The 47,618-nt window shown below is 44.9% G+C and carries 46 protein-coding genes and 1 tRNA gene; 29 read left to right on the forward strand and 18 right to left on the reverse strand.

The features are described from left to right. The 5 genes from M0P91_RS13670 to M0P91_RS13690 form a co-directional block, all read right to left on the reverse strand. A partial coding sequence (locus M0P91_RS13670) for a sugar phosphate nucleotidyltransferase (RefSeq protein ID WP_295068596.1) occupies window positions 1-2,213 on the reverse strand: 2,213 nt, incomplete at its 3' end. A 56-nt stretch (window positions 2,214-2,269) separates the two neighbouring features. Beyond that, on the reverse strand, window positions 2,270-2,551 hold the full coding sequence (locus M0P91_RS13675) for a hypothetical protein (RefSeq protein WP_295068599.1): 282 nt from the start codon (window positions 2,549-2,551) through the stop codon (window positions 2,270-2,272). A 359-nt stretch (window positions 2,552-2,910) separates the two neighbouring features. Beyond that, window positions 2,911-2,987 (reverse strand) — tRNA-Gly (locus M0P91_RS13680). A gap of 317 nt (window positions 2,988-3,304) precedes the next feature. After that, window positions 3,305-4,846 carry a GGDEF domain-containing protein gene (locus M0P91_RS13685; RefSeq protein ID WP_295068602.1) on the reverse strand — a complete coding sequence of 514 codons (1,542 nt, stop codon included), beginning with the start codon at window positions 4,844-4,846 and terminating at the stop codon, window positions 3,305-3,307. Window positions 4,847-4,858: 12 nt separating this feature from the next. Further along, window positions 4,859-5,443 (reverse strand): cytochrome c family protein, encoded by a 585-nt coding sequence (locus M0P91_RS13690; protein WP_295068605.1) that lies wholly within the window; start codon window positions 5,441-5,443, stop codon window positions 4,859-4,861. A gap of 217 nt (window positions 5,444-5,660) precedes the next feature. Between M0P91_RS13690 and M0P91_RS13695 the strand changes: the two genes are divergently transcribed. Continuing rightward, window positions 5,661-6,542, forward strand: coding sequence for a diguanylate cyclase (locus M0P91_RS13695; protein ID WP_295068608.1), 882 nt, complete (start codon window positions 5,661-5,663; stop codon window positions 6,540-6,542). A 227-nt stretch (window positions 6,543-6,769) separates the two neighbouring features. Here M0P91_RS13695 and M0P91_RS13700 read toward each other — a convergent pair whose 3' ends face one another. Continuing rightward, window positions 6,770-10,264 (reverse strand): DEAD/DEAH box helicase, encoded by a 3,495-nt coding sequence (locus M0P91_RS13700; protein WP_295068611.1) that lies wholly within the window; start codon window positions 10,262-10,264, stop codon window positions 6,770-6,772. Between the two features lie 403 nt (window positions 10,265-10,667). On the opposite strand from M0P91_RS13700, the gene M0P91_RS13705 reads away from it, so the two are divergent. Further along, window positions 10,668-11,261 carry a cytochrome c3 family protein gene (locus tag M0P91_RS13705; protein ID WP_295068614.1) on the forward strand — a complete coding sequence of 198 codons (594 nt, stop codon included), beginning with the start codon at window positions 10,668-10,670 and terminating at the stop codon, window positions 11,259-11,261. 139 nt (window positions 11,262-11,400) lie between these two features. Further along, window positions 11,401-11,841, forward strand: a complete 441-nt coding sequence (locus tag M0P91_RS13710) for a hypothetical protein (RefSeq protein ID WP_295068617.1) — start codon at window positions 11,401-11,403, stop codon at window positions 11,839-11,841. A gap of 20 nt (window positions 11,842-11,861) precedes the next feature. Here the strand turns inward: M0P91_RS13710 and M0P91_RS13715 are convergent, their stop codons facing one another. Beyond that, window positions 11,862-13,163 (reverse strand): alkaline phosphatase family protein, encoded by a 1,302-nt coding sequence (locus M0P91_RS13715; protein WP_295068620.1) that lies wholly within the window; start codon window positions 13,161-13,163, stop codon window positions 11,862-11,864. A gap of 262 nt (window positions 13,164-13,425) precedes the next feature. Between M0P91_RS13715 and M0P91_RS13720 the strand changes: the two genes are divergently transcribed. The 6 genes from M0P91_RS13720 to M0P91_RS13745 all read left to right on the forward strand — a co-directional run bounded on the left by M0P91_RS13720 (window position 13,426) and on the right by M0P91_RS13745 (window position 22,507). Continuing rightward, window positions 13,426-14,196 carry a cytochrome c3 family protein gene (locus M0P91_RS13720; RefSeq protein WP_295068622.1) on the forward strand — a complete coding sequence of 257 codons (771 nt, stop codon included), beginning with the start codon at window positions 13,426-13,428 and terminating at the stop codon, window positions 14,194-14,196. 174 nt (window positions 14,197-14,370) lie between these two features. Next, a complete protein-coding gene (locus tag M0P91_RS13725; RefSeq protein ID WP_295068625.1) occupies window positions 14,371-14,850 on the forward strand; it encodes a hypothetical protein in 480 nt (159 codons plus the stop codon). Between the two features lie 426 nt (window positions 14,851-15,276). Then, window positions 15,277-16,290, forward strand: a complete 1,014-nt coding sequence (locus tag M0P91_RS13730; protein ID WP_295068627.1) for a hypothetical protein — start codon at window positions 15,277-15,279, stop codon at window positions 16,288-16,290. A gap of 247 nt (window positions 16,291-16,537) precedes the next feature. Next, window positions 16,538-19,849 carry an EAL domain-containing protein gene (locus M0P91_RS13735; RefSeq protein ID WP_295068630.1) on the forward strand — a complete coding sequence of 1,104 codons (3,312 nt, stop codon included), beginning with the start codon at window positions 16,538-16,540 and terminating at the stop codon, window positions 19,847-19,849. Window positions 19,850-19,951: 102 nt separating this feature from the next. Continuing rightward, window positions 19,952-21,220, forward strand: coding sequence for an NAD(P)/FAD-dependent oxidoreductase (locus tag M0P91_RS13740; protein ID WP_295068633.1), 1,269 nt, complete (start codon window positions 19,952-19,954; stop codon window positions 21,218-21,220). 435 nt (window positions 21,221-21,655) lie between these two features. Continuing rightward, on the forward strand, window positions 21,656-22,507 hold the full coding sequence (locus M0P91_RS13745; RefSeq protein WP_295068635.1) for a hypothetical protein: 852 nt from the start codon (window positions 21,656-21,658) through the stop codon (window positions 22,505-22,507). On the opposite strand, the gene M0P91_RS13750 is transcribed toward M0P91_RS13745, so the two are convergent. Both M0P91_RS13750 and M0P91_RS13755 read right to left on the reverse strand, forming a co-directional pair. Then, window positions 22,494-23,426, reverse strand: coding sequence for an aldolase/citrate lyase family protein (locus M0P91_RS13750; RefSeq protein WP_295068638.1), 933 nt, complete (start codon window positions 23,424-23,426; stop codon window positions 22,494-22,496). The two genes, M0P91_RS13745 and M0P91_RS13750, sit on opposite strands and share 14 nt — an antisense overlap. Further along, on the reverse strand, window positions 23,395-23,757 hold the full coding sequence (locus tag M0P91_RS13755; protein ID WP_295068641.1) for a cytochrome c: 363 nt from the start codon (window positions 23,755-23,757) through the stop codon (window positions 23,395-23,397). Before M0P91_RS13755 ends, M0P91_RS13750 begins: the two co-directional genes overlap by 32 nt. 68 nt (window positions 23,758-23,825) lie before the next feature. Between M0P91_RS13755 and folD the strand changes: the two genes are divergently transcribed. The 11 genes from folD (at window position 23,826) to M0P91_RS13810 (ending at window position 31,411) form a co-directional block, all read left to right on the forward strand. Beyond that, window positions 23,826-24,686 carry a bifunctional methylenetetrahydrofolate dehydrogenase/methenyltetrahydrofolate cyclohydrolase FolD gene (folD, locus tag M0P91_RS13760; RefSeq protein WP_295068644.1) on the forward strand — a complete coding sequence of 287 codons (861 nt, stop codon included), beginning with the start codon at window positions 23,826-23,828 and terminating at the stop codon, window positions 24,684-24,686. Window positions 24,687-24,693: 7 nt separating this feature from the next. Continuing rightward, entirely contained in the window at window positions 24,694-25,512 is an 819-nt protein-coding gene (gene lepB / locus M0P91_RS13765; protein ID WP_295068647.1) for a signal peptidase I, read from the forward strand. Beyond that, complete coding sequence (locus tag M0P91_RS13770) at window positions 25,499-26,176, forward strand: site-2 protease family protein (protein ID WP_295068650.1); 678 nt, start codon at window positions 25,499-25,501, stop codon at window positions 26,174-26,176. The genes lepB and M0P91_RS13770 overlap by 14 nt, the downstream gene beginning before the upstream one ends. A 9-nt stretch (window positions 26,177-26,185) precedes the next feature. After that, a complete protein-coding gene (gene rpiB, locus M0P91_RS13775) occupies window positions 26,186-26,623 on the forward strand; it encodes a ribose 5-phosphate isomerase B (RefSeq protein ID WP_295068653.1) in 438 nt (145 codons plus the stop codon). A 2-nt stretch (window positions 26,624-26,625) separates the two neighbouring features. Further along, the gene (locus M0P91_RS13780) at window positions 26,626-26,958 is read left to right on the forward strand and encodes a hypothetical protein (RefSeq protein ID WP_295068656.1); all 333 of its coding nucleotides are present in this window, start codon (window positions 26,626-26,628) and stop codon (window positions 26,956-26,958) included. A gap of 18 nt (window positions 26,959-26,976) precedes the next feature. Continuing rightward, window positions 26,977-27,525 carry an adenine phosphoribosyltransferase gene (locus tag M0P91_RS13785; RefSeq protein WP_295068658.1) on the forward strand — a complete coding sequence of 183 codons (549 nt, stop codon included), beginning with the start codon at window positions 26,977-26,979 and terminating at the stop codon, window positions 27,523-27,525. Further along, window positions 27,525-28,721, forward strand: a complete 1,197-nt coding sequence (gene trpB / locus M0P91_RS13790) for a tryptophan synthase subunit beta (protein ID WP_295068659.1) — start codon at window positions 27,525-27,527, stop codon at window positions 28,719-28,721. Before M0P91_RS13785 ends, trpB begins: the two co-directional genes overlap by 1 nt. A gap of 86 nt (window positions 28,722-28,807) precedes the next feature. Further along, on the forward strand, window positions 28,808-29,401 hold the full coding sequence (locus M0P91_RS13795; RefSeq protein WP_295068660.1) for a DedA family protein: 594 nt from the start codon (window positions 28,808-28,810) through the stop codon (window positions 29,399-29,401). After that, window positions 29,382-30,815 (forward strand): leucyl aminopeptidase, encoded by a 1,434-nt coding sequence (locus tag M0P91_RS13800; protein ID WP_295068661.1) that lies wholly within the window; start codon window positions 29,382-29,384, stop codon window positions 30,813-30,815. The genes M0P91_RS13795 and M0P91_RS13800 overlap by 20 nt, the downstream gene beginning before the upstream one ends. Before the next feature lie 64 nt (window positions 30,816-30,879). Continuing rightward, the gene (locus tag M0P91_RS13805; RefSeq protein WP_295068662.1) at window positions 30,880-31,137 is read left to right on the forward strand and encodes a type II toxin-antitoxin system RelB/DinJ family antitoxin; all 258 of its coding nucleotides are present in this window, start codon (window positions 30,880-30,882) and stop codon (window positions 31,135-31,137) included. A 1-nt stretch (window position 31,138) separates the two neighbouring features. Further along, on the forward strand, window positions 31,139-31,411 hold the full coding sequence (locus tag M0P91_RS13810; RefSeq protein ID WP_295068663.1) for a type II toxin-antitoxin system YafQ family toxin: 273 nt from the start codon (window positions 31,139-31,141) through the stop codon (window positions 31,409-31,411). Window positions 31,412-31,471: 60 nt separating this feature from the next. Here M0P91_RS13810 and M0P91_RS13815 read toward each other — a convergent pair whose 3' ends face one another. Beyond that, window positions 31,472-31,690 carry a hypothetical protein gene (locus M0P91_RS13815; RefSeq protein WP_295068664.1) on the reverse strand — a complete coding sequence of 73 codons (219 nt, stop codon included), beginning with the start codon at window positions 31,688-31,690 and terminating at the stop codon, window positions 31,472-31,474. A 145-nt stretch (window positions 31,691-31,835) separates the two neighbouring features. Here M0P91_RS13815 and M0P91_RS13820 point away from each other — a divergent pair, with 145 nt between their 5' ends. The 3 genes from M0P91_RS13820 to M0P91_RS13830 all read left to right on the forward strand — a co-directional run bounded on the left by M0P91_RS13820 (window position 31,836) and on the right by M0P91_RS13830 (window position 33,206). Beyond that, window positions 31,836-32,447: a hypothetical protein gene (locus M0P91_RS13820; protein WP_295068665.1), complete on the forward strand. Its 612-nt coding sequence runs from the start codon at window positions 31,836-31,838 to the stop codon at window positions 32,445-32,447. Window positions 32,448-32,613: 166 nt separating this feature from the next. Then, window positions 32,614-32,883, forward strand: a complete 270-nt coding sequence (locus M0P91_RS13825; RefSeq protein WP_295068667.1) for a type II toxin-antitoxin system Phd/YefM family antitoxin — start codon at window positions 32,614-32,616, stop codon at window positions 32,881-32,883. Then, on the forward strand, window positions 32,883-33,206 hold the full coding sequence (locus M0P91_RS13830; RefSeq protein WP_295068669.1) for a type II toxin-antitoxin system RelE/ParE family toxin: 324 nt from the start codon (window positions 32,883-32,885) through the stop codon (window positions 33,204-33,206). Before M0P91_RS13825 ends, M0P91_RS13830 begins: the two co-directional genes overlap by 1 nt. Window positions 33,207-33,237: 31 nt before the next feature. On the opposite strand, the gene M0P91_RS13835 is transcribed toward M0P91_RS13830, so the two are convergent. Further along, window positions 33,238-33,462, reverse strand: a complete 225-nt coding sequence (locus M0P91_RS13835) for a hypothetical protein (protein WP_295068671.1) — start codon at window positions 33,460-33,462, stop codon at window positions 33,238-33,240. Window positions 33,463-33,612: 150 nt separating this feature from the next. On the opposite strand from M0P91_RS13835, the gene ychF reads away from it, so the two are divergent. Together ychF and M0P91_RS13845 are read left to right on the forward strand one after the other, a co-directional pair. Beyond that, on the forward strand, window positions 33,613-34,713 hold the full coding sequence (gene ychF, locus M0P91_RS13840) for a redox-regulated ATPase YchF (protein ID WP_295068673.1): 1,101 nt from the start codon (window positions 33,613-33,615) through the stop codon (window positions 34,711-34,713). Between the two features lie 15 nt (window positions 34,714-34,728). Beyond that, window positions 34,729-35,334: a hypothetical protein gene (locus tag M0P91_RS13845; RefSeq protein ID WP_295068675.1), complete on the forward strand. Its 606-nt coding sequence runs from the start codon at window positions 34,729-34,731 to the stop codon at window positions 35,332-35,334. Here M0P91_RS13845 and M0P91_RS13850 read toward each other — a convergent pair. From M0P91_RS13850 to M0P91_RS13860, 3 genes are read right to left on the reverse strand one after another with little or no spacing between them, the layout of a single operon-like run. Continuing rightward, on the reverse strand, window positions 35,324-36,145 hold the full coding sequence (locus tag M0P91_RS13850; RefSeq protein WP_295068677.1) for a phosphatidylserine decarboxylase: 822 nt from the start codon (window positions 36,143-36,145) through the stop codon (window positions 35,324-35,326). The genes M0P91_RS13845 and M0P91_RS13850 overlap by 11 nt on opposite strands. After that, entirely contained in the window at window positions 36,146-37,240 is a 1,095-nt protein-coding gene (truD, locus tag M0P91_RS13855; protein ID WP_295068679.1) for a tRNA pseudouridine(13) synthase TruD, read from the reverse strand. Between the two features lie 7 nt (window positions 37,241-37,247). Then, a complete protein-coding gene (locus M0P91_RS13860; protein WP_295068681.1) occupies window positions 37,248-38,072 on the reverse strand; it encodes a thiamine-phosphate kinase in 825 nt (274 codons plus the stop codon). A gap of 150 nt (window positions 38,073-38,222) precedes the next feature. Between M0P91_RS13860 and M0P91_RS13865 the strand changes: the two genes are divergently transcribed. From M0P91_RS13865 to M0P91_RS13880, 4 genes are all read left to right on the forward strand, one after another. Further along, window positions 38,223-39,395, forward strand: a complete 1,173-nt coding sequence (locus M0P91_RS13865) for a hypothetical protein (RefSeq protein WP_295068683.1) — start codon at window positions 38,223-38,225, stop codon at window positions 39,393-39,395. A 193-nt stretch (window positions 39,396-39,588) separates the two neighbouring features. Then, window positions 39,589-41,301 carry an FAD-dependent oxidoreductase gene (locus M0P91_RS13870; RefSeq protein ID WP_295068686.1) on the forward strand — a complete coding sequence of 571 codons (1,713 nt, stop codon included), beginning with the start codon at window positions 39,589-39,591 and terminating at the stop codon, window positions 41,299-41,301. A gap of 10 nt (window positions 41,302-41,311) precedes the next feature. Then, on the forward strand, window positions 41,312-42,289 hold the full coding sequence (gene sdhB, locus M0P91_RS13875) for a succinate dehydrogenase/fumarate reductase iron-sulfur subunit (protein WP_295068689.1): 978 nt from the start codon (window positions 41,312-41,314) through the stop codon (window positions 42,287-42,289). Window positions 42,290-42,299: 10 nt separating this feature from the next. After that, window positions 42,300-43,181 (forward strand): CoB--CoM heterodisulfide reductase iron-sulfur subunit B family protein, encoded by an 882-nt coding sequence (locus M0P91_RS13880; RefSeq protein ID WP_295068692.1) that lies wholly within the window; start codon window positions 42,300-42,302, stop codon window positions 43,179-43,181. 43 nt (window positions 43,182-43,224) lie between these two features. Here M0P91_RS13880 and M0P91_RS13885 read toward each other — a convergent pair whose 3' ends face one another. From M0P91_RS13885 to rhuM, 4 genes are all read right to left on the reverse strand, one after another. Beyond that, complete coding sequence (locus M0P91_RS13885; protein ID WP_295068695.1) at window positions 43,225-45,258, reverse strand: EAL domain-containing protein; 2,034 nt, start codon at window positions 45,256-45,258, stop codon at window positions 43,225-43,227. Between the two features lie 125 nt (window positions 45,259-45,383). Beyond that, window positions 45,384-45,821, reverse strand: a complete 438-nt coding sequence (locus M0P91_RS13890) for a nucleoside deaminase (protein ID WP_295068697.1) — start codon at window positions 45,819-45,821, stop codon at window positions 45,384-45,386. Between the two features lie 94 nt (window positions 45,822-45,915). Next, window positions 45,916-46,440, reverse strand: coding sequence for a molybdopterin adenylyltransferase (gene mog, locus M0P91_RS13895; protein WP_295068700.1), 525 nt, complete (start codon window positions 46,438-46,440; stop codon window positions 45,916-45,918). 34 nt (window positions 46,441-46,474) lie between these two features. Continuing rightward, window positions 46,475-47,329 (reverse strand): RhuM family protein, encoded by an 855-nt coding sequence (gene rhuM, locus M0P91_RS13900; protein ID WP_295068703.1) that lies wholly within the window; start codon window positions 47,327-47,329, stop codon window positions 46,475-46,477. Between the last annotated feature and the right edge of the window lie 289 nt (window positions 47,330-47,618).

Genomic DNA, 47,618 nt, shown 5'->3' on the forward strand with positions numbered 1-47,618 from the left:
TTCACGTTATGGTTCACCATCATTTCCACAATCTTCAGGGTAGCGTACATCGAATCGCGGTGGGTCGCAAACTCGGTAAAGGCAAAGTTCCCCTCTCCCGTCGCGATCAGATCGTATTTTTGCATCTCTTCGGATTTGAAGTTCGCATACTGCCCCCTCTCTATCTCCAGATTCTCGAAATAGACGATATCGGCCGCCCAGGTCGGAAGGAAGACCCGTTTGACGCTGTCGGACATTTTGGCCTCCCGGCTTAGAAGGGCAAGGACCACATACAGCGCCGTCTGCTTGCTTAGCACGTTCCCTTTATCGCACACGATATCCAGACGCTGACCGTGCGGATAGAGGATGAATCCCCCATCGAGGTTAAGCGCTTTGATCACGGAACTCATATCTTCGTTCGAACGTTTCGCCAGAGTATTGATGTTCGCCAGCCGCTGTTCGTCCGGATAGGCGTTGAACATAATGTGATTAACCCCCAGATCGTTTAAAATATCGGGAAACACCTCCGATGCCAAACCGTGCATCATATCCACCGCAATACGGCAATCCAACGATTTCAAGCTATGCGATTTGAGAAGTCTCTCCATCCCCTCTTTGTAATGGCGATACTCTTGTTTATGATCGGACTCATGAATCTGCCCGATCCGTGAATAATCAACCCGCCGAAACGTCTCTTTGAAAAAAGCCTTCTCGATTTTCTTGGATACGTCATTCGTAATCCCTATCCCTCCGTCCGTAAAGAATGCAATTACCGTACTCGTAGGATCATCAATTTGTTGGTAGATAAGTATCCCCGCACTGTATTCATCATGCGTCGAGAGGTTGTATCTCATGACCGCTGAGGGGATAGCGTTATAATCGATCACATCGATCCCTGCCGATAGAAGCCCTCCTAAGAAAGCCCTTTTCAGCATCCGTGAACTTTTATCATAATCACGCGACATCAGTACGGTCGACCCCACCGGCAGTTGCGCTCCGAACGCCTCCGCCAGTTTAGTCGCCATTTCGCAGGAGAGTTCAACGTTCGATTTTCCGACTACACGTCCGTTCTCGAATATCGAATTTTTGTATCGGCTCCCTAATATGACGCTGTGGCTGATGATCGATGCCTCTTCGATCATTTTGTACGGCCATATCGTCACATCTTTCTCGATATTCACCAGTTCCCCGATCTCGCACCCCTCGGCTAGGATCATCCCCGCTTTGACGGTCACGTTTTTCCCGATCTGGTTATTATTACAGATGACGCATCCGTCCATCTTCGCATTTTTCCCGATCTCGACGTTATCCCAGATCACCGTATTACGAATCTTCGACCCTTGTCCTATTGTCACGTTATCACCGATCACGACGTTGCTTAGTTTGACCCCTCGTTTGATCGTCACGTTTTTCCCCAGTACGACGATCCCGATAATATCGATACTCGAATCCAGCGGTGTCGCCTCTTCGGTGATCAAAACCCCTTCGGGATGTTTTTCGGGTATTCCTCCCATCGTCAGTTTGATTTTTCCGCTCAAGATATCATCATATACGTCACGGTAGCTCTCCGGATTCCCCACGTCGCGCCAGTACCCTTCCGCGTACCCTGCCATCAGGGAAATCCCCTCACGCATCAGCAGCGGGAACAAATCTTTCGCAAAGTCAAAGTTCTCGTTTTTCGGAATATAATCGAGAATTTCGGGTTCAATGATGTAGATACCCGTATTGATCGTATCACTGAAAACCTCGCCCCAGCTCGGCTTCTCTAAAAACTTCTCGATTCTCCCCTCTTCGTTGGCGATAACCACCCCAAATTCCAAAGGATTCTCTACCGATGTCAACGTAATCGTCAATCTGGAGTTTTTCGCCTTATGGTAGTCGAATATTTTCTGAAAATCAAAATCGGTCACCAAATCCCCGCTGATGATAATGAAATTCTCATTTCCGATATACTCCTGAGCCCGTTTCACCGCACCCGCCGTACCGTAATCGTCATCCGGCACTACGTAGGTAATTTTTATCCCCAACTCGCTCCCGTCTTTAAAATAATCTTTGATCACTTCGGGTTTAAAGTAAAGCAAGACTATGAACTCTTTGATACCCAACTCTTTGAGTGCCATGATGGTATGTTCCATCATCGGTTTGTTCATAATCGGCAGCATCGGTTTTGGTATGGAATTGGTCAGCGGTTGTATCCTTGTACCAAACCCCCCAGCCATCACTACAGCTTTCATCGCTCTCCTTTAAATATTATTTTAAAATTATGGTTCTTGATGAAGAGTGATAAAACTCACAATTCAAGCAAAGAGTTATGACTGAAAAAAGGAGTGGCCACGGTTGGACATTCATCATCTATCTTCCATTCATTTCCATTTATTTTATACCCAAATTGATAAATATAACCTACGTTAAGAATTTTTGTAATGAAATATTCACCGTTTTTCTTCATTTTCATCGGTTCATCTATCCAATCGTTCCATTCGCCCGATATCACTACGGTCTCAATCGTCTCAGTAGGAAAAAAAGTGAAGGTAACCCACCCTTTTTTATCGCGAATTGTTTTTTTCACCATGTCGACACTTCCTCCTTGATGTTAGAGTTTATAACTCCCTGTAAACTGATCATTCATCTACTCAAGTATAAAGTTTTTTTATCCCTCTTTATACTGCGTTTTGTATAAAAAACAAACATAACGATAATATAAACGATTGTGATTACGGGCACGTTACAGTAGTGTAACATAGAAACGGCGAATTTGAATTGGTGAGCGAAATAAACGATGTAGTCGGATACAAGAGGGTAACGTAATTAGAGAATAAAGTAACGATTGAATGGGCGTTGTCAAAACAACGGTACTACACTGGATTGCTGAATCAGTGAAATGGGTGAGAGAAATTGCGAAACGGAAGTAGAGTAAAAAAGAAATTGAAGTGGAGCGGGAAACGAGACTCGAACTCGCGACATTCAGCTTGGAAGGCTGACGCTCTAGCCAACTGAGCTATTCCCGCATCACAGGCAGAAGTATATCGAAAAATACTAAAAAGAAAATTAGAAAACTACCCAATCACGTCAATTCTTTTCTGATGTTACGCACATTCGGAACAAAGTCCCTAATGTGGCAGGGACAGAGTCCCTACAGCCCCCTAAAGCTACCCGCATCTTTCGGATACGGGAGATTAACCGATCTTTAATCGCACTTTCCAGGCAAAGCCCGTAAAGTGGCAGGGGACAATTTGTCCCCTGCACCCCCCTAAAGCTACCCGCATCTTTCGGATGCGGGAGATTAACTCCCCTTGACGCACTTGCTAGGGCAAGGTGCGTAAGGTCAGATCATAATTACATTATGCATAGAGACCGTAACGCGGTTTCGCCCCTCTTTTTTTGAAATATACAGCGCATCATCCGCTTCCGAAAAAATCTCTTCATAATTATTATGTTCGGGACGAAGCGCACTGATTCCTATACTTCCGGTGACGGGGATGGTGGTCTCACCAAACAAGACCGGCTCAGAGGCTATCAGCACGCAGATTTTATGGGCAATATCTGTAGCGGTGTCAATGGTTGTTTCGGACAAAATGACCACAATTTCTTCCCCGCCGTAACGCCCTATAAAATCGGTTGTACGTAAACAAGACGATACACGCCGGCTAATCTGCCGCAACACTTCATCTCCCCCCAAATGGCCATACGTATCATTGATTTTCTTAAAATGGTCCAAATCAATTACAAAAATAGCCATGTCGTGCTGATAACGGCGGGCCCGTTTAAACTCCCTCTCCATCATCTCTTCAAGATGGCCGCGATTCCATAATCCCGTCAATGCATCGGTCTTACTCAGCAATTCAATCTCATGGGTCCGCTCTTTAACCAACCCTTCAAGACGCTCTTTCTCATCACGCGAACGGTTAATGGCACTAAAATAAATAGCTCTGGCAATAAACAACGCAAATAAAATAGCAATACCGGCGGTGGATAATGCCGTTGCAAGGAGACGTTGTTCATTTCTGACATAAGGTGCCGCATCGGTTAGCAATAAAAGCTCCTCATTACTTCCGTCTATCATTGCGACATTGGGCATCACCAGCCGATAAATCGGTTGTCCGTCCACCTCGGTCAGAATCGGAGGGGGGAAATCGGCATGTCGCAAATTAGCTCCCACCATTGTTTTATTGCTGCTGACGACAATTTTGCCCTGATGATTCACCAAACTGATTTGTATGATATTTTTAGCTGTCTCAACATAATGGCTAAGAAAATCGTTCAGATCGGTCTTGGAATAGATCAAAGTGCTATTATTGATTGATCCCTCTATCGCCTTTAAGAGATTGGTAATATCGGTTTGACGACGGAGCAAAGAGACATCCGGGGTCTGTTTGTTACCCACTGCTTTATAGTCTGAGATATCAACCGCCAAATCGATAATACCGATAAGCTCTCCATTGATTTTGATAGGGTAAAAAATCGCCATAACCGGTACATAATCACGGGTTTCAAAGAAAAACTTCCCTAACGAACTGTTTCCGTCTATGATTCGGTCAAATTGATCCGTCTCGTAAACTTGACCGATCTCTTCTTTGAACATTGAATTACGGATCGTTCCGTTCGGTTCGATGTAGCGAAATTCAAATATCTCAAGCCCTAACGAAACATCACTGATCAGTTTTTGGACACTCATCGTTGATTTAATATCATGAAATCGATCCATCGCAGCGGTAATAGAACGGACAATATCTTCCGCATCATTTTTCATCTGTTCGAGCAAAAGATTTTTTTGGACATGGTAGTTATAAAATGCCATGCTCGAGATCGATAAGCCTAAAACGACAAGAAGAACGGGAATATTGTATTTTTTCCAAAATTGTATCATGGGTATCCTAACTTACTTCGGGACTGCTTTTTTATACTTGTTATAGGCACTTTCAAAATCGGTGTAGGAACGGTCCCATCTCGCGGTATGGCAGCTTTTACACATTTTTTTTAGCCGGTCAGGGCGATCGGTTCCGGAAAGGAACCCACCCCCCTTTTTCTCTATCGCAGCAATTTTAAGATGATTTGAACCGGGACCGTGGCACCCCTCACACTGAACATTTGCCAGACGGGGGGTCTGGGCCATTGAAACAAAACCGGTTTTTACCCCGTATCCCGTCGCATGACAGACCAAACATTTCGGGTTATTACTGTATTCGCTCTCTTTTATATAATCCATCGCATGATCGTGGTGATCTTGCTTCCGTCCGACAAAAAAATCGCGATGGCAAAGGCGGCATTTGTCATTTCCGACGTACCGATACTCATTTGAGCCTATTGCATCATTATAAGCTGCCTCACCGAGTACGCTTTTTAGAGGAATTTCTACCGGCGGGCTTTTCAGTTCATCCGCAATCCGTTGATCGTCACCACACCACACTGCAGCCGTGTAGACAAAAAGGAGAGTAATCCTGACAAGAAATGTTTGTAAATACACAGCCGCTCCACACCTCAAAAATTCATATAGTATAACATAATAATCAAAATAAAGACGATAAAATTCCGAAATTTAGATAATAAATACGAATACATACTACATCACCCATCAGAACTTTCCGACTTACATTTATTTTGGCAAATTTAAATAGAGTTTCATAAATGAATTTATTTTCATTGTGTTATCATAACATTATGTTTTTAAAGGGAGATTTAGAATGGATGGGATGCAAACTGCAGTTTCAATTATCAACGGAGAAAATGAATGCAGTCTCCTCTTTCAAGCGGTTGTCAATACTCAAAAAAATCTGATTGTTTTATTGCACGATAATGTCCCTATCCTCTTTAACAAAGCGTTTCTTGAGTTTACCGATGTCCGTTCCGTCAAAGAGTTTCTCCGTGAATTCGGTTCACTGGTCTACCGCTTTGTCCCGCATGATGCCTATTTTCATGCAGGAAAAGCCGATAATCCGGATGAATGGACCACGGCCATCCTCACATTGCCGGAGCAAGACCGAATCGTCAGTATGATCAATTCACGGGCTGAGCCCTATGCTTTTTCCGTCACTCTCAATACGCCGGTACCGGGGTATACTATCGTCTCCTTTACCGATATTTCTCAAGACCTTATCAAACGAATTATGATTGAAAACGATGTCAGTATTGACAAAGAGAGCGGTGCTTATAATCAGGACTACTTTATACACACCGCAAAAAGTTTTCAAAATGCAGCGGAATTTAATGAAAAATCGATCGGAATCACCATTATCGAATTAATGACTTCGGATAGCGAAGCCGATCAATATCTGCGCGATTTTACCTCCAGTATCAAAAGCAGTATTCGCCAAAGTGACATGCTTGTTCGCTGGGGGAAAAAAATTTTTATGCTGGCGTATCTCGTTGATTCTCCGGAAAACGCAAAACAATTCAGCCTGAAACTTCTGAATGTTATGCGTAAAGAACCGTTCGAAAGTCTCAACACCATCAGTATGCGCTTAGGGACAACGGTACAGATTGAAAACGAAGAGATCATGCAGATTATCAAACGTGCCGAAACAGCTCTTCGACAATCCGGTGATTCGCAGGTAACCATTTTATAATGTGAGGTTACGCACTTTTCGGGCAAAGCCCGTAAAGTGGCAGGGGACGATCTGTCCCCTGTCCCCCAAAACAAGCGAAGCGCTCCCGAAGGGATGTTTCCTGAAAAGCTTCCCGTATCTTCCGGATCCGGGAGACTAATTCCCGATGTTGCACTTGCTAGGGCATGTCAGTTATATGACCCTTACGTACCTTAAATCATCCGCGCGTTACATCAGAGAAAGAGTTCCTAACGTGCAAATAACGCCCGCACCTCATCGTTATCCATCGAAGCGAGAGTTTTTTCCCCTACCGCTACACTCATCTCCCCCATAACGGTTTTTGCTTTGATCATTTTATCGATCTTCTCTTCAAAGCTGTTTTTGGTAATGAAGCGGTAAACAAAGACATTATTTTTTTGACCGATACGGAATGCTCTGTCGGTTGCCTGATTTTCCACGGCAGGATTAAACCACAAATCGTAATGGATCACATTCGCTGCTTGGGTGAGGTTAAGCCCTACCCCGCCCGCTTTGAGTGAAAGAATTAAAACCTGTTTTTCAGGATCGTTTTGAAAAGAATCGATCACCTTTTCCCGTTTTATATTGCTCAGCGAACCCTCAAATAACAACGGTTCCACAAAAAACTTCGCTTCAATGATCTGAGCTAATATATTCAGCATTTCGACGTATTGGGTAAAGATAAGGACTTTCTCCCCCTTGGCAATCATCGGTTCCAAAAGGGTTAGAAGCAGTTCGCTTTTTCCGCTGAGAGAAGGATCGCCGGGGGATCGCTTATCGTAATTTCGCGGATGGTTACAGATTTGTTTGAGCTCCGTGATCAGTTTAAAGATCAGCCCCGAACGGTTCTGTGGCTCCCCCTCCGTTTCAAGGTTTTTCATAGCGCTGTCAACAACACTCTGATAAAGAGCCGCTTGTTCAGGAACCAAGGTGGCATACTCATCGATCACGATCTTATCGGGAAGATCATTAATGATGCTTTTATCGGTTTTAAGACGCCGCAGCATAAAAGGGGCACTTAAGCGTTTGAGACTCTTGGCTGCTTCCTGATTTTGATCCATTTCTATAGGACGGACATAGGTAGCGACAAATTGGCTCAATTCCCCGAGATATCCGCTCAACGTAAAATCAAAAATACTCCACAATTCGGTCAGGGAGTTCTCAACCGGTGTACCGCTAAGCGCTATACGGTATTTAACCCGGAATGATTTCAAAGCGATGGCGGCTTGGGTTGTCGGATTTTTGATCCGTTGGGCTTCATCGATCACCAATACGTCAATCCCTTGTGATACGAAAAGATCGGAATCACGTCTAAAAATATCGTAAGTGGTGACAATAATCGTCGAATCTTTCAAAATACGCCCTGCACCGTAATAGAGCGCCACACTTAACGTAGGGGCAAACTGCGAAAGCTCGTTTTCCCAGTTGGGTAAAAGCGAAGTGGGGACAACGATCAGGGTTTTCCCTTTGATATGGGAATGTTCGTAAAGATAGAGCAAAGTTGCAATGGTTTGAATCGTTTTTCCCAGCCCCATATCATCTGCCAGAATAACCCCAAACCCGCTTAAAAGGTTCGATATACACCATTGTACTCCACGCACCTGATAGGGTCTGAGGGTTGCGTGAAGATTATCCGAAAGACTCAGCGTATGCGGCTGAAAAAGATTGGAGAAAAATATTTCCAACTCCTCATCAAATACGGCATTTCCTTCAAACCGCGCCCGTAAAATATCAAATCGCGTCACTTTCGGTGTTTTTTTTGCCTGTGCAAAGAGTATTTTGAGCTCTTCGGGAGATATACTGATGTAAGATCCCCGAAAATAGACCAGTTCGCTTTTTTGGCTCACCAGAGATTGGAACTCTTCGAGTGTGATATGGATATCGCCGATAGCGACCGTCCAGTCGTACTCAAGCACTTTGTCCAGTGACAAAAAAGTCGTAGGTGTTTTTTTAGAACGGACCCGCATCGACAATCTGGGCTTAATAAGATGCTGTAACTCACGCGGCAAAATAATTTTAACCCCGAATGAAGATAATAACGATGCCCCTTCCAGAATAAACTGTTCAAACCGTTCCCCATGCAGTTCAATCCGTTCCTCAATACTCAGCGATTCGATTTCATTGAGAAACCCCCGTAACGGGGAGAGAAGTTTTAACAGCCCTCCGCTATTTTTCTCTTTCAAAGAGGTGTGCAACGGTTGTATTTTGAGGCTGAGCCGGTCTTCTACATTCATGGACAAAGAGAAACTCTCCGCATCAGCCCCTCTCTCCAGTGTCAAAGTTAAGGTATAACGGCTTAACGGGAGTGAAAATATTGAAAAATAGTTAAAGACAGCGCGATCGGTATGATGCTTCCCCCCCTCTTTTTGAATAAATGCCCTTCCCCGGAAAAAAGATTCGCTAATTGCAGGGGGATTCATAAAAAGACGTTTGTGCATAAAGTTCATTTCACGAACATAATCACTAATCGCTTTGGATAAAAAGAGTAGCGTTCCGCTCTTTCCGTCAAAAAAAGAGTCATTGTTTATAAAACGGACGAAAGGGGTTGCATTGTGTCCAAGACGCTCTATTTGTTCAGATACGGAAAACGGGCTTAACAGCGGCATCCATCCGATAAAAAAACGGGCTCTTTGAGTATCTTTTAATACGGTAGGGATAAAGGCATTGGCTTGAAGAAGCAAATAGACAGTACGGGCCAGTGCATGATAATAGCGATATGCCCCTTTCCCCTCTTCACTTCGAAAAGAGAGAAACAGAGTGACAAACGTCAGCAAAGATAGCGAACACCCCTCTTTCGTATATTTCAAAGCATACGGGGCAAAAAGGAGCGATGTTTGTTCCTCCTGTCTAAAGAGAGGATGCTTGATACTCACTTGGCCGTTTTGCCAAAACTCATCCATCGTACACTCACAAATCCCGTCTTTCAGAAGCCGTTCGATACTCTCGATATTCTCATCGAAAATAGGGGATATGATTTGCGGCAACGTTTTTGTATGGGCCCGATAAAACTCTCTCATCACCTCTTTATAATCGATCGAGGCAAACGAGGGATTGGGAGAGAGGAGTGAATCGATCAAAGGAAGCGCATTTTCATGATGAAGAAGTTCCAGTGGCTTATCCGAAGAGATATCGCACCACGGCTTGAGATCGATCGGATAAGTGATACCGTCGTCGCCAAACACCTCCATTACTTCGGTGAGATCAAGCCCTCGCAGAGAAAATAGAAGAAGCGGATTATGATCAATTTCAGCGCTTAACGCCAGTAAAACCGCAAACATATGCTTACACGGAACGGCCATATCTTCACAGTCACACTCTCCTTCACAATCCATAGTACCCTTTTGAGAAAGGGACTCATGGATGAGAGAGCCATTTAAAAAGAGGTGAATATTTTTCCCTTCACACCACGTCATCAACATCTCAGGCAGATTACCGTTAAGGAGAGCTGATTGCACAAAAGGGTCTGAAGAGATCTTCTCCAACAGCAAGTGCCGCACCTCAGCCGTAAACGGTTTAAAGGAGAAAAATACGTCATGCATCATACGATTTGATCCGATCACTTTTGCGGATACTTCACCTCCGTTAACGGCCAAAGAGGCCACTGCCCCTTTATTAAAGTCTGTTTTACCGCGGATAAGGCGCGCATCAAGTTCATACAGTGATTCTAAATCATTGTAGAACCGTTCACCCCAAGGGGTAAGTCCGTATCGTTTTATTTTTGCCATAAATTATTTTTTTGCCTGAAATGTAGATTTTCAACTCGGTATGGATCGATTGTAAACGGGATTTTAGCGAAAACACCTGAACTCTTTTTAGATGTTACACACTTTTCGGGCAAAGCCCGTAAAGTGGCAGGGACTAAAGTCCCTCCAACCCCCTGAAGCTACCCGTATCTGTCAGATGCGTGAGATTAACCATTTACACACTTGCTAAAGTAAGGTGCGTAAGATCGGTTAATCAAACTAGGTACGATTAAATCAAACGAAACATCTCTCACAGCAATCATCACTAGAAAATTCAAAGTATCAAGCAAAAGAGACCCGATTTTGTGATAAAAATATATTTTTAAGATTTCCTTATAGATTGATACCCTATGATTAAACGAATCAATTCAAAGGAGTGTCAGCAATGAAATACTTTGTATCGGTATTTATCTTTCTACCACTCATTTTAGGTGCACAAAATAAGAAAATAGAGTTCGATACGATTTTTCATAAAGAGCTTCCTCTAAACACGGCAAATAGTAATGATCCTGAGTGCCGGATATGTCATCTTTCTACATTTCAAGTTGAGAAATCGACCGCCAAAACGGCATTAGCCGATCCATTAACGATGCCAACCCATGCTACTGCGACTTCCGATTCCTCAACCAATGACTCTTTTTCAGTGGCATGCTTACATTGTCACGATGGTATTTGTGCACAGAATGCACCGGTTAAACTTCCGGGATGCATCCCGGCCCCCTCAAAAAAAGGGGCATCCTATGCCAGCATTGAAAGTCACCCCATTTTTAACCGATACCCGTTTGAAAAAAAAGATTTACGCCCGTTAGATGAGCCTTTACCGAAAATTTGGAAAAGTGCAACCACCGTGAAGGATTTGTTACGTCATGGAGAAATTGTCTGCATCAGCTGTCATCTCCCACACCATACCAAACAGACAGGTTTTTTACGTGCACCGATGCAACAATCGCAACTCTGTTTCGGGTGCCATAAAAAATAATAGTATTCTGCGTTACACACTTTTCGCTCATAGCCCGTAAAGTGGCAGGGACTAAAGTCCCTACAATACCGGTTCGGATAAATTTGAAAGTGGACTGCTTTTTGCTAACGCCCTTATAATTCAATTATAAGGAGCGGTCGTGCTGGTTCAAACGAACGGTTCTTCCCCATATTCGGATTCTTATTCTTCTTCATCCTTTTCTTATACTTCCGAAGAGCAGCAAACACCGTATGCATCGATCCAGATTAGCCAAATCAAAAGTGATTACATCGCCATCGCCCAGGATCTAACCCCTACCGAACGTAAACTCTACAATAGCCTCATTTACACGGAAAATTATGAAGCGGCAAAAGGGATTATCGCAGTCGGTTTTTTACGCTCCGTAGGTATGTACCAAAACAGTGAGGGGAAACCTCTTACCGGAATCTCTCTCATGCAGGATTTAACCCAGTTGAATCCTCCCCCGGGGGAAAAAGAACGCTCTTCACTCTCCGCACTTCAAAATCATCTCTCGCAGAACCCCCTATCCCTCCAATTTGATAAAGAGAGATTGGGAAATTTACTGGATTTGAGAATATAGCGTCTTCCGATCGTCTCCAATTATTCCAATGCCTTGCAAAGATTATTAACCTTACGTTCGCCGATCGGCTTGAGATCGTAACGCCACTCGATCAATTTTAAAATGGATGTCGTATCATACTCGGTGTGATCGATAAATCCTTTTTTCGCAAAGGGTGAAATAATAATCGCCGGAATTCGACTCCCCGGTCCCCATCGATCAACCACAGGGGGTGCGACATGGTCCCATAACCCTCCGTTTTCATCATAGGTAACAATAATCATCGATTGACTCCATACTTCCGGTTGTGAACGGACCGCTTCAACAATCTCCTTAACTTTATCATCGGCTGCTTTGACACTTCCATATCCGGGATGTTGGTTATCGATGGCAGAGGGTTTAAAAAAGATCACATTCGGAAGTGTTCCATTGCGCAGTTCATTGAAAAACTCTTTTTCATCTTTAAGATGTTTTCTCCCCTCACTCCCTGGGGCATATCGTGTAAAATACAAAAAAGGGTTATGGTGATACTGATAATTTACCGCATCTCCCTTTTCCGTGACCGCCTGAGCAAATCCGCCGCTGTACCATCCCCACGCAACCTTTTTTTCACTTAGCCGATCCCCGATCGTATCATACGTCAACGGATTCAAACGAAGAGAGGGATCGGTATATTTGGCTTTATAGGGGGGGTAAAACGGCTGAATCGTATTGACCGCATACCCATCAGGTGTTACTATCCCATCACGGAGAATTGTTCCGTTCGTATCTATTTCATACTGAGGAATATTGGAATTTTGACCGATATACGGAGTTCGGGCGGCAATAAGCCATTGATGATTTAAAAACGAACCCCCGAATGCCGCAGCAAAAAAACGGTCGCAGAGGGTGTACTCACGGGCATACTTCCATAAAGCACTGTTACGGATATCATGATACCCCAGGGTGAGCGCCTTACCATCACTTACCGCAGCAAAACGATCATTTCTTCCGCCATGAATCTGTTGCTGATTTTGGTAAAAACGGTGGATCATATCGGGGATCATCCCCGTTTGTGCAATATAAGTGTCCAATAAAAAAGGGGTGTTCTCTACTTCATACGGCAAACCTGCCCTAACCGCCGATTCTCCCATCAAAATACGCTTAGAGTAAGTACCGTTCAAATCACTTTGGGAAAGGTACGGATAAGAAGGGTTATCCGACGTATCCGCCCCCTCAAATCCACGAAATAAATTATCAAAACTTCGATTCTCAAGATAAATGACTATAATATGATTAATTTTAGAGCGGAGATCTTCTCCCAGAAGGTTTACCCATACGAAGATAACTAAAATAAATTTCATTAAAAACCTTTTTTACCAAAAGTATACCTCTTTATCCAATGATAATCCGATCAAAGAGCTACTAAAGGTACTAAAAGTTATTAGATTCTTTATTAAATTATAAAAAATAAATGTGATAAATTTAAGATAAATTAGATTTATGAATCATTCTCATAATATAAACAACTTTTAACACAAGTAAACATTAAGCATTATTTAAGTAAATTGTTGCCATAGATTAATACTTACACCATGGCGCATAAGCCATAGAAGGAGATGAGTTATGGGAAAAATCGATACCACCTATCCATTGCAAACCAAAATCGGCATTTTGTTGCGTGCAACAGCTGCTGTCATGATGATAAGTGGAGGGATCTTCTCTGTTGAAGCTGCACCGCCGCCCGAAGGGATCACAGGGACGGCCCATGATCTATCCGGAAAAAATTTTGACGGTACAATGAATAATGAAAAATGCTCTTTCTGTCACACACCGCATGCCGCTAATACAGGTGTTTATACCGCCGGTGTTTTATGGAATAAAGGGGCTCCGTCACAAACAAGCTTTAAAATGTATGGTGCTTCCACACCAAATACGGCAGGGATAACCATGGCCGGCACAACGACATTAGGAACAGTCGGACCGGCATCCGCGCTGTGCCTTAGCTGCCATGACGGTATCAGCGGTGTCAACTCGATTGTTAATCTTCCTGGTTCAGGAGGGTATGTTCCGGCTGGACAGCTGGTCAATCTCTCCGGAAATTACACCCCTTATCAGATCCAAGGGGTCTTTGCCGTCGGCTCAGGGGGGGATATGACCAATGACCATCCGATTTCCCTTACCTATCGCGGGGACGAAGCAAATCCTCCTGCCAATCTTAAACCAACCAATACCGTTCTTGTCGATTGGCTAGGGGCAACAACCATTGCAAACCTTCTTCGAGGAGGGAAAATCGAGTGCGTCAGCTGTCACAATCCTCACGCCCGATCTGCCTCCTTTTTACGCGCCGCAAATAATAAAGCAAGTGCTATCTGTCTTGCATGTCACGCGAAATAAAAGGGTAAATGATCACTCCATTGGTAAATCAGCGAAGCACTCCCGAAGGGATGCTTCCTGAAATCCTACCCGTATCTATCAAATGCGCGAGATTAACTCCCCTTTTCATACCTATTAAGAGAAGGTGCGTAAGCTGAGTAAATCCTACTCTAACGGAAAAGGAAGAGAGATTGTATGCGAAATTTTTTACTGCTAATTTCATTTGTGATCTCTTTTGAACTTTACGCGTTAGAGTGCAATAACGTCTCTTTTGCAGAAGGGGATTTAGAGGTCAAAAAAATCCATTTTTTATACAACTCGGCAACGCAGCCTGTTCCCTATCCAACGGATAATGATACGGCGAATTTCACGACAGAAGCGTATAAAAATAGGCTAAATGAGTTGGAACAATACCTTGCCGATCTCACTAAAAATCATTCCGATCTCTTTAAAGCACGATTGCTTAATCAAGAAAATTTACAAAGATGGAAATTATTAGAAAAAACATGTGAAAATGAGTCCCTTACTCTGGCACAGAAAGGGCGATATGATGCAGAAACGATGAAGCCTCTCATTCAGACACACATGTCATCCGTTCAAGAACATATTAACACGATGAAAATTATCATGGCGGCAATCAAACAAAAATTTGAAAAATCACGTGAAAAACAATAAACTTTTTGTTTCACTTTTTTAGAAAAAACTCTTCTGCCCCTCATTTCTCCCTATTTTCGCACCAATATTCCTTACCTATCGCCATCATCTCAATCTTTTGCTATACTAAAGATTAGATAACTGACCTTACGCACTTTGTTTTAACCAGTGCTTCAAAGGCAGTTAATTTCCTGTATCCAAAAATACGGGTAGCTTTAGGGGGTTTCTGTCCCTGCCACTTTCTGGGCTTTGCCCAGAAAGTGCGTAACATCAGCTAGATAATCAAAAGAGGCAGAGCATTTGTACAAAGGTTTATTCACAATTTTTTTTCTCATCACCCTTAATTCGTCTCTCCCCTTGTTTGGCAGTGAGCCGGACTCGCTGGAACAATACGCGGTTGAACATAATGCAACTCGGGAGGATAATAATGATACTTTCCTTACCGATATGGATAGTTTTCAAAACTACTGGTCTCATAAAGTACTCCTTTTTTCTTCCAATCTTGATCACAAACTCTCCGGTACATCCGAAGAAAATCTCTCCGTTGTAGACCGGAATAAGAGAGTGCCCTATCCCTCCAATACTATTCAACCGCCCTCTTCAAACAGCGATATCAAAAAAATCCGAAATGAAGAAACCTATAGTGCATCCCTAAAATTAGACGAATTTTTCAAAGATGAGACCCATCTGGATACGACCAATCGAAGCTACATTAAGCTGCGCAGCGGATTCGAATATGACAGACGGGGGAGCTCTTCCCTTTTTTACAATGTTCTGGCCCGGATTAAACTTCCCAAAACTCAGGAGAAACTTCAACTCTATATCGGTGAAGACACACAAGAGAATACAAAACTTTCCACTACGCAAAATGGTGCGAATAATGAAGGGGTCGGGCTTAAATATTTTATCCCCTCTTTGTATGACCGCTTATTCAGCAGTGCTTCCATCGGTGTTTCCCGTATCGACAACCCCTATGCCAAAGCCCGCATCGAATATCCTCTGTTTATCGGGAATCGACTCTTCAAGCCGACACAAAATTTTAAACTTTCCCTCGATAATCGATTTGAAGAGTGGACGAATCTTTATATCGACCGAAAAATATCCGACCAAGAGATACTGCGGCTACTCCTTCAACGTTCCACCCGAAGCGGTGTCATCGGGATGAATTATCTATCGCAGCTCTCTTACATGAATACTTTAAATTACGGTATCGGATTCAATCATTATCTAGCACTGAGCGGTCGGACGAAAGATCTTACCGGTACACTCTATGCCAATGGCACTACCCCGCAAGCGGGGGTATATGAATACACTGTCGGAACACTATGGCGCCAGAAAATATTTCGTGATTACCTCTTTTATCAGCTTCAACCGATGATCTCGTTTCATGAACAATACGATTACATGCCCAATTACATTTTTCGTATTAGTATGGAACTCTATTTCGGTAATAACCGTTGAGAGAAAATCACGTATCGGGTATACTTTGACTCGTAGTTATTAAGTGATGTTACGCACTTTTCGGGCAAAGCCCGTAAAGTGGCAGGGACTAAAGTCCCTACAACCCCCTAAAGCTTCCCGTATCTTTCGGATACGGGAGATTACTAACCTTTTCGCACTTGTTTAGACAAGGTGCGTAAGGTCAGTTATTAACTACTATGAGACTCATCAACGATCAATACCCTATTTGAGCCCAAAGGAATCGTCAATGGACAGCAACGGAGTGCAATTAACCTCTAAACACTTTTTATCCCTTCACTCTAGCCATTATCCTGCCATTTACAATGTCATGACATTCATACTCTTTATGACTCTCATTGTCATCATAAGCCCCTTTATTCCTCCAATCATCGAAAATCAAAATTATCTACCGTTGCACACTGTACTGGAAACCTCATCGCTCATCATTGCTATGTTAATCTTTGCCGTGGGGTGGAATTCGTACGGCCATACATTACCCGCCAATATTGCCATCCTCTCCACCCTTTTTTTCGGGGTAGCCGTATTCGATTTTTCCCATATCCTTTCGTATGCCGGAATGCCCGATTTTATTACTCCGAGCAGTGTTGAAAAAGGGATTGATTTTTGGTTGGCTGCGAGGCTCCTCTCTTCCCTCGGACTTGTATTATTTTTCTATTTGCCGGTACGACAACTCAGTTCTAAACTCTACAATTACCTGTTTCTGGGTGTGATATTTTTCCTCCTTGGTATCGTTCATTGGTTGATCTTATATAAATATGATCTATTTTCCCCACTTTTCTTTCTCCCGGATCAAGGGCTTACCCCATTAAAAATCGGCATTGAATATCTCATTATTTTTCTCAATCTAATCTCGGCATTGGTTTTACTCCGACGTATGCGCACGCCGCAACCTTACTATGCATCGGCACTGCTCGGTGCATTTTGTATGATGTCGTTAAGCGAATTTTTTTTCACACTCTACACGCATGAGACTGATCTTTATAATATTCTCGGTCATATTTACAAAACAATCGCCTATCTCTTTATCTACCGTGCCATTTTTGCCGCCACGATCGAAAAGCCGTATAAAAACCTCTACGATTCAGAAAGAGAGCTTCAAAACAAAACACTCCTGCTTGATTCCATTATTGAAAACATCCCCAATATGATCTTTCTCAAAGATGCAAAAGAGCTCCGTTTCAAACTCTTCAATAAAGCGGGAGAAACGCTTTTAGGTCTTAATCGCAATAATCTCTTGAATCGCAACGATTATGATTTATTTCCGAAAGAACAGGCCGATTTTTTTATCCGGGAAGACCGTAAAACCTTAAAATCTGATACGCTCTTGGACATCCTTGAAGAGACGATTGAAACTCCGAGGGGGACCCGTATCCTCCATACCAAAAAAATCGCTCTCAAAGACACTCAGGGTGAAGTGCACTATCTATTAGGGATTTCTGAAGATATCACCGATAAAAAATCGGCGGAAAAAGCACTGCTCAACAGCGAACATTCCCTTAAAGAGTCCCAAATAATTGCCGGTTTAGGGAGTTATACCCTCGATATTCTCACCGGGAGATGGAAAAGTTCGGAGATACTCGATCAGCTGCTGGGGATAGATCACGATTACGAACGTTCCGTGGCCGGATGGGAAGCGATTGTCCATCCGGATGACCGTTTACGCATGAGTCACTATTTAAGGGACGAAGTGATCGATAAAGGGGCCCCTTTCAGTCAGGAATACCGAATCATCCGGCATAACGATCAGTGTGTACGTTGGGTGCACGGGCTTGGAAAACTCCTTTTCGATGATCACAACACCCCCGTTCAAATGATAGGGACCATTCAGGATATTACCGAACGCCGGCACATCCAAGACTCTTTACTCAAACTCTCAATAGCGGTGGAACAGAGTCCCAATTCGATCGTTATTACCGATTTGGACGGGAATATCGAATATGTCAACACCATGTTTACAACCTTAACCGGGTACACGAAAGAAGAAGCCTTCGGCAAGAATCCCCGTATTTTGAAATCGAATCAAACATCCCCATCAACCTATAACGATATGTGGGAGCACCTGACTCAAGGCAAAATTTGGCACGGCGAACTGATCAACCAACGAAAAGACAAAACAACTTACATCGAAGCGGCTACCATTTCACCGGTCAAACAGCCCAATGGAAAGATCACCCATTATCTGGCAATCAAAGAGAACATTACCGATAAAAAACACGCTGAAGAGCATATTGAATATCTGGCCCATTACGATCAACTCACCGGGCTGCCCAATCGTATTGTTTTGAATGATCGGATAACCTATCTGCTCAATCATGCCCAGCGCAATGATGAAACCATTGCAGTGATGTTTCTGGATCTCGACCATTTTAAAAACATCAACGATACATTGGGCCATACGATCGGAGACCGACTGCTGATCGAAATTGCACAACGGCTCAAATCAGCCATCCGAGGGGAAGATACGGTATCGCGTCTGGGGGGAGATGAATTCATTTTACTCTTCCCCGATACCGATGCGAACGGTGCCGTTCACATTGCAACCAAATTAATCGAAGCGGTTTCGATCCCCTCCACCATTGAGCAGCATGAACTCACCATCACCCCCTCAATCGGTATTGCCCTCTATCCCCATGACGGCAACAACTTCGAAACGCTGTTAAAAAATGCCGATACCGCAATGTACCAAGCCAAAAATGCAAGCCGAAATGCTTTTCATTTTTTTACACAGGAGATGCAACTCCACTCCGCCCGTAATCTTCTCTTGGTCAATGCCCTTCGCCATGCCTTGGAACGCAATGAGTTGATCCTCCACTACCAGCCGCAAATCTCTACGATCGACGGAAGCATCATCGGTGTTGAAGCACTGCTTCGCTGGAACCATCCGGAATTGGGGATGATATCCCCTGCCGAATTTATTCCGATTGCCGAAGACAGCGGTCAAATCATCCCGATCGGAGAATGGGTTTTACGCACGGCAATTCGTCAAACGAAAATCTGGCAAACGATCGGATTCGGCCCCATGCTGATTGCCGTCAACCTCTCTGCCGTACAATTTCAACAAAAAAATCTGATCGAACGGATCACCACGATTCTTGACGAAACCCAGCTTCCTTACGAATACCTGGAATTGGAACTCACCGAAGCGATTACCATGCACGATCCCCAGTCCGCCATTAATGTGATGAACACTCTTCATGAACTCGGCATTCGAATGTCAATCGATGATTTTGGTACCGGATACTCTTCTTTGAGCTATTTGAAACAATTCAAAGTCTATAAACTTAAAATTGACCAGTCATTCATCCGCACCCTTACCGATAATCCGGAAGATCAAGCCATTGTCAAAGCCATCATCGATATGTCGAAAAGTCTGGGATTAAAAACGATTGCGGAGGGGGTAGAGACTGCCGAACAATTAGCACTCCTTCATCACTATAAATGTGATGAGATACAAGGGTATTACTACAGCAAACCGCTTCCCGCTGACGCTTTTGAAATCTTTTACAAAAATTCATCCTCTTTTGTACCCTGCTCTTGAAACGTTCTCTCAAAAATCCATCCCTTTTCCGCAAGGGGAGGCGCCTCCCGCTTCCGACTCCCCCTATTTTGATTTTTCCCGGTTGCGCCGCTATAATTGCCTATGCAAAACTCCTCAAAAGTTTCTTACGATTTAATTGTTGTCGGTGCCGGTGCGGCAGGGATGATGGCGGCTATCACCGCCGCACGCCACGGTAAAAAAGTACTCATACTGGAAAAACTCTCCAAAATCGGGGCAAAGCTCAAAGCAACCGGCGGAGGGCGGTGCAATCTGACCAATACCCTCTCCAATGAAGATTTCATGGCCCGTTTCGGGCGAGAGGGACGTTTTATGACACCCGCGCTTGAAGCCTTGGATCATAAAGCGCTTATCGCTTTTTTTGCCGGAATCGGAGTCGAAAGCCATGCCCCAGACGGGTACCGGGTATTTCCGGTTTCCCACAGCTCCGTAAGTATCATCAGCGCTCTTGAAGCGGAGATGGCCCGGCTTAATATCACGTTGATCTGTTCCGCACGGGTAGAGAAGCTGGAGCATGAAGGGGTACGGGTCACCGGAGTGAGTACCCGAGAACACTTCTATAGCGGCTTAACTGTCATTATCGCCACAGGAGGGTTGGGATATCCTCAATTAGGGGCGGAGGGTGACGGATTTACCATCGCCTCCGCCGTCGGGCACAAAGTGACCGAACTCTATCCCGCCATGATGCCGCTACGAACCAAAGAGCACTGGGTTGCCCATTGCCGTGCCGACACCATTGCCAAAACTCAACTTCGCGTTGATCTGCCCAAAGGGAAAAATATTCGGGCAACAGGGGATTTGATTTTCACGTCCAACGGCATACGCGGTCCTGTGGTTCTCGATGCGGCCCGTGAAATCAATCCGCTTCTGGAAAAATACGGGGAAGTGCCGTTGTTGATCAATTTGACCAAAGGGCTTAACGAAGAACAGATCCGAACCCATATCAAAGATGAAATCTATAAAAATCCCGAACAATCGACACTCACCCATCTCCTCACCCTTCTCCCCGAATCGCTCTGCCGTGAACTCTGCAAGCTCGCCGATGCCGACACCAATACCCCTTTTAATAAACTTCCCGGTGCGCAGCGTGACAAACTCATCAAACTTCTTGCCTGGACCCCATTCACCGTCATCGGGCACGACGGCTTCAAAATGGCGATGATTACCCGTGGTGGGGTCTCTCTCAAAGAGATTCGTCCCGAAACGATGGAGAGTAAAGTGATCAGCGGCCTCTATTTTTGCGGAGAGGTGATGAACCTCGACGGCCCTTGCGGCGGATACAATTTACAATGGGCGTTTGCCAGCGGGTATCTGGCGGGCCTTTTGAAAAAAAAAGAGTTTGAAAATTTTTGATTTAAGCGATAACTAATTTATGCGGTACTACACTATGATAATTTCATCGTTAGGAGGCATGATGGTAAATCCAAAAAATGTAGTTGCGCTACCGCTATTTACAGGGATGGCGTCGGATCTTAATGCAGCTGTAAATACAGTGGTGCAGTATAAATAACGGTTTGTCCGTCATGCCAAAGAAAACGAAAAAGTTGAGTATCAGGTTTTCTGACGCACAAACACTTTCATAATTGATACGTCAAAATAGAGTGATAATGATCTCAAATGGACCGAAGTTTACATAACGATTCACTCCAATCTCCGCACTTCCCGTACCGCACATACGGGAAGTTTCCAATTTTTCTCACTTTTTATGTTCATTTTCTCAACACAATCCAGTAAAATCCCGCTACAATTGCCAAATATTTATCATCTTGATTCTAAATTTACGAGACCATGAAGCGAACCAAATCTTTTTCCTTATATGCTTTTATCATCGCCTTTTCCGTTCACTTCATTGCCCTTTTATTGTTGATTATCCTCAATCTGTTTGTTCCTCAATCTCCTGAAAAACCTGAACCGCCAAAAGAGGAGCGTTTCAGACTCTCACTAAAAGAGAATCCTCAGGCACACAAAGAGGCGGTGGAGAAAAACAAACTTCCCGAAGTACTCAAAGAGCGTCCTATTCCACGGGGTGAACAACTAATTAAACCTTCTGCCGCAGCAGCGCAATCCGAACCGATTCCGCTTCGTCCGCAGCCGCTCCCTGAACCGATACCGGAAAAATCGGAAGCCGTTGCCGAACCCAAAAAAGCGTTCCTTCCCCACGTCGCCAAAACGGTAGCAACCATCGAAAAAACTCCGCTCAAGAAAGAGCCCGGCCTCTACGACATCCTCTCCAAAGCCGACCCGAGCGCACAGAACGTTATGAGCAAACCCTCATCAACCCGGGTAGGCGACAGTATCCAGCGCCTCTATGGCGATAAATTCAACGACCTCTCTGCCGGAGAACAAAAGTACATCATCGATAATCAGGAGACGATGCGCCGCATTACGCAAGGGGTCCTCGATCGCTACGGCCACTCTAAAATCCCCGACTCGGTCCGTATCAAAGACACCAATATGATCGAGTTTTATCTCCATCCCGACGGGAGTATCTCCGATCTGCATTTTCTCAAAAACAGCCAACTTTCACTGCTGGACGATACGACCAAAGAGACGATCGAACTGGCCTATGCCAGATATCCCCGCCCAGAGCAAAAAACACTCATCCGCTACCGGGTTTTATATGACCTTACCGGTTATTAAGAACGGCTAAAGCCCCTTTGTAGATCGGCTCATCGATAAAACCGTATTTCTCGTCCGCAAATCCGGTAATGCCGTTGCGGGCCTGTTCTTCAAACAATGTGACGATTTCACGGCACCGAACCAACTCGCTCTCGCCGTATCCGAATAGATCATGAATCGCATCGACCTGTCCCGGAGAGATACACCCTTTGGCATCCAGCCCGATCTGTTTTTCCAGTTCCAGCCAATGACGCAGAGCCTCACTATTTTTATAATCCTGATAAACGAATGAAACCGGTTTTACCCCACTGGCACGCGCGGTAAGGAGAAAATGGGACAACATATAATGGACCGTAGGGTTGTCGGGAGTGAGGAGACTCTGCGAAAGCCCCAAATCGGCAAACAGATCCAGTACCCCCAGATAATAGGCTTTGATACGCGGATCGAGGGCCAAGTGCCCCAGATGGAGCCACGCCTCTTTGGTCTCGATCGACAGATGGACCTCGATCCCCTCATCGATCAGATCCAATGCCCGCCGGACATCCTCCGGCGTCCGGATTTTCGGAACACGTATCCCATCAGGCATAAAAGGGTTGAGATAGGCAATCTCCTCTGCCCCCCCCTCCTCCAATGGATTGACACGAACGATCAGCTTTTTATCGAGTTCAACGTTAAAAGCCAGTGCAATCGCACACAATACCAAGGCATAGGGCTTTTGTTCCGGGCTCACCCCGTCTTCCAGATTGAGGATTAGCGCTTCTCCCCGCAGCGTCGGAATTTTGGTCAGATGTTTCACGTTATGGGTGGAGAGCATCAGGGCAGAACGAAACGAGAGGGAACGGTTTTGTCGGCGCATTCGGGGAACGGCAAGGGAACGGAGCGCTTCAAGATCCCCCGACTCTATGAGATTAGTGAGATTTTCCGGATTTTTCAGAGGCACGTTTGAACTCCTCGCGATGAAGATAATAATAGAGATTTTGAATTTCGGTATCGGTCAGATAATACCGGGGCATCCCGACAATTCGGCTGTTGACCTTGTCGTAAAAATCTTTAAAAGAGGTTTTATTAATGGCCTTTCCGGCAAATACCTTGGATTCCCCTTTATGTTTGTAACGTGCGATAAGTTTCCCCTCTCCCGCTTCACCGTGACACAAATGGCATCCTATCCCTCTTGGATTATGGTACAACCCTTTTGCGTATTCTTCTTTGGTAATAAACGATCCTGAGCCATACAGGCTGATTGTCAAAAATAACGCAAAAACCCCTCTCACATTCTCCCTTTAACCGTTTATTATACTTTTATCGCTATCATACCCAAAAACAATTTGACGGTGACTAAATGCAATTACTTGACGGTAAAACCCTCGCAAAAAAGATCGAAGAAAACGTCTCGAATGAGGCAAAAGAGCTTAAAAACCGGACCGGACGGGTTCCCGGTTTGGCCGTGATTTTGGTCGGCCACGATCCGGCGAGTCAAGCCTACGTCGGAATGAAGAAAAAAGCGTGTGACCGTGCCGGTTTTTATTCGGTTACCCACGAGATGCCCGAAGACATTTCCCAAAGTGCCATCATCAACACCATCGAAATGATGAATAACAACCCCAATATTGACGGAATTTTGATTCAGCTTCCCCTTCCGGCACATATCGACACTACCAAAATCCTCGAAGTGGTCTCCCCTTCCAAAGATGTCGACGGTTTTCACCCCTACAACGTAGGACGCCTTGCCACAGGATTGGACGGCTTTGTCCCCTGTACGCCGCTAGGCGTTATGAAATTGTTAGCCGAATACAACATCGATCCCAAAGGGAAAAATGCCGTTATCGTCGGTGCCTCCAACATCGTCGGCAAGCCGATGGCCGCATTGCTTCTCAACGCCAATGCCACCGTCACCATCACCCATATTCATACCCGGGACTTGAGCGCCCATACCCGTGAAGCCGATATCCTCCTTGTCGGTGCCGGAGTTATTAACCTGATCAAAGAGGAGATGGTACGCGAAGATGCCGTCGTCATCGATATCGGAATCAACCGTGCACCCGACGGACGTCTCGTCGGGGATGTCGATTTTGACGCCGTTGCTCCCAAAACCTCTTACATCACCCCCGTTCCCGGCGGCGTCGGACCGATGACCATCGCGATGCTCCTTGCCAATACCCTCACCGCTGCCCAAAATCATGCCAAAGAAGAGAGACAATAATTTTACAATGAAGAAAAAAATATTAACCGCCGCTCATAGCGCCTACCGCTTCTCCAATTCGTGGACCGGAACGATTATCATCGTTTTATTTGTCATTTTTTTCGTAGCTCAGGCATTTCGTATCCCCAGCGGGTCGATGAAAGATTCCCTCCTGATCGGGGATCACCTGTTTGCCAAAAAATTTGCCTACGGCATATCAACACCCCATATTCCGTTTCTTGAAATTCCTTTGATTCCGGGAACCGATGGCCATATCATCAACGGTGACACCCCTTCTCGCGGCGACATCGTCATTTTCCGTTACCCCAACAACACCCAACTTCATTACGTCAAACGGTGTGTCGCCCTTCCGGGTGACGAACTGTTTGTCATGGACAAAATCCTCTATATCCACCCGCATGAAGGGGATGAGTACATCCGTAAAACGTTTGCGGCATATCCGATCATCGATATCAACGGTAAGCTGTGGGTCAAAGACCCTTACACCCTCGAACATCCCGGAATCCATCATGACGAGATGATTATGGATAACGGAACTTTTCCGATCGAAATTTTCAATTTCGGCCCCGTTGTCGTCCCTGAAAATCAGTACTTTATGATGGGCGACAACCGTGACCACTCCAATGACAGCCGTTTTTGGGGGCCGGTCCCTTACGGACTGATCGAAGGGACCCCGTGGTTTGTCTATTTCAGCATGGATGATAATTATGAAGTGCGCTGGGATCGTATCGGTAAAACGCCAAGCGATCTGGAACAAAAAGAACCCCTCGAACGGGCTATTGCTGAGCGAATCCGACAAGACGCCAATGACCATGAGCTCTATTGATCTGCTCGAGATCGCAGCCGCGGTCATCGCCCTCCTCATTGCCATTATCGGCCATGAAATTATGCATGGATGGGTTGCCTACAAATACGGTGACAATACGGCAAAAGATCAAGGGCGCCTCACGATCAACCCTCTAACCCACATCGATCCGGTCGGATCGGTTCTGGTCCCTTTGATGACCTATTTTCTCCCGATGCTTCTTGGTGCCGCCAGCGGATTCATTTTCGGCTGGGCCAAACCGGTCCCCGTCAATACCCACACCGTTATCCGTAACGGCGGCTACAACGGAGCCATGCAGGTGAGTCTGGCGGGAATCGCCTACAATATCTTTTTGGCCACCCTCTCCTCCGTCATCCTCCTCTCTTTGGCCCAACCGACCGAAGCCGACGGGATCGGGTATCTTTTCTTTTATCTGCTGATCATGAAACTGCTGCTGATCAACGTCATCTTGGCGGTTTTTAATCTTCTTCCGATTCCAAGCTTTGACGGGGCCCATTTTTTAATCTATCTCAGCCTCAAATACCGTATCAGCAAGGTTGCGGAGTTTTTCGCCAAAGCCGAACCTTATGGAATGATTGTTATCATCATTATCTTGGTTACTCCGCTGAAAATACCGTTGGTAATTTGGCCTATTGAGACCGTTTTACATTTACTCTTACACTAAGGAACGCCTATGAAATTTTATATCGCGACCGATCATGCCGGAATTGATCTCAAAGACTTTACGACAGAACTGCTCCGTCAAAAAGGGCATGAAGTCATCGATCTGGGACCGTTTGACAAAGAGCGGGTCGATTATCCCGATTATGCCGTCAAAGTGTGCGAAAGTCTCCTTGCCGATCCGGCATCGCAGGGGATTTTGATCTGCGGTTCGGGAATCGGGATGTCAATGGCGGCCAATCGCTTTCACGGCATCCGCGCCGCATTATGCCATGACGCCTATACGGCAACCGTAGCACGGGGACATAATGATGCCAATGTCCTTTGTTTCGGTGAGCGGATTGTCGGAAAAGGGGTTGCCGAATCGATCCTGGATGCATGGATTGCCGGAACGTTCGAAGGGGGGCGCCATTGCGGTCGTGTTGAAAAAATAGAGGCGATCAAAGGATAACCATGTTTCTCGAGTGGTCTTTACTCACCGTCGTCACCCTCGGCGCCCTCTTCTTTTTGGTGAAAATGTTCTATTTTCGCAGTATCACCGTCAAAGAGCAGCGCACAAGCGAAATGATGAAACTGACCCTCAAAGAGGCCGAAATTCTGATTCGAAAATATCAGATTCAGCTCCAGCGTGCATTAGGGAATGTCGATATTTTAAGCGAAGAGCTCAACAATATGCGAAATGAGCTCAAAACCCTCAAAAGCCGCAATTCCAAACATCGTGTAGAGACGGACCGTCTCCAAAATAAAATCAAAGAGCTTGAAGGGCGCATTGACGCGCTGATATAACAGATGAAAGGAAACTGTATGACCCTGACCATCCAAGAGAAAACATTTTTAATGAACTCCATTCGGGATATCGTCGATTTTCCGAAGCCGGGAATCGTATTCAAAGACATTACAACCCTTTTGGCGGACAAAGAGGCGTATGGGGTGCTAATGAAGCATCTTCAAGAGCGTTACGCCTCCTATGAGCTGACCCATGTTGCCGGGATTGATGCACGCGGTTTTATCTTCGGTGCTGCACTGGCACAAATGCTCGGAATCGGGTTTGTCCCTATCCGAAAAAAAGGGAAGCTCCCGTATACGACCGTATCGGAAAAATATACTCTCGAATACGGCGTGGACGAAGTGGAGGTTCATATCGACGCTTTTTCCAACATTGATTCTCCGAAAGTTCTTTTGATCGATGATCTGATTGCTACCGGCGGCACGGCGTATGCTGCGGCAAATCTCATTAACAAGGTGGGAGCTGAATGTGTCGAAGCCTGTTTTATTATGGGGCTCGATTTTTTAAGCGGACAGTCAAAACTCCGCGATATTGTCAACGTTTATACCGTGATTGGAGTCGATTAATGTACATACCAAAGCCTTCTGCTTTTGATCCTATCGAAGGGCATTTCGGTATTTTCGGCGGCCGTTATGTTCCGGAGACCCTGATGCCTGCTCTGCTTGAACTGGAAAAGGCCTACAAAGAGATCCGTTTCGACACAACGTTCTGGAAAGAGGTAGACGGCTACCTTACCGATTATGTCGGTCGGCCCAGCCCCCTCTATTATGCCGCCAACCTCTCTGAAGAGCTTGGGGCGAAAATCTACCTAAAGCGGGAAGATTTAAACCATACGGGTGCCCATAAAGTCAATAACGTTATCGCTCAGGGGCTGATGGCCAAACGTCTGGGGAAAAAGAAAGTCATTGCCGAAACGGGAGCCGGGCAACACGGTGTCGCTACGGCGACCATCGCCGCTTTGCTCGGTCTCGAATGCGAAATCTTTATGGGGGCCAAAGATGTTGCCCGTCAGGAGCTGAACGTCTTTCGGATGAAACTCCTCGGGGCAAAAGTCCATCCGGTCGAGAGCGGTTCAAAAACCCTCAAAGATGCGATGAACGATGCGATCCGTCACTGGGTCACCCATGCACGCGACACCTTCTATATCATCGGCACCGTCGCCGGGCCTCACCCTTATCCGATGATGGTACGCGATTTTCAGGCGATTATCGGATGCGAAGCGCGTGCTCAGATTCTGGAGAAAGAGAACCGTCTTCCCGATTACGTTATTGCCTGTATCGGCGGAGGTTCAAATGCGATCGGTTCATTTCAACACTTTTTAGAAGACAAAGAGGTCCGATGCATCGGGATCGAAGCGGGAGGACTTGGGGTTGATACCGACAAACACGGCTGTTCGCTCCTGAAAGGACGGCCGGGTGTATTGCACGGGCAAATGAGCTATCTGCTGCAAGACGATGACGGTCAAATCCTTGAAGCCCACTCGATCTCTGCCGGTCTCGATTACCCGGGTATCGGCCCCGAACACGCTTTTCACAAAGAAAACGGGAGCGTCAGCTACGATAATATTACCGATCAAGAGGCATTGGACGCGTTCGTATGGCTCAGCCGTGCCGAGGGGATCATCCCCGCTTTTGAATCTTCTCATGCCGTTGCCTATCTTAAAAAGATGGAAAACATTAAAGACAAACTCATTATCGTCACCATCTCCGGACGCGGTGACAAGGATATGATACAAGCAAAAGAGATGTTAAAATTTGACTGATTTTACCCCTCCGATAACGTTAAGAGCCCCCGTGGCTAACTCAAAAAGGGTTTACCCTTTAGGTATCTCAATAAAAAAGAGGGTTGATGGAACATCTTTTCTTAGAATGGCTTAAAGAATACGGCTATATTGTCCTCTTTGCCTGGAGCATATTAGAAGGGGAACTGGGGCTGATTATGGCCGGTATCATGTCTCATACCGGACACATGATATTAGGAATTGCCATTCTCGTCGGTGCTTTCGGAGGGTTTATCGGGGATCAGATCTATTTTTACATCGGACGCTACAACAAAGGTTTTATCCAACGTAAATTCCATTCCCAGCGCCGGAAATTTGCCATCGCCCACCTCCTTCTCAAAAAATACGGATGGCCTATCATTTTCGTTCAGCGCTACATGTACGGAATGCGTACCGTTATCCCGATGGCCATCGGTTTGACCAAATATTCGGGGCGGCAGTTTGCGATCATCAATTTCATCAGTGCCCTCTTTTGGGCATCCATGACGATTATCCCGGCATACTATTACGGTGCGGAGATTTTGGAAATTCTCAAATGGATTAAATCACACTGGTACGCCGCAATTCCTCTTATTATCACTGTCGTCACTACTGTTTTGTATTATTTAAACCGACTGGAAAAAAATCTTTTGGAGAAACGCCGTGAACGTAAAACTCGTTAATCAACCCCTTAACCTCATCGAAGCCGATTTAACCGTCGAGTTTCTTACTGCACAACAATTGGAGTCCCATCCCCACCATAAACTTCTGACACTAGCCGGATTCAAAGCCGATTCGGAACAGATCTGTCCGCTGCATGAACACCGTCTGCTGCTCTGCGGGATCGCTGACGAAGAGAGCGAATCGTTGCGAAGCGCTATGGCTGCCGTCATCCGAACGGCTATGGGCTACGGTTACGAATCTCTCAAGCTTGCCCAATATTCCGAAACGGCATTTGCCCCACTGATCGAAGGGGCTGTACTGGGAAGCTATAAATTTGAATTCTATAAATCGGCCCCCAAGCCTTCGGCATTGCGCGAGGTGCTCTTTTCCACTGAATCTTCAGACGGCTCCGTTCTCGATGAAACCCTCCTTCAAACGGTTCTTACCCAAACGCTGATCATCGCAAAAGCGACCAATTTTGTCCGAACCTTAGTGAATCAGACACCCGATGACATGACCCCGCTCAGAATGGCAATGACCGCCGATACCTTGTCAAAAAGTAATAATCTTGAGTGCACCATCCTCGATCCGAACGGTCTCGAAGACGAAGGGATGCTTGCCATGCTCTCCGTCGGTCGCGGTTCCGCCCATCCGCCGCAGCTCATCCATCTGGCGTATAAACCCGAAAATCCGAAAAAAGTGATTACCCTCGTCGGTAAAGGACTCACCTACGACAGCGGCGGGTTGAGCCTTAAAGGGGCAGCTTCGATGGTAACGATGAAAATGGACAAAGCCGGCGGTTGTGCCGTGATGGGGATTATCAAAGCGGTGAGTGAGCTAAAACTGGATATCGAAGTGCACGCTATTGTGGGCGCGGTAGAAAACATGATCAGCGGAAATGCCTACAAACCCGATGATGTCCTCCGCGCCAAAAACGGTAAAACGATCGAGGTACGCAACACCGATGCCGAAGGGCGCCTCGTTCTCGCCGATGTTCTGGGATATGCGCAAGAAAAGGTCAAAAGCGATTACCTCTTTGATTATGCGACCCTCACCGGTGCTTGCATGGTAGCCCTCGGACCCTATACGACAGGGGTAATGGGACACAACGAAGCACTCAAACAAGCGTGGGTCAAAGCGGGAGCCTCTGCCGGTGAGTACTGCGGTATCCTCCCCTTCAACCGCCATCTCAAAAAACTGATCAAAAGCGACCTCGCCGATGTGTGCAACGTCTCGTCCAAACCCTACGGCGGAGCGATAACGGCGGCACTCTTTCTCGATAACTTTATCGATGAGGATATGAAGGACAAATGGGTCCACTTCGACATCGCAGGCTCGGCCTACACCGAAAGCGCGTGGGATGTCCATACCTACGGCGGTACGGGTGCGGGGGTACGGATGAGCCTTAACTGGTTGATGGAACAGTGTAAATAAACTCTCTTCTTGACTTTGTATCTCAATTGAGATACAATTCAACCATCAAGACAAAGGAGATGCCATGTCAAAAAGTACAATGATACACGCACGCATCGAACCTGCATTAAAACACGATGCTGAACAAATGTTGAGTGAATTAGGGTTAAATATGACTCAGGCGATCACCCTGTTTTTGCAGCAAGTACGACTCAATCGGGGACTTCCATTTGAAGTAAAACTGCCAACGCCCCAAACACAAAAAGCGCTTGATGAATTAGATAAACGAGAGGGAAAAAAGTTTTCAACTATTGATGATCTGTTTGATGATTTAGAAAACTAAAATGCTTGATATTTTTAGAACCAGCGGTTTTAAATCAGACTTCAAAAAACTCTCAAATGATGACAAAGAGCGATTAAAAACCGTATTGCTCCGCCTGATGGCTCTGGAAATATTGGAAGAAAAATATCGAAATCATCCCTTGATCGGTAATTACAAAGGGTGCTTTGACTGTCATCTCAAACCCGATTTACTTCTGATTTATAAAATAGATAACGAGCTAAATGAGTTACAGCTTGTACGGATCGGATCACATTCCGAACTTTTCAAAAAATAATTTTGCCTTTGTTCTCTCGTCTTTCCCGACTTCACGTGCCCTTTAGGGTAGATCGGGAATCTAGCTTTTTCCTTGAAACTTCTTCAATAATAATTCGTATGAAATCGTCTCTTCATTTTTTCGTTCATCAAAGGCTTTTAGATCAGAAGCATCCTCTCGAAATGCATCGATGATGATAACATTGACCATCGATGAGACCGATTCTGATATTTCTAATGCTTTGAGTTTGAGGAGTTTTAGAATGTCCTCATCTAAAATGATGGTAGTACGAACCCGCATACTATCCCCTCTTCTTAGTGCATTCTAGCATAATTGCATCATTAAAGAATTTAAGACTTCTATAGTAAAATAAATTAAAATTGTTTATTAATATTTTTTATTTACTTCATATAAACATTAATATACCAAACCAGTAAGGTTAAATATGAATCCACATATTACTATAATGTACGAAGAAGATTTCTCAGAATCAATATTTGATGAATTCATTGATACATTATCTTCTAACAATTTATCTATTCAACTTTTACCAAGAGAAAAGAGTGGACCTTTTGCAGGGGTTGAATGGTTACTACCAACTGCCGTTATAGCATATATCAGTAAATCCTATTTTGATGGGTTTTTAAATGAAATGGGAAAAGATCACTATAATCTCTTAAAAAAAGGGTTTTTATCATTAAAAGAAAATTTAGTTGGTTCAAAAGCTCCGAATGTAACGTTAGTCACATCAAGTTTCTCGGAAAATAAAGTAAAAAAGGACAATCCTTATTCATTTACATTTTCCATTATATCCGATGCAGATGATAATAAAAAATTTAAATTATTAATTAAAAAAGATATTTCTGATGATGAATATAATAAAACTATTGATTCATTTTTAACGTTTTTACAAAAATATCATAATGAAACTTTAAATGATGAAATGCGAGCTGAAATCAAACAAAATACTTTTTCAAATACTACCTTAGTAGCTTTTAATCTAGAAACAGATGAACTTATATTCGTTAATCCAATTCCACAAAGAAAAAAAGCATAACAAGTCATTAGTACATTATTCATTTAAAAGGATTACATATATGAGTGCATTACCATTTGATGGGAGAGACCTTGAAACACTAAGTAAAGAATATATACTATATTCTCAATCAGTCTATATTAAGTCTTTATTTGGTACCATATCTCACTATAAAAAAGGATTTATTATGAATTTAGCCACCGATATTCGCCCTATCAGCTATCTCAAATCCAAAACTGCCGATGCCCTTTCGTACGTAAACGATTCGCATCGCCCCCTTATCATCACCCAAAACGGTGAGGCAAAAGCGGTTATCCAAGACATCGAAAGCTACCAAAAGATGCAAAATGCCTTAGCATTATTAAAACTCATGGCACAAAGCGAAGAGGATATAAAAAACAATCGTTTCGAGTCTCAAGAGAGCTTTTTCGAAAAAATTGAGCAAAAATTAGCATAATGACCTTTAGCGTTTTTTGGACGGAAACAGCACAAAGGGATCTCTCTGCTCTCGCAGACCACATCTACCAAGAGTCTCCTCAAAATGCCCGTAACATCTTTCTCACCATTCGCGAACGTGCCGAAAACCTTAACCGATTTCCCGAAAGAGGACGAGTCGTCCCTGAACTCGCCGATATTGGACTTTTTACCTATCGTGAACTTATCATTGAGAGATGGAGACTCATCTATAAAATCAATAAGGATCACGTTTTTGTGACGGCGCTGTTCGATAGCAGACAAAATATGGAGGATATTTTATTTCAACGTCTCATTAGAAAATAATTAATAGATTTCTTGAATAATGCCGTTTTAATTATAGCTTTCCACTCACTTGAAACTTCTGTAATAATAATTCGTATGAAATCGTCTCTTCATTTTTTCGTTCATCAAAGGCTTTTAGATCAGAAGCATCCTCTCGAAATGCATCGATGATGATAGCATTGACCAACGATGAGACCAATTCTGATGTGTCTAATGCTTTAAATTTGAGGAGTTTGAGGATGTCCTCATCGAGGGTAATGGTGGTGCGTACACTCATACTATCTCCTTTTTGTGTATTATAGCATAAAGTCATCACTGCATTATGATGACAAAACACCTTTCCTCTCCCCTCAGTCCCCACTCAACAACTTTTCATTATAATTGCACTAATCATAGAGCAATCGTATAACAATCAAGGAAACATAAAATGGGCTTATCAATCGGACTTGTAGGATTACCAAACGTCGGAAAATCAACCACTTTTAACGCACTCACCAAAGCGCAAAACGCCGAAGCGGCCAACTACCCTTTCTGCACGATCGAACCGAACAAAGCGACCGTTCCCGTACCCGATGTACGTCTCGACGCGCTTGCTAAAATCGTAAATCCTGAGCGTATCCAATACTCGACCCTCGATTTCGTCGATATCGCCGGTCTTGTTAAAGGAGCCAGCAAGGGGGAAGGATTGGGAAACAAGTTTCTCTCCAATATCCGTGAAACGGAAGTAATCTTGCAAATCGTCCGTTGTTTTGACGATGAAAACATTGTCCACACCGAAGGGCGAATCAATCCGCTGGACGATGTCGAAATCATTGAAAACGAGCTGATTTTTGCCGATATCGAAGTACTCACCAACCGTATAGAGCGGCTCAAAAAACAGGCAAAAAACGACAAAGATTCCGCCGTCATGGCAGAATTTGCCGAAGAACTCGCCGAATTTTTAGCGGAAGGGAACCTCGCCCGCAACTTCCCGAAAGCCGATTCGGAAATGTATGAAAAACTGATGAGCGAAACTCGACTTCTTAGTGCAAAAGAGATTATGTACGGAGCGAATGTCGATGAAGAGGGTCTCACTGAAGACAACGAATACGTTGTACATCTCCGTGAACACGCCGCAAAACACGGATGTGAAGTAGTCAAACTCTGCGCCAAAATCGAAGAAGAGCTTGTCGGTATGGAAGACGATGAGCGCAATGAGTTTTTACGCGATATGGGGATAGAAGAATCCGGACTGGAGCAGATCATCCGTAAAGGGTTTGATAAACTGGGATTGATGAGTTATTTTACTGCCGGTGTCAAAGAGGTGCGTGCGTGGACCATTCACAAAAACACGACGGCACCCAAAGCGGCTGCCGTCATCCACAACGATTTCGAAAAAGGGTTCATCCGCGCCGAAGTGATCGGATATGAAGACTTCGTTGCCTGCGGCGGAGAAGCCAAATCCAAAGAGGCGGGAAAAATGCGTTTGGAAGGTAAAGAGTACATTGTGCAAGATGGTGATATCATGCACTTTAGATTCAACGTATAATACGCAAGGAGAGTTATGATGACGCTTCAATATGCCGGGCCGAAACCCCTTATTTCAGCACATGGGATCACTTTTGATCTCAACAAAGAGGACAAGTTTGCTTATCTTAGTATTGTGGCGGAGCTCATCAAGGCTCTGAGTCACGAGTACCTCGACGGCAAATCCTACAGCTATATCACCTCGGGTAAACCGTTGGAGACGGAGGAAATACTCTCCCTGATCCGTTCCATTGATCCAAATCTTGAACAAGAGGTCAAAAATCGTCAGGAGATCGTCGAAAAAGAGATCCGGGAGGAGCTCGACAGAGCCAATTCCAATCGGGTCATCTGCGACGAAGAGTGCCATGTGCTGATCAAGAATATCGAATTGTTACGCCAATACCGCATCAATCGCTCCATCAATAAAACCGTTTACTACAGCGGCATCGACTCTCTAGCCAATATCATTAAAGCGTCCCATATTGATCATATCAGTGCACAGATGTTCCCTAAATTCCATCATGTATTTCATTCCATTCAAGGTGCGCTCGGGAAACTACACCCCCCTGTTGACAGTACGATTGACATCTATGAAGAGAACGGCCATTTAACCGTTCGCCTGAATATCCTCTTTAGGAAATAAGGCGCCCGATGGTTTGGGCAAATTTTACATTATGCCCGACCGATATCCCGAGTTCTACCATATCCGGTTCGCACAGCATCACAATCGTTGATCCCATTTGAAAACATCCGAAATCATCCCCTTTGCTCATATGCAACTGATTGTAGGAGTAAAATGTCGATGTTGCACCGGTATTGGTCTGAATACGCGGTTCAAAACTCACTTCCATTTTCCCCACATTAAGGGCCCCGACAAGAATCAGAAAAAACCGCTTACCGCTACTGTTGAGGCATTCCAAAACAACGCGCTCATTCTCAATAAAAAGATCGACTTTTTTCTTCAACGTCGGAATATTGACCGGATACAGTTTTCCCGGAATATGGACGGCTCCAAGAATCTGCATGTCCATCGGCGCGTGATAACGGTGGTAATCACGGGGGGAGAGATAAAAATTGGCAAACGTTCCGTTATGGATCGCTTTTTTATCCTCAACGCTGATATGATCACCCAAAAATGCATCTACGCTGTAACGCATCCCTTTGATCTGCAAAGCCAAATTTTCATGAAGGGTACCGCACTCGGTAATCAACGAGTCGCATGGACTGATAACATCGCGTCCGTCTGCCGAAAAACTTCTTTTTCGTTTCAGCCTCCGGGTAAAGAGCGCATTGAGGGTAGGATACGATTCCGGTGACTCAAACTCCCCCATATCCAACCCCATCATCCGGACATACGAACGGTTGATCGCACTTTGAAACCTCGGACCATGCTCCTTGGAGGCGAATTTGCCGAAAATCTGCGAGACTGCAGAGGTAAAATGCCGTTTATTCATTTAGTCTTGTTCCTCATCACTTTGAATTTCACGCTTGGCAATCTCCTCTACCAATACCGTTGCGTAAGAGCCTTTGGGCAGGGTGAAATGAAGTTCAAACCATGCTTCATTCTCTTTATACTCCCCCTCCACCTCTTCGGGAAATATCCACCCATAGCGCCGTGCTCCGTCTATCCCCTCATGGATCGTATCGTATCCGCTCTCAATTTCTCCGGCAATCCCCACCGCTCTGGTCGCCCGTTTTCCACTCAGCAATCCGCTGATGGAGGTACCATGGGCTTCGAATCGGGCGATCTCACCCTCCTCTTCGTAATGGAAAAGTTTACCGTAGGGATAGTGCATCATTACATCGCCGTGAATCAGTTTAAAGGGGTGTTTTTGCCCTTTCATTACGGCAATTTCCTCTTTTGGGATCATTGGGAGGACACCGCTCAGTTCATCGATGCCGAACCCCTCTATCAGCTTGGAAATCTCAATACGGCGACTCAGCCAATCGTTAAAAAGAAAACTCTGATAGGCATTGACATAAAACTGCGAAAGTTTTTTATTCCGCTCTTTCAGCGTTTTCTCTAAAATTGCTTTCCCTTTTTTATAATTCTCTCCGCCTATCCCGAATCGTTGAAATCCGAAATAGTTCGGCATCCCCTGTTTTTTAATCAGCTTCAGGGCTTGAGAAATTTTCGTTGCTGCAACAGGACTCACTTTTTTGAGGCGGACAAAGAAACGGTTCCCTTTAAGATGTCCGATACGGATTTTATTGTTATGATAGAGACGATCAAGAATTTTAATCCCTTCATGGTCAAAATTTTCCAAAGCGGCTTCATACTTTTTCGGAATCGAAATGTACTGTTTTGTTTGGGCATTTTTATCCTTCAGGCCGGCATATCCGATATCACGCCCCTTTATCCCCAGATGGTTGCTGAAAATATCGACCATCTGCCAAGTGGAGAGGTTTTTTTTCCGTACATGCAAGATCAGATGTTCCCCCTCCCCGCTAAAAGGGTACAAAGGGATCTCATCCACGACGAAATCACGGGGAGATTGACGAAAATGAAATTCGATCGGGCTGTGAGGAAGATAATATTGACGTTCCATGAAACTCCTAAAAATGATGACGCTTGCAGCGATTGACGAATCTTCCCCGCTTAGCGGTTCCGACAACGGTTAACGGGGTACGGGTGAGTTTGGAAATGGATTTAAGCGCCTTCAGATGACGGCGATCGAAAGCAATCAGCATTTCATACTCTTCGCCGCTGCAGCCTACCCGCTTGCAGGGCCTTTTTGACCAGTTCAGCGTGATTCGATTTGCATCACACAGCTTTTCGACATCGCTGAAAAGACCATCGGAAAGGTCCATCCCCGATCTCAGATAGCGCCGGGCCGTTTGTACAAACCGTTGACGCAGCTGAGGCACGACAAAACGGCTTTGAGAATGGACTTTCCCTCCTGCCAGAAGATAGCGAAGCTGCCGTGCCGATTCTCCGATTCTCCCCGTATACGCGATGCAATCGGAAACTTTTACCCCTTTTCGCAACAAAGGAGATGTTGTTTCGGAAATAATGGTGATCGAGATGTCAAGTTTCCCATTGGATATCGTATCTCCGCCGATAATTTCAATACCGTATTGCGCTGCCGCACTTTTAATCCCCCGCCCCAGTTCATCCATTTGATGCAGCGTCATGGAACGGGGCATAGCAATGCCGAGCAACGCATATTTTGGAACGGCATTCATAGCAATCGCATCGGAGATATTAACCATCATCGCTTTATAGCCGATTTGGTACTCCGTAAGCCATTGCCGTTTAAAATGGATGTTCTCGAAAAAAAGATCTTTACTGTATACCCGGTTTCCGACAAGGGCACCGTCATCGCCGATACGACTCGCAGGTGAACTCATAGTATGAATAAAATAGTTTTCGACGTTCACCCTAACCCTGATCCAAGAAAGATATAATACAATCGGGTATTATAGTAAAATCGCGGTAAAGAGAGGGTTAAACTATTTTCATTTATTTTTTGATAGAATTGTCCCATCGTAATCATCAAATAAAAACATAAATCAATCAAAGGAGACTAGGTGTTGTTATCGATACGTAAAATTTTTTTCCATTTCAAATTTGCTTTAGCCGTTATTACAGGGGGGATGATGATCCTCGCCGTACAACTGTTTCATGTCGCGTCGTACGCTGATCGTTTAAGTGCCCTTAAAAATCAGCACGCATTGATCGACAAGGTCATTAAAGCCGATTTGAATGATATCAGCATGGCCAATATCGTGATTCACGGAGCCCTCTCCGAATTGACACTATCGGTTAAACGCTCCGGAGAAGAGGAACTATTGGATTCGTTTGTCAGCTCAAACGATGAACAAGCATCGCTATTGCGCTCCTTGACCCTCTCCTCCGATATATTTCAAAAAACGATGATGACCTGGATCGTAACTCCGGAATTAAAACGGCAGCAAGCCTATCAGGACGTATTATCCGCCAGAACCGCTCTCTTAACGGATATCGATCATATGATCGATTACCAGATCCAATGCACCGCACAATCGGTCGCTTCCGCAAAAATGACGGGGCTTATTTTATTGATCATTGTCGCGATTAGCTTTTTCTTTTTCCGTTCCCGGCTCAACCTCATCTACAGCGACATTGACACCCTGTGCTCCGTCGATGTTGACGGCAAACGGATCACCCATACCGAAGAGGCCAATTTTATTGTCAAACATTTCGGGAGAAAATCGATGCAAAACGGAGTAAACAGCGCATTGCTTCACCCCCTAAGCGGCCTCTACAACGACAAAGGGTTAATGAGTTCATTTAGTATGAAAAAATCGGCGAAATCGGGGAATAACCTCTTCCTTGCCCTCTTTAAAGTGGATGATTACGACACATTGCGACAAGGGCTCTCTTCAGAAGAGTTGGGGAATGTCTACAGAAAACTGGGGGAGATGCTCTCGATGTACGAACAATCTCATGATATCCTAGCCCATTTGGAAGACGATACCCTCGTATTTTTACTCTCACGCGGCAGTAAAGAGAGCGCGCTTGATGAATGCAACCGATTTATCGAGGCGGTACGCCTCTCCTCTTTCGCAACAGCGCAAGGGGTGATAAAAATTTCGCTCAGCGGGGGATTTATCCTCAAAGCCCCTATCAAAACCTTGGAGGAGAGTATCGACGATGTCCGTAAAATTCTGGCAAAAGCGATAGAAAAAGGGGGCAATCAAGTCTCCCAAATACGAGACTAAAGCGATTGATTGACGTAATAAGATGGATTTTTGTAACCGTATCACCCACTCAGTGGGGTTCGGATTACAAAGTTGTTACTATTTTGGACAACGCATATCTCTTTCCCCAACTCTAACCTCATATAAACTCTTTTAATATTGTCCAAGGAGTAGCACGCTATAATCCCTCTCAGATTTTACCTAAGGATGGCGTATGAGTATTCCTATTTATACTTATGATGCGGTGATCGTTGGAGCCGGTTTAGCCGGATGTGCGGCGGCTCGCGAATTGCAAAAAGCCGGCAAAAAAGTAGCCGTAATTACAAAATTGCACCCGTTGCGTTCCCATTCCGGAGCGGCACAGGGCGGTATCAACGCAGCATTTAGCGATAAAGACAGTGTTGAACTTCATGAATTTGATACCGTTAAAGGTTCCGACTATCTCGCGGACCAGGACGTTGTTCAGTTCATGTGTGAAAAAGCTCCCGAGACGATCCGTTGGGCAGAGCGAATGGGTGCGGCCTTCAGCCGTAATGAAGACGGAACGATCGCTCAACGCCCTTTTGGCGGACAATCCTCACCGCGTGCCTGTTTTGCGAAAGACCGCACCGGACTGACATTGCTTCAGACCATTTACGAACAAGCGGATCGTGAAGGGGTAGAATTTTGGGATGAGTGGTATGTCGCAGACCTCCTCTACAAAGAGGGGAAAGTCTACGGAGTTGCCGCGTATAACATCCGTAACAGCGAAAAAGCGATTTTCAATGCTAAAGCGGTTATGTTCGCAACCGGCGGATACGCCCGTGCTTTCAAAATCAACTCCAACGCCCACGCCAATACCGGTGACGGCCTCTCACTCGTTGCCCGTCACGGCTTGCCTCTTGAAGATATGGAATTCGTACAATTTCATCCCTCAGGACTTTCAGGGAACGGTGTTTTGATCTCCGAAGCGGCTCGCGGCGAGGGGGGGAAACTTCTCAACTCACTGGGTGAACGTTTCATGGAAAAATACGCCCCGAATGCAATGGAACTCGCATCACGTGACGTTGTTGCCCGCGCCATCATCCAAGAAATCCGTGAAGGACGCGGTGTCGGTCCACGTAAAGACGCCGTTTACATCGATCTCGTCCACCTTGGAAAAGAGAAAATCATGGAGCGCCTCCCGGAACTTCGTGACCTTGCGATCACGTTTCTCGGTCTGGATATGATCAAAGAACCTATCCTGATCTCGGCAACGGCCCACTATTCAATGGGCGGTATTCCAATGGACAAAGACGGACATGTCCGTAAAAACAATACCGAATTCGTCGAAGGGTTCTATGCTGCCGGCGAATGTTCATGTTCCAGTGTCCACGGTGCTAACCGCTTGGGTGCGAACTCGGTTCTTGAAGCGTTGTTGTTTGGCCGTTTTGTCGGTAAAACGATGGTCAACGAAGTGGACACGATCCCTTTGAAAGCAGCAACCGCAGCCGATGCCGATCCAATGATCCATGAGCTTAATTGGGTTCTTACCAATAACGGACAAGAATCGGTTGCCGGACTCCGTAACGAACTGCAGCAATCCATGACCGACAATGCCGGTGTTTTCCGCAGTGCAGAAACTCTCACGGCACAAATGGCGATTATGGAAGATTTGCGGAAACGTTATAAAAACATCCGTATTGCCGATAAATCAAAAATTTTCAACACCGAATTGCAAGAGGCAATCGAGTTTGGGCACATGCTTGACTATTCGCTTTTCATCGTTGCAAGTGCCCTTGCCCGTCAAGAGAGCCGCGGTGCCCACTACCGTGAAGATTTCCCGACCCGTGACGATGAAAAATTCTTGAAACACACCATGGCCTATATGGATAAAAATGGAAATGTTACCCTTGACTACATGGATGTCACACTTGGCCGTCATGAACTCAAAGCCAGATCATATTAAGGAGAGCGGCATGGATACACTTAAATCACAACAGGTGACATTTAAGGTTTTTCGTTTTAACGAAGAGACCGACTATCTCCCCTATTACAATACGTATGTTCTCGAAGTTACCCATGAAGAGGTTATTCTGGACATTTTGAACCGTATCAAATGGGATCATGACGGAAGTTTATCTTACCGCCGCAGCTGCCGTCACGGTATCTGCGGTGTCTGTTCGATCAAGGTCAACGGAAAAGGAATTCTGGCATGTAAATCCCGTCTGTTCGATCTCATCGATGTGTTCGGAACAGAACTCACGATTGAGCCTCTAAGCACCAAGCGGGCGATCAAAGACCTTATCATCGATAAAAAAGATTTCTGGGACAAACACGCCCAAGTACAGCCGTTTCTTATCAGCGATATCGTAGAGAATCCTGCATCTGAACATCTTGTAAGCCCGCATGATGCGGAAAAGCTTCTTGAAGCCGATTATTGTATCCAATGCGGAGCATGCCACTACTCCTGCCCTGCTCTAGCAATTAACGATGAGTTTATCGGGCCGGCTGCCTTTGCGGCAGCTTACCGTTTCTCTGCCGATGTACGCGATGATGCGGCAATCGAGCGTCTTCACACGGTCAACCAGGAAGCGCAAGGGGTCTGGGACTGTGTCAAATGTATGGAGTGCGCGGAGGTTTGTCCCAAAGAGGTCAATCCGATCGAGAAAATCACCAAACTTCACAACATGATATTTGAAGCGGGTATCGCGAAAAACAATGTTGCGACACGCCACGCCGTCGGATTTGCCCATTCGATTCAAAAACACGGTCTTCTCGACGAAGGTGAACTTGTACGTTACTCGGAAGGGAATATCGGTGTTCTGAAACACGTCCCTGTCGCACTTAAAATGTTTACCAAAGGTAAAATCGTACTGCCGTGGAATATGCCAAAAGCCGATAAATTAGATGAGATCAAACAACTAATCAAATCTTCATCAACCGTAAAGTTTTAGGGAGTACTCAATGGAAAAATTAAAATATGCACTTTTTACCGGCTGTACCGCAAAAGAGAGTACACCTGAGCAGATGATGTCGACTTTGGCAGTCGCAGAAAAATTGGGAATCGAGCTTGTAGAACTCACCGAAGCTTCATGTTGCGGTGCTTCACACCTGCAAGATTATGATGACTTTTTATCTTTGGTTTTAAATGCGCGTAACATCGCGTATGCTGAAAAACACGACCTTACAATGGTGACCATCTGCAATACGTGTCAGCTCAATACCGCTATGACCAAACACCGCCTTGATCACAATGCAGAGCTAAAAGCAAAAGTAAACGCGAAGCTCGCAGAAGTGGGATTGGAGTACAAAGGGTCTTCTCAAATCACCCACTTCTTGTATGCCATTATCGATGATTTCGGTTTGGATAAGCTTAAAGAGATGGTGGTTAAACCGTTAAGCCAATTTAACATTGCCCCTTTCTACGGGTGTCACAATATCCGTCCTTCTGAGCTTCAAAACGAAACGCATAAAAGTCCTGAAAGTGCTTATACACCCACCTCACTGGATGATCTTATCGTCGCGTGTGGGGGTGTAAGTGTCGATTATGTTGAAAAAAACAAATGCTGCGGCTTCCATGCCGAGCTTCAAGCACCTCGTACTGCTGCGATCCTAACAGGTAATGCCGTTGCGGGTGCGATGGATGCCAATGCAGACTGGATGGTAACTCCGTGTCCGCTATGCCATCTTAAACTCGATACACAAACCCATCATGCCTCTGTTGCTATTGGTCGTGACGTCTCACTGCCTGTCCTTCATATGCAACAAATGGTCGGTCTCGCACTCGGATGTACTCCTGAGGAACTCGGGCTTAAACACCATGTCACAAAAGTCGATTTCGTTTAACCGCCCCGTTATCCGGGGGTGGTACCGATCAAGAAGCTACTCTTTAAAAGAGAGGTTCCGGTCTTCCGATATAATATCCCTGTACAAAATCGATCCCTGCTCCCCTCACCTTCTCTAAAATCTTCTCTGAAGCCACAAATTCGGCGACCGTTTGAATGTTTTGCTGTTTCGCAAAATTGGTTATCAATCCGACAATCGCTTCCAGAGTCGGATCATTCGCAATATTTCGGATCAACGATCCGTCAATTTTGATAATATCGGCATCAAGCTTGAGAAGATACTCAAAATTGGAGTAGCCGGTCCCGAAATCATCAATCGCCAAAAGGGATCCAAACGATTTGATTTGTCGGATGAAATCGGTCACCTCCTTAAAATTCTCGATCCCCTCCGACTCTACCAATTCAAAGATAACCGGCATAAAGGATCGTTTTGCCGACAATTTATCCATAATCAACGCTACGATCTCTTTGTTTAGAATATCATCAATTGTAATATTGATCGAAAAACTTTTGTCCCTATGATGTTCAAGAAGTTCAAATACCTTGGTGATCATCCTTTTTGAAAGCTCTCCGTATTGCTTGGAGTGTTTGGCCGCTTCCAAAAAATGAAACGGAGTCGTCACCGTACCGTCTTGCGCAATCATCCGCATCAGACATTCGTATTTCGTCACCTCAAGGCTCTCCGCAGAGGCGATAGCCTGACAATAAACGACAATCCTCTCCTCATTCAATGCGTGCTGAACCCTTACGGCGCAGTCCATGTTGGCACGCACTTCCTCTTCCAATCCCATCTCAGGCATGTACACGACAAACGTTTTCTGATGCTTTTTGGCATACCGTTTGGCAAGATCGCACGTAGGGAGCAGCTTATCCCCTTTCTCCGTAGAGATACTTGCCGTAATGCGCAGGGTCAGCTCTTTCCCTTCGAAGAGGAAGTTTTGACGGTTGAATCTTTCAATAAAAGCTTGCAATCTGTCCGCACACACATCCAGCCGCGATTCCTCCGTCAAAATAGCGAAATGATCTCCATGCAGGCGATAATAACTGATCCCCGTACCGAATTCGGATTGAAGACGTTTGGCGAACTCTTGCAGTACCCGATCTCCGAATGCCAATCCGTAAAAGTCATTAATATTATTAAATTGATCAATATCTATATAACTTAGCAAAGGAGAAGGGATCTCTCTGGCATCTTCAATCAATCGCAAACGGCTTCCGAATCCACTCATTTCGTCCATATAGGCTTGCCGATGCAATTTCTCTTTTTGTTCCATCAATTGGGTAATTTCATGCCGGATGGCAATGTATTCGACAATCTCCCCTTGATCATCCAATATCGGAAGTATGGCACTGTCGATACTATAATAATCCCCGTTTTTTTTCCGGTTCTTCAATACCCCTTTCCATATTTTCTTCGCGCGGATGGTATTCCACATCTCTTTGAAAAGGGTATCCGGAGTATCCGGATGACGGAGAATATTATGCTGCTTTCCCATCACTTCATCGGCGCTGTAGCCCGACACCTGACAAAAGTTTTCATTGACATAGATGATTTTTCCGGTAACATCGGAAATGGAAACGATACTGTTGGCATCCATCGCATTTTTATAGCTCTCAAGCCGCGCAATATGGTGCTGTAATTGACGCGTCCGTTCTTGAACCATCTTTTCTAATTGCTCATTCATTGCAATCAGTTTGGCTTCACTCTCAAAACGTTCGGTAATGTCACGAGCGATGGCAATATTGTAATCGATACCGTGATAGCGAACAGAACGTACATTGACCTCCACCGGAAACTCCGTACCGTCTTTGCGGATAACCACCGCATAATCGGTCAATCTCCCCTTCTCTTTAAGCTCCTGAAGATGCTGACGAAAATCTTCATCCTCTTTAAGGGGGTGCCGGAACCTTTCCATCCCCACTTCATTCATCTGCGCTACCGTGTATCCGATCGAATTTATCGAATGGCGGTTTGCGTATTCAATGTAACCGTCCTCGATCCGGATGATAAAAATCATATCGTTTGAGTCGTCTATCAACTGATACAATAAATCGAGGGGGACCGTTTCCGTTTTCACATTCAACCTTTCGCAATAAATAGATATTTTAGCAGAAGATTAGAGGATAAGTAGGGGTACAATGTGCTGATTTTTAATCACACTCTCTCCCCTATCCAGAAGATGCGGGGTGCAAAGGGTCAAAATCATTCCCCGATGTCTTCATTCCACACTATCGGATGCTCCCGGATAAATTTTCCCATCATCTCGATGCATCGGTGATCATTGAGGATATCGAGTGTTACACCCCGTGAACGGAGCAGCTCCTCCTCCCCCTGAAAATTTTCATTTTCACCAACAACGACATGGGGGATGCCATAGAGCGCTATGGCACCGGAGCACATCGGGCACGGAGAGAGCGTGGTATAGAGGGTACATTTTTTATAGACGGAAGCACTTAAACGCCCCGCATTTTCCAAAGCATCCATCTCACCGTGCAATATGGTACTCCCCTTTTGAATACGCCGGTTATGCCCCCGTCCGATAATTTTCCCCTCATACACAAGCACCGAACCGATAGGGATCCCCCCCTCTTCCAACCCTTTTTCTGCTTCCCGAATCGCTTCAAGCATATATGGATCCATGATGACCCCCTTCTTGCATAAAATATCACTGACCTGACGCACGGGTAAATCAATAATATCCATTATAAAACAATTTTCCTTACCCTGATACCACTTACTGTTTTGGACGGAACGCTTTGATCACCTCGTCGTTGCACTCCAGATACGGCCCCTCGATCAAATCGATGCAGTAGGGGACTGCCGGAAACACCGCGTCAAGACACTCCCGGATCGACTTGGGTTTACCCGGAAGGTTAATGATCAGCGACTTTCCACGAATACCTGCCGTCTGGCGTGACAAGATTGCCGTAGGGACGTATTTGAGGCTCACCTGACGCATCAATTCGCCAAACCCCGGCATCATCTTCTCACACACGTTCTCCGTCGCTTCAGGGGTCACGTCGCGCAATGCGGGACCGGTTCCCCCCGTCGTGACGACGAGACAGCACCCTTCCTTGTCACACAGTTCGATTATCGTCGCTTCAATGGTTGACTGAACATCAGGAATACAGCGATAGACGATCTCATGAGCACTTTTTAGATAATCTTTCATCGTCTCCTGGATGGCTACGCCTGAGATATCCTCGTAAATTCCCGCACTCGCACGGTCTGATGCGGTAATGACGCCGATTTTTATCATTTATGTTCTCCTGTTTTTGTAATAGTTAAATCGTTCATTTCAATCTCCCCAAAATCTCCAAAGCATCCATCTCGAATTTCGAAAACGCAAACCATTTTTTACCCAAATCTTTGAGACTTGCCCCGATGTGGTACATTTGTGTACTATCGATAATCAAAAATCTATCATGGGCATTTTTAAATTCTAAAAGCTCAATATTTTGGTATTGAGCCTGATATTTTTGATAGTCCAGCGAGAGCTGTTTAGTGATGGTTTGGGTATAGATTTTGATTTTGAGATTGGGGAATTTGCTAAAGAGGGTAAAAACGGTGTCGTCGATGTAGTTGTCGATCAGCACCACTTCTGTTTTTGCACTTTTTAACAAATCATTCACAAACGCATACGCATCGTAAATTTGTCCATCGTAGAAAATACCTTGTTTTGGCTGGGTGGTGTCATCTTTAAGCAATGATTGAATCTCTCCCATCTGAGACTTTAACATTCCCACTTCATATTCCAACGATACAAATCTCTCATTTGTGATTTTTTCAGCGTTGATGGCATAGCCATTTTGGATGTAGCTTTTGAGTACGGAGGTCGCCCATTGTCTAAATTTTATTGCCTTAGATGAATTTGTTCTGTATCCTACGGCTAAAACAATATCTAAACTGTAAAAGTTGACAGGTTTATCAGAATTTGCACTATGCATTTTTTGCATATTGCTTTTTTCATCCACTTCATTATCTTTAAAAATATTATTAATATGCCTGCTAATAACACTTTGATCTTTTTCAAAAATGTCACACAATTGCGCCTGAGTAAGCCATAGAGTTTCTCCTCTAACTGAAATATTCAACTCTATTTCACCGTCATTGTAGGTGACTATATTCGATTTGTTTAGTTCATCCATTTCTCTACTTCCCTTGACTTTGAACTGTCAAGTTTTTCTGAACAGTTGGATTTAAAAGCCCCACCAAATCCCTATCCAGTATCACTGCAAGCCCTCGGATGGTGTCAACGATATTTTGCATCCATTTCCCCTTTTAAGTTGTCTTTAAATTGTCTAAAAAATAGCTCACTCCACGACAGTAGTAGGGTAGAGTTTGGTTGATTTAGCAAAAGAGCACCTTAAAAGGTTAAGCAACACGGAAAACTCCTTCCTTTTGAGCTTTGAATTGACTAATACGTTCTTGAGCCAC

Source organism: Sulfuricurvum sp. (assembly GCF_023229695.1).
Classification (GTDB): Bacteria; Campylobacterota; Campylobacteria; order Campylobacterales; family Sulfurimonadaceae; genus Sulfuricurvum.

Coding starts and splice junctions, on each gene's coding strand:
- M0P91_RS13675 (WP_295068599.1), bottom strand. CDS start 2,551: ATGGTGAAAAAAACAATTCGCGATAAAAAAGGGTGGGTTACCTTCACT.
- M0P91_RS13685 (WP_295068602.1), bottom strand. CDS start 4,846: ATGATACAATTTTGGAAAAAATACAATATTCCCGTTCTTCTTGTCGTT.
- M0P91_RS13695 (WP_295068608.1), top strand. CDS start 5,661: ATGGATGGGATGCAAACTGCAGTTTCAATTATCAACGGAGAAAATGAA.
- M0P91_RS13700 (WP_295068611.1), bottom strand. CDS start 10,264: ATGGCAAAAATAAAACGATACGGACTTACCCCTTGGGGTGAACGGTTC.
- M0P91_RS13705 (WP_295068614.1), top strand. CDS start 10,668: ATGAAATACTTTGTATCGGTATTTATCTTTCTACCACTCATTTTAGGT.
- M0P91_RS13715 (WP_295068620.1), bottom strand. CDS start 13,163: ATGAAATTTATTTTAGTTATCTTCGTATGGGTAAACCTTCTGGGAGAA.
- M0P91_RS13720 (WP_295068622.1), top strand. CDS start 13,426: ATGGGAAAAATCGATACCACCTATCCATTGCAAACCAAAATCGGCATT.
- M0P91_RS13725 (WP_295068625.1), top strand. CDS start 14,371: ATGCGAAATTTTTTACTGCTAATTTCATTTGTGATCTCTTTTGAACTT.
- M0P91_RS13730 (WP_295068627.1), top strand. CDS start 15,277: ATGGATAGTTTTCAAAACTACTGGTCTCATAAAGTACTCCTTTTTTCT.
- M0P91_RS13735 (WP_295068630.1), top strand. CDS start 16,538: ATGGACAGCAACGGAGTGCAATTAACCTCTAAACACTTTTTATCCCTT.
- M0P91_RS13740 (WP_295068633.1), top strand. CDS start 19,952: ATGCAAAACTCCTCAAAAGTTTCTTACGATTTAATTGTTGTCGGTGCC.
- M0P91_RS13745 (WP_295068635.1), top strand. CDS start 21,656: ATGAAGCGAACCAAATCTTTTTCCTTATATGCTTTTATCATCGCCTTT.
- folD (WP_295068644.1), top strand. CDS start 23,826: ATGCAATTACTTGACGGTAAAACCCTCGCAAAAAAGATCGAAGAAAAC.
- lepB (WP_295068647.1), top strand. CDS start 24,694: ATGAAGAAAAAAATATTAACCGCCGCTCATAGCGCCTACCGCTTCTCC.
- M0P91_RS13770 (WP_295068650.1), top strand. CDS start 25,499: ATGAGCTCTATTGATCTGCTCGAGATCGCAGCCGCGGTCATCGCCCTC.
- rpiB (WP_295068653.1), top strand. CDS start 26,186: ATGAAATTTTATATCGCGACCGATCATGCCGGAATTGATCTCAAAGAC.
- M0P91_RS13780 (WP_295068656.1), top strand. CDS start 26,626: ATGTTTCTCGAGTGGTCTTTACTCACCGTCGTCACCCTCGGCGCCCTC.
- M0P91_RS13785 (WP_295068658.1), top strand. CDS start 26,977: ATGACCCTGACCATCCAAGAGAAAACATTTTTAATGAACTCCATTCGG.
- trpB (WP_295068659.1), top strand. CDS start 27,525: ATGTACATACCAAAGCCTTCTGCTTTTGATCCTATCGAAGGGCATTTC.
- M0P91_RS13795 (WP_295068660.1), top strand. CDS start 28,808: ATGGAACATCTTTTCTTAGAATGGCTTAAAGAATACGGCTATATTGTC.
- M0P91_RS13805 (WP_295068662.1), top strand. CDS start 30,880: ATGTCAAAAAGTACAATGATACACGCACGCATCGAACCTGCATTAAAA.
- M0P91_RS13810 (WP_295068663.1), top strand. CDS start 31,139: ATGCTTGATATTTTTAGAACCAGCGGTTTTAAATCAGACTTCAAAAAA.
- M0P91_RS13815 (WP_295068664.1), bottom strand. CDS start 31,690: ATGCGGGTTCGTACTACCATCATTTTAGATGAGGACATTCTAAAACTC.
- M0P91_RS13820 (WP_295068665.1), top strand. CDS start 31,836: ATGAATCCACATATTACTATAATGTACGAAGAAGATTTCTCAGAATCA.
- M0P91_RS13825 (WP_295068667.1), top strand. CDS start 32,614: ATGAATTTAGCCACCGATATTCGCCCTATCAGCTATCTCAAATCCAAA.
- M0P91_RS13830 (WP_295068669.1), top strand. CDS start 32,883: ATGACCTTTAGCGTTTTTTGGACGGAAACAGCACAAAGGGATCTCTCT.
- M0P91_RS13835 (WP_295068671.1), bottom strand. CDS start 33,462: ATGAGTGTACGCACCACCATTACCCTCGATGAGGACATCCTCAAACTC.
- ychF (WP_295068673.1), top strand. CDS start 33,613: ATGGGCTTATCAATCGGACTTGTAGGATTACCAAACGTCGGAAAATCA.
- M0P91_RS13845 (WP_295068675.1), top strand. CDS start 34,729: ATGATGACGCTTCAATATGCCGGGCCGAAACCCCTTATTTCAGCACAT.
- M0P91_RS13850 (WP_295068677.1), bottom strand. CDS start 36,145: ATGAATAAACGGCATTTTACCTCTGCAGTCTCGCAGATTTTCGGCAAA.
- truD (WP_295068679.1), bottom strand. CDS start 37,240: ATGGAACGTCAATATTATCTTCCTCACAGCCCGATCGAATTTCATTTT.
- M0P91_RS13870 (WP_295068686.1), top strand. CDS start 39,589: ATGAGTATTCCTATTTATACTTATGATGCGGTGATCGTTGGAGCCGGT.
- sdhB (WP_295068689.1), top strand. CDS start 41,312: ATGGATACACTTAAATCACAACAGGTGACATTTAAGGTTTTTCGTTTT.
- M0P91_RS13880 (WP_295068692.1), top strand. CDS start 42,300: ATGGAAAAATTAAAATATGCACTTTTTACCGGCTGTACCGCAAAAGAG.
- M0P91_RS13890 (WP_295068697.1), bottom strand. CDS start 45,821: ATGGATCCATATATGCTTGAAGCGATTCGGGAAGCAGAAAAAGGGTTG.
- mog (WP_295068700.1), bottom strand. CDS start 46,440: ATGATAAAAATCGGCGTCATTACCGCATCAGACCGTGCGAGTGCGGGA.
- rhuM (WP_295068703.1), bottom strand. CDS start 47,329: ATGGATGAACTAAACAAATCGAATATAGTCACCTACAATGACGGTGAA.